The following is a 57,671-nucleotide window of genomic DNA, read 5'->3' as shown; positions in this document are numbered from 1 at the left end:
AAAAGCATTCGAAATTGTCGTTCACCCAACGCTGCTTGCCGCGTGGTTGCGTGCAGCTCTGGCTGTCCTCTACCTTCATGACGAGGCTGTTAGACTGACCAAATTGAATATAGGGCGTAATATCAAATGAAAACGCAGCGTATCCACCTTGATGCTGACCTACATAAGTTCCGTTCACCCACAATTTGGCTAGATAGTCCACCGCTTGAAAATGCAGGATGATCCGTTTTCCTTCCTTTTCCTTCGGAACTTCCAGTGATCGGTGATACCATATATGAGGGTGAAATACCTCTTCACCAATGCCGCTGGCCTTCGTTTCATAGGTGAACGGAACCATGATCTTGAGGTCCCCCTCAAACTCCTCGTACCACTTTTCTTTCTCTCCAACGTTCCCGTCATCAAAACGGAATTCCCACTCACCGTTTAAACTATCCCATGCTTCTCGTACAAACTGAGGTCTTGGATAGTCCTTTATATACATTTTTGTCGACATCTTGTGATGATCACTCCTATTTCGCTTTAATTGGTTCGAAAAAATTCAACATTATCGATATCTGCCCATTGGCTGCTGCTGCTATTCGAAGCGAAAAATCCGACGGTCACCTGACCACTAGTAACGCTAATACCGGAGATCGTCACTTGCGTCCAAGTCGAAGTAACCGGGAAATTGGTTTGGCGAGCAATCCCGCCATAGTCTTTCACTTCCATATAGTTGCTGGTTTGGCCACCGCTGCTCCTCAAATAAGCTCGCATCGTATACGTTCCGTTTTGAAGACCTGTAATGGTCTGGCCAACATAAGCTGTTCCTGGTGAACTAATGCCAGCAAGACCGATGAAGTAATTCCCTCCACCAGGTGCACGCGCAATGCCGTCGTTAATGCCATGAATGTGAATCCGATCTGGATAATCGGACCCATAAGTCGTCCATCCGTTCACATTTGCCGTTTCAAATCCCCAGTTATTCGTGAGATTGACATTCAGCGGAGTGGTCGAAGCTGTTTTGAAAAATTCAACGTTGTCAATATCCGCCCATTGGCTATCGCTTGTATTCGCAGCGTAAAAACCGATAGTCGCCTGTGCATTGGTTACACTAATCCCAGAGATGGTTACCTGCGTCCAAGTTCCTGTAACGGGAAAATTAGTTGTCATCGTAGCTCCGCCAAAGTCTTTCACTTCCATATAGTTACTCGTTTGGCCGCCGCTGCTCCTAATATACGCTCGCATTGTGTAGGTACCGCTGTCTAGACCTGTGATTGTCTGACCAATATAGGCAGTACCTGGAGAACTGGTTCCAGCAAGACCGATGAAGTAGTTTCCACCACCAGGTGCACGTGAAATACCGTCATTAAGTCCATGAATGTGAATCCGGTTAGGATAATCGGCTCCCGAAGGCGCCCATCCGTTCACATTCGCCGTTTCAAAACCCCAATTATCAGCAAGATTCACGTTGGAAGGAGTCCCTGCATTTCCCGTACGCAAGTAAATACCGGTACTTGGGAAGTTGGCGGATGTGACTGCCATAACTCGAGTCGTATCTACAACCATTAATGAATTCCAGTTGGAAAACGTCGTATCCGATACAGGGAATACATTATACAAATAACCCCAAGTCGATCCGTTATCGGAGCTGATCATCGTTCGCATCGAAGAATAATTGTCGCCCGTATTGGCGCTGGAATCATCCGTTTGGAAACTGGCCATTAATCTGCCATCACCTAGTTTGACGACATACGGCGCGCCGGCTTTTTTTCCTGCATTCGTTGGAATAAACATGGTTTGCCGTGTGCCTGACCAGTCTACGCCATCATTGGAAATTTTATATTTGATTCCAAATGGATGCCCGCTAACGTCCGTAGCTTCGAATATCACAATGTACCTGCCGTCTGCCATCCTTGTAAAAACAGGCATCCCGTCTCTGGAAGCATTAGCTACCCCGTCGCTGACAACTGACGCACTGCTCCATCCGCTTCCGTTCCAAGTTTTCATCAACAATTTTTGCTTCCCCGAGGTACCGACAACAGCTGAACTATCGTCCGCATACATGACGGAAATCGTGCTTCCCACATAACCGAGGAATGGCTCCCATACCCCAGTGAAGGAGGTTTCCGATTCGGTCGCTATTTGTCCGTTTGCCAGATCAGACCAAGTGCTGCCTCCATCACTGCTCTTTCTAACTTTCAAATAAGTGGTGTATGTGCTGCCTGAGTGTACGACCAAGCGATATGCCAACCAAATGTCTCCATTGGTTAATTGAAGCATTTGACCGTTGCCAACATCCCCGCTCGCATCTGAAACGGCTGTAATAGGTGCCCCCCATGTAAGGCCTCCATCTGTGCTTTTCGCTAACTTGACTTTGGTAAAACCTCCGTCAGCTGTAGAATCAAAGGAAACTAGTAAGTTGCTGCTGCTCACCTGAAGCATCCGTGGATACCAGACTCCACCTGTACCAGTTGTGTAAACGGCCGTGTTTGCAGTTGGCCAAGCCATGCCACTTGTTGCCGCTTGAGCCATATTGAAAGGAATAATAAGCAAAGCCACCATCATCAAAACCATCATTAAATTACCCAAGCGCAAACGAATTCTAGCTTTCATCTTTACATTTCCTCCTTTGGAAAAATGTTAATCGAATCGCTTTTTTCATTGCGTGCTTGTGCCGTACCTAGAAGTAATTTAAAGCAATTGAACGATGAGATCACCTCCTTACTAATGACAAATTGGCAAACTCCCATGTCGGAGAAGTAGAACGAATCCCTACTTTTCCATGCATCCATGCATTCGTATCTGTCCATTCCAAGACGGGTTGCGTCAAACCGTTTACAAATACCTTCATAGTTGGTCCGTTGACATCTACAGCGATATGTATGATCGAACCTGTGGCAAAACTGAGCGGAGCTGAGGCTACTTCATTCTGTTCGTAATTCATTTTCTTCAGAATCATACGTCCGTTGCGGATGGTCAATTGGTAGCCCATGAAAGAATCCCTCACTTGCGCGGGGAACTCCGATTCGTTCGTGACTCGAAACAAAAGTCCAGCCTCTTCAATTGAATCCGCTGTGGATTTCAAATCAACTTCCACCCGGTAGTCCGTCCATTCATCATTGCCCGCATACATTTTCGCATCCGAGCCCTCTTTCTGTACGGTATACCCGTCTTCATTCTTTATCCAATCGCCATACATATCTTCAGGTACTATTTGATCAAAAATATGTGAGAGCTTTTCGGCTGGTAGTTCTGCGATTTTGTATATATTCAAGAAACGGTAATTCAATTTTCCTTTGACAAGTTTTACTGTCAAAATATGCTCGCCTTGCGTAAGCTTCATATTTCCTATGTGCTTTTTAACCCACAGGTTTCCTTCGCTCTGCCTCACATTGCCTAGTTCGAATCGTTGAGTTTTCCCATCAACCTGCAGTTCCACGACATTTCCGTCTCCGTCTTCCTGCATCATGGCATCGAAACCATAGGTTCCGTCTGACTCCACATTAATCCTATAGGCTAGCCAGTCCCCTTTTCCCGACATTGCAACGGCATTACTGCCATCTTCGCTCGCTTGAATCGGAACACCGTCGTCTTCACGCATAACAGACCCTTTTACGGGATGCCCAACATGAAACCCTTTATCTTTTTCTTCCAAATAATGAACCGCCTCGATACTTCCGGGAACCGGTTTAGCCGTCTCAAAGTCACTGCTGCCGTCGGCTTCGTTAGAAAATGCCGTGAATTCCAAAGTCGGCTTAACATTTCGATAGGTATACCCAATTTTCCCCGATTTCGCAGTGATGTCTGTAACCGTCAGCTTATTCATTTGATCAAAATAGACCTTCGTGCTTCGGGTATCATTTTCAACTCGAATGGTATGCACTTTAGTAAAGTCCATCGATTGGGGAAGCTCCGCGGTTGCAAGCTGCTTCCTCTTCCCGTCCTTCATTTCGAACAGGGCTATACTTCGCAGCGCGGGATCTACACGAACAGAGTTAAAATTATTATCATCCGTATAGGAAAAGACGGTCTCGAAAGAAGTCTCCCCCTTCCGTGTATTCTCCATGTTCAAGCGAAAATTAAATTCCGCTGTAAACCGATTCTTATCGGTAGCTTTGTTGCTCAACCAAGTCGTTTCATCTGCTTTGGCGCGAATATCCCAATGCTCCTGTTCCAGCGGTTGATGGACGCCATCATAGAAATCCGGCAATCTTGGAACCGGTTGAGGAAAATGAGTGCCATCGCCGAGAACAACCATTTTCTCGCCGTTAAAAACCATTCGGTCCATGTTTAGCATGCGAACCGGTGGCCCTTCCGCCGAATGGCCGATTAAATTATGATAAAACATATAATAAGAATCGAGGTTGGGACCTATCACACTGGAACTGTGGCCCAGCCCATTAAATTCTTTACTCGTGTTGATTACGATCGGGTTATTTTCCGGCACTTTATAGGTTCCGATAGGCGAGTCCGTCGAAACAGCGTAATTAATCCGATATCCTTTACTGAACACGTGATTTCCTGTATAAGTCATGAAATACTTGCCGTCGCGCTTAATAATCATAGAACCTTCTGTCCAATGGCCCAAAAAAGCATTAAGCGTATTCCCCTCAGTCATCGTGTAAGGATCTGACATTTCGTGTCCAATAATACCTTTAGCACTCGCATGCGTAAAATACCATTTGCCGTCATCATCGATAAATACAGAGCCATCAATGGATAAGCCCAAATTATCAGTTTGAATCGTGAACGGTCCTTTAGGGCTCTCGCTGCGTAGCACATAATGGCCTTTCCCGGCAGGCGAAGTATACATATAGAAATACCCATTCCAATAAACGACTTCCGGTGCGTAAGCCCCTTCAGTAAGGGGTTCTTCCGTAACAAGCCCTTCATATTTCCAATGAATCAAATCGCTCGAGCTCCAAGCTTTAATACCCACACGAAAATCCTTCGTACTGCAATACAAATAATAGATTCCGTTATACCGCATGACATAGGGATCGCCTATCCCGTAATCAGGCCATTCCTGCTCAAGCGCCAATGAATTCTGATACGATTCCCCAAGCGTGGAATTCAACATAGGATCTCTTCCTTTCCCGCTAAATGAAATTGTAATCACGATGGCTAATAGGAATACACCTAGCCCCATAACCATTCTTTTCGTCCGTATCCTGCGATTGATCATTTTAAACCGCTGATACTTAAGGATTCAATAAAGTACCGCTGGCAGAAGAAAAACACAATAACAACCGGCAATAGAGCGATCAATGAAGCTGCCATCATATTAGGATAATTGGCTTGCGATATATAGTTAGATTGCAAACTTGCAATAATCACTTGAATCGTTTGTTTTTCAGTCGAATGCAAATAGATCACGGGTCCAAGAAAATCGTTCCATATCCCCATAAATCCAAGTGCAGCTTGTGCGGCAATTGCAGGCTTAACGATGGGCAGCGCTACAGTGACAAACGTTCGGAAATAGTTCGCACCGTCGATTTTGGATGCATCAATTAAATCCGAAGGAATGCCCCCTTGCATAAATTGTTTGAAGAAGAAGATCGTGACGATGTTACCGAATAAGCCGGGCACAATAAGAGGAAGCAGCGTATCTACCCAATTCAAATAAGAAAACCCGATAAATTGAGGAATCATCACCACGGAATATGGAATCATCATCGTTGCGAGTAAACAAAGAAAAATAGTCTCTTTAAACGGAAAATTAAATTTGGAAAACGCATAAGCAGCCATCGCGGAAACAAACAATCCCACGCTCAAAACACACACCACAATAATGAGACTATTCATAAAGCCGGTTAACAACGGGGCTTTATTCCAAACCTCCGTAAAGTTATTCCATGTAAATGGGTTCGGTATCCATTTCGGCGGGAGATCAAACACATGCTCTTGCGTTTTAAATGCGGTCGAAACCGTCCATACAAACGGAGCTAACATAATAAAAGAACCGAGAATCAAAATAACGTAGGCCGTTATATTCATAGACCGCTCACTTCTATTCATCGAGCAACCCTTCCTTCCCTTAGTCGTTATATACCCAACGATTGGATAATTTAAATTGAATGAGTGTGATGATAAAGATGATGATACCTAACACCCATGCAACCGCACTGGCGTACCCCATGTTGAAATACTTAAAAGCTTCATTAAAAATATAGAAGACAATGGTTGCTCCGCTGTACTCCGGTCCCCCATCTGCGGCCATAATGTACATTTGACTAAACGATTGGAATGTATGGATAATTCCCATGACAATAACAAAAAAATGAATGGGGGAAAGCAACGGAAACGTAATATGGCGAAAAAGATGCCAACGGCTCGCACCATCAACGGTTGCCGCTTCATAATAATCAGAAGCAATCCCCTGCAGCCCCGCCAAATATAGAACCATAGTTCCGCCAATGCCTCCCCATAAGCCCATAAGAATGAAAGAAGGCTTTATCCAATGCGGATCACCTAACCAGTTGGGTCCCTGGATACCGAAGATTGCATAAATCCAATCATTGATCAGCCCATAATCATTATTCAAGAGCCATTGCCATAACAAGGCAACAGCAATGATAGGTGAGATGACCGGAATATAGTAAATGGTTCTAAGGAAAGAAATTCCTTTTAGCTTTCGATTCATCAGAAGAGCAAACAGAAGGGAAAAGAACATACCAATGGGTATACCAATCAGTAAATATAAAGTGTTATATAATGATTTATAGAACTTTTCGTCCAATAGCATTTCTTTATAATTTTGGGCACCATTCCATTTGGCAGGCGAGACCATGTCCCAATCCATAAAGCTTAATACAAACGATGACACGATTGGCGCAAGCCCGAAAATGAGAAACCCGAGAACGGGAATTGCTATAAATAAGTACGACCATATGATTTCACGCCGTCTAAAACCTGGTATTTTCCGTGCCGTTATCATACTCATCCCACCTGTTTTAGGACGAAGGACGAAACTGGAAGCCATCGGCCTCTATTTTCGTCCTTCTGTATCCTTATTTATTATTTCTTGTTTCCTTTATCGTAGAGCTCTTGAAGCTTAGGTTTCATTTCTTTAGCCCAAGCCTCAGCCGTTTGTTTCCCTTCCCATACGCGGCTTACTTCTTGGTTAAAGGTGTCGAGCCATTTCGTATCTACGGATCCTGCAGCAATCGGCGGATGACCGTAATCTTGTATGATGTCCAGGAATACTTGGCGATTTGCCGGAGCCTTATCCATTTTTAAGAACTCGCCTTTCGCCATATCGACCAGATTCGGAACCGCTTGACCTAACTGGTAGTTTTCTTTCTGAGAGTCACGATCTAGACTCAAATAAGAAGCCAAGTTAAAGGCATCTTCCGGAAATTTAGTTTTGCTGGAAATCACGAAACCTGCAGAGCCTAACCAAGTTGCCGTCTTTCCTGTTTTCGGGCTTGCCGGCCAGGCTGCAATATCCCATCCAAAAGGCAGCTTCCAGAAACCAGGCTGATCCCACGGCCCCATTGGGAACATACCTATTTTGCCTGCAACAAAGCGGGCATAGCTGCCTTGCGCTTTCTCATCGGTTGGCGAAGGACTAACTTGATATTTCAATCTTAAATCAGCTACGAATTGCAAGGCTTCTGTGAAAGCAGGCTCGTCAATTTTGATGGTTCCTGTATTGTAATCAATATAGTCTCCACCATTAGCCCATACGGCTGACTCCAATGAGTAGCCCGCTACACCAAAGACATCGATTTTCCCATTTGCCCCTTTTGTCGTGATCTTTTGGGCAGCTTCAATCATATCATTCCAAGTCCATTCGCCAGCTTTTGCGCTCGGATATTTTACTCCCGCTTTATCAAACAGATCTTTGTTATAAGCGAATGCCCAAGGGCCTACATCTTTAGGTAAACCGTACAAGCTTCCTTTTCCTAAAACTTTACCATCAAAGCGATAACGGTCTAAACCTTTCTTCCACACATTACTCTCATCAAAAGATGTTGACGTTTTGATTAGATCATCCATCTTTAGTAGAGTTCCGCTGCCGGCAAGCTTTTGAAACAGAGGCTCGCTCGCATAGAAAACATCCGGCGCTTTACCTGAAGCAACTAGCGTTTCTAACTTTTGGGAATACTCAGCAGGGGGTACAATCGTATATTTCACTTTCTTTGTAGGATACTTCTGCATATAGGAATCTGTTAGCTTTTGAAATACAGCCTTTTCTGTATCTCCACCCCAACCCATAAAGGAAATCTCGGAATTCTCTGCTGGTTTGGCTGTTGCTGCTGCAGGTGTTGCTTGGCTAGACGTAGTGGGTTTGTCCGTCGTTTGCGTTGTGCTTTTTGAACATCCCGTTACAACCATGGCGAAACTCAGCATGAAAGGCAAAGCAAGCTTAACCGTTTTACTATTCAATACGTGCATGTAAACTCCCCCAATTAAGATTTTGGTGTAATAAGGCATAGATTTGAAAAGTTATTAGTATTAATTGTGAAGCGTTTGCAAAAACCATAATCCTTCCTTTTTTAATTTAATAAACATTTAATTTGTTTTATTACAATTTAAATGTTTATATTCACACATTACTTGGATATCACACTTTTGTCAACGGTTTCATTCAATAATTATGTTTATTTTAACAAAATATAGCGATAAAGCTCTATTGTTACAATTAATATGTAACAATAGAGCTTTATCGTATTGCCTGTTCTAGATTTTTACACATATTGAATTTTCATCACAATTGCTTGGGCATAATCGCCGAAGCCGCGACCAAATAAGTTGATACCTCCACGGTGCAAAGCATCTGGTTTAATCCCAATTTTGAATCCAATGAACGGATATTCCTCAAGATGAAGATCCGTAATCGAGACAGAGGATGTTTTTTCATTATCGATGGAACTCCGCTTCTCATCCACTCTCCATGTTTTCAGAATACCGTATTGCGTACTGCTGTCGTTCCACCACGAAGGGTTAAGCTTCCCTCTATGATCACCGAAATCGCCCGGTGAAGTCCAGGTTCCTATCTCTATGCCATTGACCCATACGGTAATGTCTGAAGGCCACTCATTGTTATAGTTAGGCGCTTCCGAACAAATTTCCAACGAAAACTCGATGGATTTGATCGTTGCATGCTGTGGAATCACTTTCGGAAACCGGTATTCGACCCATCCCTGCCGCAACCATATGATTTCAGCTGTTTTACTTTCAGGGTGATAAAAGCTAACCGGATCATCTTCCGGAATGATCATTCCATTTAAATTAGCCATACCGCAGGTTGGAGCTACTTCAAAGTTAATAAAATGACCGATAGGCATCTCGATCTCATACAAATCGTTTGGATTTTTATACATGGCAATTGGGTTCAAACTCATGTGCACGTCATCGAAGTTACGGCTGCAAACCTTCATTGCCCCTCGAGTTGCAGGCTGTAATTCCGTTAAGATGAGCCCTGATTCCTCCAATACCTTAACATTAATCGCAGTAGTCGAAACTGGAATATTAAGCATCTCGGCAATTTCAATGATATTCAGATTATGATGTTGTAAGAGTAGCTTGATGATATTGATTCTGGTGTGAGAAGAAAGTGCATGAGCAACAGCGACTAATTGATCTGGTTCATTAATTGTTAATTCCAACATACATAATCCCCCCATTCACTAACTGAATTTTCAAACTTGCAAATGTTTTTTACAATATATTAACGAATAATCCCATCTTTTGTCCACTTATTATATAACAAAATATAATTTAAGTAATAAAACGATCTTTATGTATTAATAAGATAAAAAAGATGATGATGAGTTACTTAAATCTAAGATTATTCCCAGTATTCTTTCATAAGGTCTGATACCCAGTATGGCTGCTTAATCTCACCTTTCGGGGCAAATTCCTTCATTACAGGCTTCAAGTCCAACACTGGTGTTCCGTTTATTGCATCAAGACCTTTTATGTAAATTGTTTTTCCCTCGCGCTTCAAAACCTCTACTGTAGTTAGCCCCAGTTTGTTTGGCCTATTTTTACCCCGCTGTGCAAAAATCCCTACCTTTGGGTACTCTTTATTATTACGAGGGTGTCTGGCTTCGAATTGAATATGTTCATCTTTCACTTGGTTAAAGTAGAAAATGACTTCTAGATGGGAGAAATCCTCAATACCCTGTACGCTTTCTTCGCTAAATTCACTTGTGAGTTCAATGGTGGATACAATATTGCCCCAATAATCATCTTCAATTGCTTCTCTACTGTTTCTGATATATGCGATGGGTTTAACGCTGAACATAGGTTACCTCCAATATATTGGATAATTTTATTTTACATATTTCCATTTTTTATTATAATTCAAAACAAAGGATATTAAAGCCTAAAGAAAGTCGGTGATTTCTTCGCCGTTGATTTATCTCATCTTGTAATCGCTTACTTCAATTTGATGTGTATTTCAGAAGGGGGACACTTATGAAAAAAAACAGGTTCAACCTGTTGGCCAAATTGTTGATTTCCTATATTTTGGTGCTGCTGTTTCCCGTCATTGTTATTCTATTCTACTATTACCCGTATTCGACGGACGTTGTGAAACAAAAAGAAAAGGACTGGAACGCTCATGTCACCGAACAGTTCATGAACTCGATGGATATTTTCACACGTTATGTGTACAACCTTCCGTCAGAGCTTGTGAACAACCAGGAGATCAAGTTGTACTTGGCTGGAGATGACGATTACCAAAGAGTCATCATTGCAAACGAAATGCGGAAATACAATGCGACGGATGCCTTCATCGACAACACCTTTTTGTATGTCAAAAGCATCGGCTTTCTGTTTGCCAAGACAGGAAGTGCCTACAGCATTCACGATTTCGAGCATCCTGGCGTCGGGTATTATTACGAAAACTGGCCATATAAAGCCATGCTCGAGGAATTGAACAACATAACTACACCAACAGTCCGACCTGCGGAAAGCGTCATCGAATCCGGCAATAACCGGACGCGAATGCTGACTTTCTTATCACCGTTGCCGTTAGGCGGCCTCAAATCTCCCGGTACGGTGCTCATTATGGTGAGAGAGGAAACAATTATCCGGCTGATGAAGTCGGTATCCGAAGCTTATAATGGTGATTTCTTTATATTTGATCAAAAGGGAAACCGGTTGGTCGCTTCAAATGAGACCTCTTACACCAATTCGAGTGAATTCAAAGATCTGGTGTCTGGCTTAGGCGAACGTCGGTCAGGATCTGGTATTTATCAGATCAATGGCAAATCTTTTATCGTTTCACATGAAGTATCAGATAAAAACGGCTGGAAATATGTCACTTTGATGGCTGTATCTGAAACATTGCAAGAAATCCGATTGATCCAGCGTAATACCATCGTTCTTTTTATTCTCATTTTATTGCTCGAAGTGATCGTCATCTATGTGTCCATCCGTAAAAATTATCATCCGATCAAAGGTTTGGTTCATTTTGCCAAAAACATGTTTACGCTAAGAGAACCGCAAACGATGAACGAATTCGATACGATACGGTATGCGCTGGATCAACTTTCATCCGCCAATAGCAGGCTGGACGAGAAAGTGAGAAGCACGCTGCCGGTCATGCGTGATAATCTGTTATTTGAGCTGATATGCGACCGCTATCCTTCATGGGATGCGTTTCAAGAGGAAGCCACTCCGTACGGAGTATTCTTCAACTATTCTCATATTGCGGTTGCTGTCCTTACTTGTGAAACAAAAGATGGCGGCATCGAAGCGGTTGCAGAATATTGCCGGTTGGAGGAGAACAGATTACCTGAAGGACTTCAAGGGTACTTCTTCAATAGCATTTATTATCAAGAGATCGTCTTTGTTTGTTCTCTCGACCCGAGCTTTCAATTGAAGGCGTATCTCTGCGGTCTTCAGGAGATGCTGCTCGAACGGACCCGTATACGTACACTAATCGGAATTGGCGCATCGGGACAATCCCCGGAAGGTGCTCACCAATCTTATTTGCAGGCCATTCGCGCTGCCGAACATCTACGGGTACGAAATCAATACTCGGTTCTTGTGTTCAACGAAATCGAGTTCCAGCAAACCAGCGCAGTTTCCTATTTTGCGGAACAACTGCAATCCCTTGAGCTGCTCATTTTAAAAAACGACGTCTCCGCAGTCGAATTAGTCATGGAGCGCATCATCGCATATATCGGACACGACGGTACACCTCCGCATACGGTCAGAGCCGTTTATTTAAACACGGTCATCGTCATATTCAACGGATTGCAGCGTTTCCGGCAGGGCGACCAAAACTTGCTGCAATTGACCAGCGTCTCTTCCCTCCATCGATACACGATCGAGCAGATGATCGATATCATGCGTGAAAGCTGCTGTAAGCTGTGTGATCTCATCCGCAGCTCCCAGCCATCTTCCAGATCAGCATCACAGAATGACATCCTTGCATTCATTGAAGGAAATGGCATGGATCCTGAATTTTCGCTGCAGCTAATAGCCGATCATTTTAGTATGTCGATTTCGGGCTTCAGCTATCATTTCAAGAAAACGATGGGACAAAATTTCAAGGAATATATGGATCAGCTTCGTATTCAAAAATCCATTGTATTACTTCGAAGATCAGATGAAACGCTGGAATTGATCGCGCAGCAAGTCGGCTATTCGAATACGTCGAGTTTTATTCGAACCTTTAAAAAAGTGGTCGGCATTACCCCTGGTCAATTCCGGGATTCAAACAAAGTGAAAGGAAGCTACCCGTTGTAGACAGCGTGGTAGCCGTTTTTTTTCGTAAAGGTTGCAACTGATGTGCATTTTTTGAAGATAGGCAATTTTTGAAAATCCGGCTGTAAGAGGCATCTGCAAGCGTTTTCCAATACCGATGTTAAGCGTTTTCAAAAAATGGGGATTCATCAAAAACTGATCGTTTACGCCTCCTCGAACGCAGATTAAAGTTAAGGTGCATTCAGCAAGGATCTTGTACATAACCAAATCTTTTGAGGGGTGATGATGGCAATGCGTAAAAAATTATCAATTGTACTATCGCTGTTAATGGTTTCTGCCGTAGTAATGGCAGGCTGCAGCGAATCCAGCTCCAAAACTGAAGGAACTAGCGACTCTGGTTCGGGAACTGCGGGTAAAAGCAGTGCGAAAGTGCAATTAACAGGCATTATGGTCAAACACTCGCTTACAAAACCGCTTGCAGAAATGGAATGGCTGAAAAAGGCGGAAGAAGAAGCTGGCGTTGAAATCAAATGGCAAGAGATTACGGCAGACTGGGGACAGAAAAAAGGGACTATGCTTGCCAGCGGAGATGTTCCTGATTTATTTGTTGGTCCTAATGTCATAACAGACGCCGATTTCGCACAATTTCAAGGCTTGTTCCAAGATTTCTCTGATTTGGTCAATAAAGACGCTCCGAATGTTCAAATGATGTTCAAAGCTAAACCCGAAACAAAAGACATTGCTACACAGCCTGATGGGAAAATTTACGGCTTGCCCAAATACCAACGCTTTTGGCCTGCTTCTGCTACTAGACAATTTATCAATAAAAAATGGTTGGACAATCTGGGATTAAAAATGCCGACAACGTGGGATGAATTATATAACGTACTTGTAGCATTTAAAGAAAAAGATGCGAACGGCAACGGCGATCCGAATGATGAGATCCCCATGGACTGGCCGGGAGGTATCGGCGGATATTTCAATCCTGCTGTTCTATTGGGAAGTGAAGGCATTACTTTATCCGATGGAAGCCCCCAAGGTTATTATGTAGAAAACGGGAAAGTGAAAAACTTCCTGATCGACGACCGGTTTAAAAATTTAATCGTATTTTTGAATAAATGTTACGCTGCCAAATTAATTAACCCAGAAGTATTTACGCACGATTACACGAAATACCAGTCGATTGCCCGCGGCACCGGAGATACGGCGAAAGTCGGCTTCACATGGGGCTGGGTCGCATCGGACAGATTCGGAGACCAGGTGGCGCCGCAATATGCGTCGATGTCCCCATTAAAGAGTTCAGCGGACTCTAACTCTAAACTATCTTGGAGCTATGATTACAACTCCCTAAACTTTGGAAGCAACATGGTCGTCATGTCGGCGAAAACGAAGAATAAAGACGCGGCAATGAAATTCATCAATAAACTGTATGATCCTAAAGTCAGTATGCAAGTCTTGTTCGGTTCATTAGGAACGAATATTAAGGATAATGGAGATGACAGTTACAGCGTATTGCCGCCGACAGATTCCAAAATGGATCCTGGGACATGGAAATGGACGTCTACGATGGCGGATAACGGACCTATGTATATTGCTGACGCTTTAAAATTGAATCTCGGCAAAGATATGAGCGAGGTCCTCACGCAATCCGAACCGTTGAAGGGCGCTCTGAGTGTAAGTACGAAGACCGACGTCTACCCTAATTTGTTTATCAAATATTCGACTGCGGACAATAACACATTAAGCTTGAACAACACGAATCTTATGAATTTGGCGAATCCCAAATTTGCGCAATGGGTCACGAAAGGCGGCATTGACGCCCAGTGGGATGCTTATGTGAAAGAATGCCAAAAAGCCGGTTTGCAGCAAAATATCGAGATTATGCAAAAATACTACGATAGCTTCACAAGTAAGAACAAATAAAAATGCATGATGATAGATGCTATGCTTTCTATGCGGACGGCATAGCATCTTTCTAAAAGGGAGAATGCCTGGATGAACTCTCAAATAAGTGAAATCAGCAAAAATACGGCCAGTATCCGATTAGCTAGAAAACCGACTGTCGTAAGCACGTTCAAACGCGACCATCAGTTGTGGATTATGATTTTTCCGGCAATCGCTGTTATATTGCTATTTAATTATGTGCCGATGTACGGCATTCAACTCGCTTTCCGGGACTATGATTTTTCCAAAGGGATCACCGGAGGAGCATGGCACGGACTCTACTATTTCAAACAATTTATAAACAGTTATTTGTTTGCCGATTTAATGAAAAATACGTTTACCATCAGTTTGGCGACGATTGTATTCGGGTTCCCCGCTCCTATTATTCTGGCGTTGATATTGAATCAGATCAGAAATAAAAAAACAAAGCAAACCTTACAAACGACCGTGTATTTACCCCACTTTATATCGACCATCGTACTAGTCGGGATGCTAAATGTTCTGTTATCGCCGGAAACCGGCATTGTTGGACACTTGATGAAATCTATTGGAATGGGCGATATCAATTTGCTTGCTTCTGTAAAAACATTCATGCCCGTCTATGTACTTTCCGATATTTGGCAGCATTGCGGATGGAACAGCATTATTTATTTAGCCGCGCTTTCCACGGTCGATCCGCAATTGTATGATTCCGCCAAAATGGATGGAGCCAGCAGATGGCAAACGATACGCTATGTGGATATACCTGCTATTGTGCCTACGATGATTATTTTGTTTATTCTCAGCATGGGGAATGTGCTCGGCACCGGCTTTGAAAAAATCTTTTTAATGCAAAATGCGTTAAATCTCCCTGTTTCCGAGGTTATTGCCACTTATGTTTATAAGATCGGTATTGTATCTAATCAATTCAGTTACTCGTCGGCAATTGGTTTGTTCAATACGGTCATTAATTTTATTTTCTTGATTGCCGTGAACACCATCTCGAAGAGATTTTCAAATATGAGTCTATGGTAATTTGGATGTGAAGGAGGTAGTAGGCTTGGGTCTATTAAGCAAAAACGGCAATGACATCGTCTTCCGCCTTATTCTATTTGTGCTGTGTGTTTTGATCTTTCTCATCATTGCATATCCTTTGTTTTTTATTATTATTGCATCTATTAGTGACTCCACCCTTGTTTCAACCGGTCAAGTTTTATTAATACCGAAAGGCATCAGTTTTTTTGGATACCAGGAAATTTTTAAAGACGCCAGAATTTGGGTCGGTTATCGAAATACACTTGTATACACGCTGCTCGGAACTTTTGTAAATTTGCTGTTTACTTTACCGGCAGCCTATGTGCTATCAAGGAAAGAATTTAAGGCTAGACGTGCATTAATGTTGATCTTCGTCATTACGTTATTTTTTAATGGAGGATTAATTCCAACTTACTTATTAATGAAAGGGCTGCACTTGACAAACACGATGTGGGTTTTTATTTTGCCATTTTCCGTTAATGTGTTCAATCTCATTGTTGCACGAACGTTTTTTGAAACGTTGCCATCGGAATTGTATGAGGCAGCTGCCATGGACGGTTGTTCTCATTTCAAGTATTTTATACAGGTGGCTATGCCCTTGTCCAAAGCGCTTATATCCGTTATCGGCCTTTATTACTTAGTAGCACACTGGAATGATTTCTTCACGGCCTTAATTTATATCAGAAAAAACGAGCTGCAGCCGCTGCAAATCATATTAAGGGATATTCTTTTATCGAATCAGGTTTTTGCCAGTGGAGCAGGCGTTGGCGGCGATGCGGGGGGCTATGCGCAAAAGTATGCCGATCAAATCAAGTATGGTGTTATCATCGTATCTACACTGCCAATTTTAATCCTCTATCCTTTTATCCAAAAATATTTTGAAAAAGGCGTTTTAATCGGCTCGATAAAAGGCTGACCGTCCCTTTACTGTGAACATGTTCTTTTATTATTTATAATATAGCAATCGGTTTGCGTATACATTCCGGTAATCCGTCGGAGTCAAGCTAGTTATTTTCTTGAATGATTTGGTAAATGAATGGCTATCCGGAAAACCTAGCTGCATAGAAATCTCATTAATCTTTTGATTGGTATCCGTCAGCAGAAATTTGGCCGCCTCCATCTTTTCTTGCATCATGAATTGCTTTAAGGAAATACCTGCCATAGAAGAAAATAAGCTGGAAAGATGTTTGGCGTTATAACCAAAATGTTTAGCAAGTTGTGTAACTCTTATATTCTCTTGCCGGTTCCATTTGATGTAGTCCACAATATCATTGTAAAGCTGCTGCTTTAGCAGCTTCATAGATTGGTTTTGGGCCAAAAACATCTGGTTGTAAATCTCGCACAAAATGCTGGTGGTCAAGTAATTGTTTAAGGTCTGTTCCCTGTAGCTGCGAATGGAATCCTGCAATTGCTTCATCATCACAATGAGCTTTTCGGGACTGCGCAGCGTACCTGTTTGGGGAAGGACGATAACTCCCGGTTCGTAGACATGCTCGAACGCCGCTTCATGAATCGTTTCAAGCCCGTTCACTGAAAAATGTAACCAATAGAAGCTGCAGTCGGACTCTTGGTAGCCATATTGCCTCGTACGGGGAGGCATGATCAGGAACTCCCCTTCCCTTAGGGCGAAGCGCTCTGTGCCGCATGAGATGTACATCGTTCCGCGGGTTTGAATGAATAACTCATAATCCATTAGTAATCGATTCATATGCTTCCACTCGGGAGATGGCGATACAAATTTCCCTGTCATATCCATGACCACCGGTACATCCACACGGAATTGATAAAATACCATAAGAACTGATCCCTGTCCTTTCAGACTTTTTCACACTTGGCTTAAGTACAGAGTAGCAGAATAATATGGTTATTTCCATGTATGATGAGGCTGTTGGAACAGATAACTGTAAAACCGACGTAACGAAACACTACCTTTTTGACACATAATCCAACCTTCTGTTATTTACCCTAGCGATAGAAGGCGCTAAGCTTGATATAGTCTCCATCGGAGAAAGTTACTATTTAGCGGAGGGATTATTTATGAAAGAAGCTGCGCCGAGTACAGTGGTTCTGAAGGATATTGGCTTGAATCAGGTGGAATTGACCGGAGCCTATCATGTGAATGCATTCGAGAAGGAAATGGCTTATTTAACGAGCTATGATGCGGATCGTCTGCTGGTTGGTTTTCGTGAAGTCGCAGGATTGCCTGCCAAGGCTAAGATATATCCCGGGTGGGAAAATACGGAGATCAGAGGCCATACATTAGGACACTATCTTACCGCCTGTGCACAGGCTTATTCGCAGAATCAGAGCGCAGAGCTGCTTACAAAGCTGGCGTATATAATATCTGAATTGTCCGTCTGTCAGCTGGAAAGCGGGTACTTGTCGGCGTTTCCGGAGACACTGTTCGATAATGTTGAGAACAGGAAGCCTGCCTGGGTTCCTTGGTATACGATGCACAAGATTATCGCCGGTCTGATCGACGTCTATGAGGGGACCCGAATCCAAACGGCCTATGACGTTGTAAACAAACTGGGGGATTGGGTATCGGAGCGGACCTCCAGATGGTCTAAGGAATTACAGGCTACCGTTCTGGCTGTGGAATATGGCGGCATGAACGATTGCCTTTACAACCTGTACAAATTGACGGGGAATAATCGCCACTTGGAAGCAGCCCATCAGTTTGACGAGCTTAGCTTGTTTGAGGCAATCTGGGAAGGTAAGGACATATTAAAGGGCAAACATGCCAACACGATGATTCCCAAATTCGTAGGAGCCTTAAATCGCTATTTGACATTGGGAGAAAGTGAAGTGTTTTATCGGGAGGCTGCCGCAAAATTCTGGGACATGGTAGTATATCAGCACAGCTATATAACAGGCGGAAACAGCGAAAACGAGCATTTTGGAGAGCCCGGTCTTCTGGACGCAAGACGTTCCGACGTCACATGCGAAACCTGCAACAGCTACAATATGCTGAAGCTGACAAGAGAGCTTTTCAAGCTTACGCAGGATGTCAAATATGCTGATTTCTACGAGACCACCTATGTGAACGCCATTCTGTCCTCCCAGAATCCGGACAACGGGATGACAATGTATTTCCAACCGATGGCAACGGGTTATTTCAAGATTTACAGCTCGCCGTTCGAGCATTTTTGGTGCTGTACCGGCACGGGCATGGAAAGTTTCACGAAATTGAACGACAGCATCTATTTCCAACGGGACCAGCAGTTGTACGTGAATCAATATCTCAGCAGCCAGCTGGATTGGTCGGAACAGAAGGTAAAGATTATACAAACCACGGACCTCCCGTCCGCCGATACGGTTCATCTGTCTGTAGAAATGATCGATCAACAGGAGCAGCATTTGTCCATTTATCTGCGTGTGCCTTATTGGGCTGCAGGCGAGCTGGCTGTTGCTGTGAATGGCAAAGCCGTTCAGCCGCAGGTCAGGAATGGTTATGCGTTAATTGAACGGGTTTGGAAGAACGGCGACACCGTTCAGGTCCAAATCCCGATGAAAGCCACTTACTCCTCCTTGCCGGATGCGCCGAATGTGGTCGGATTTAAATACGGCCCGCTGGTTTTAAGCGCCGCATTAGGCACAGACGATATGGTCGAATCGAGGACAGGCATTCTCGTTAGTGTTGCAACCAAACGAATGCTCGTGAAAGACTTTATCATCCCCCAAGGGGTAAGCGTTCAGGAGTGGTTCGACAGCTTCGATCAGCATTTCGTCCGCAAGGAAAGCGAGTTTGCCTTTGTGCTCCGAAATACGGATGAGGACGATCATCTGGTCTTTACGCCTCACTACAAACAGCATAGTGAAAGATACGGAATCTATTGGAAATTTATTGAGGCTGGTTCGGATGATATACTGAGGCATCTGGAGAACAGCAAGCAGGAGCGGCTCATCAGAGAAGCTACTATCGATAGTGTTCAAGTCGGCAATGACCAATATGAGCTAGAGCATCAGGTTAAAGGCGAGCTTACTCATGCCGGTACTTGGGAGGGCTTAAACGGCAGAAGAGCAGAAGCAGAAGGATGGTTCAGTTATGAATTGAAGGTGCTGCCCGGACAGAAGAATGGGCTGTCGGTCACCTTCAACCAGTGGCTCAGGGACAAAAGCTTGGAGGTCTGGATTGACGGGAAGCTGTTGATAACCGAAACCTCCCCGAATGAGGGAAAACGGGGATTTTATGAGAAAATATTTGAAATCCCTGCGGATATGATTGCATCAGGTCGAGAATCGTTTGTGGTCAAGTTTGTACCTATTGGTGGTTTGAACGGTATTTATGGCATTCTTCGTTCCTTGAAGCTGTAGGTTATCCCCCCTCTAAGCAGGTCTTTCATGAAGCCAAAAGAAGTAGACCGCTGCGCAAGTCGGTTTACTTCTTTTTGGTTTGGTTATGTGACGATCCCGTGGCCATGGAACGGCGCTCTACTTCACAGTTCCAATATGATATACGGAGGTTAAAAATTCGGATAATTGAAGAGCGAACTGCGTTCAAAAAATATCCCTTTTCATAGAAAAGTTGTAAACTAAACAATAAGCTGAAAAGTTAATTTTTCTAATGGTATGATAGATAGGAAAAAATACTCGTGAAATTGAATTGAGGGAAATGGATTGCTTTCGAAGAAAAAAATGTTAATAGTTCTCTCAATCTTTATTGTCGCCATTACAGGTATACGATTAATAACGGTTCTTGGTTTCCAAAAACCAATCGATCATCCGCGTATCGCTAACGGTATCTTGGATCTACAAGGATGGACGATTCCGCCAAACAAAACCATTACGCTGAACGGGGAATGGGAATTCCTACCTAACCGGTTGATCACGCCCGACGCAAACAACATGGAAGCCTTCTCCTCCGCACCTGAAAGAAAACTCATTCAGGTTCCAGGTGCATGGGAACCCTATTTTCCGGACGGTCACGATACCTCGTTTCTCTACGGCACCTATCGATTGCGAATTCTGCTAGACGACAATAACGGTCAAACGTTCCAATTAAGAACAAATGAAATGAACAATGCATCCGCTGTATTTGTAAACGGACAATTAGCTGCTGGCGCAGGGCACCCTTCAGCAAACAAGGATTTGTATAAACCCTGGGACATCCCTTACTCCGTCCCTCTCACTGTAGACAGCAAGACCATAGAGATTGTCATTCAGGTTGCTAACCATGCGGGAAATGGGGGCATAGGCAAGGCAATTCATTTCGGTACGCTTCAAGCGGTACACCACTACACCCAGCTTTCCATCGGTCTACAGTTGATGTTGTGTATTGTTTTACTTGTACATAGCTTGTACGCACTTATGCTGTATTTCTTGGGAGCCGCTAACAAAGGACTGTTCTATTTTGCACTGATAATGTTCTTCGCTATTATTACTGTACTTGGCGCAGACGACAAACTGCTTCTCGTTTGGTTCCCGATACCATTCGAAATCTCGGTTAAAATAACTATTCTTTCATATATCGGCGTTGTTGCTTTCTTGCCGCCGCTTCTGAGGCACATATTTCCCGAATACGGAAGTGCCAAGGTGATTCGCTGGTTTGCCAGTTACTGTTCTGTATATGCCATGTTCGTCATCTTATCACCGACCCATTACATTATTCCCTCAATCAAAATTCTGGGCACTATCCTTCTGATTGCCGTGATCGTCGCAGGCCACATTCTGCTATCCGCCAGGAAGCAAGAGGATGTCATTTATTTGCAACTAGGCTGTATTAGTCTCGGCGCTAACATTATTTGGACAATTCTAAGAGCTCAGATAGAAATGATGCATTACCCGTTCGATTTGATTATTACGGTGTTTGCTTTTGCCGCTTTCTGGTTCAGGCGCTTTTTTAGATCAGGCGCTCGAACGAAACTGCTTGCCGAAAAACTTCAACTTGCTAATCAACAAAAAGACGACTTCCTGGTAAATACATCTCATGAACTGAGAAATCCCTTGCATGGCATTATCAACATCGCCCAAAGCGTGTTAGATGATACAGGCAATCCGACACATGAAGACCATAGAGCAAGACTCAAGACTCAAGTCTCTGTAGCCAGACGTATGTCCTTGCTGCTGGATGATCTGCTGGATGTAGCACGATTAAAAGAAAAAAACGTCCGGCTGCAGATCGGCAATGTGAACTTGCAATCTGTTGTTGCCGGCGTATTCGAAATGATTCGATACATGTTGGACGGCAAGCCCATTGATCTTTATGTTGACATAGCCGGCAACTTTCCCGCTGTCAAAGCTGACGAAAACCGACTCGTTCAGATTATGTTCAATGTGCTTCATAATGCCGTTAAATTTACAGATAAAGGAAATATCACCATCCATGCAGATATCGTAAATGGGTTGGCGCACATTCATATTAGGGACACCGGTATCGGGATGGATGAGGAAACGCAGAAGCGAATATTCCTTCCCTATGAACAAGGCAATTTGAATATGACAACAACATACGGAGGATTTGGGCTCGGATTAAGCATTTGCAAGTGGTTGGTCGAGCTCCACGGAGGGGATATGATGGTTGATTCAACCCTAGGGCACGGATCGGTCTTTACTTTTACGTTGCCCCTATCCGAGGATGCCGGTCATCAGGAAAATAAAGAACTTTTCATTGTCAACGGACATGCTGAGACAGCTGCTGCTACCTCGGATATACCCATGACAACACCCAAGTCATCTTCAAATGGCACAGTAAAAAAACCGAAAATATTGGCAGTAGATGATGATAGTGTTAACTTGAAAATATTAACTGATATTCTCAGTACTGCACAATATGATATCACAACCTCTATTAGCGGTTCGGACGCTTTAACCAAGATGGAAACAGCACATTTTGATCTCATTATATTAGACGTGATGATGCCTCATCTATCAGGGTATGAATTGACACGCATCATCCGAGAGCGATATTCCTTTTCTGAACTGCCGATTCTGCTGCTAACAGCAAGAACCCGTTCGGAAGACATCGTTGTCGGCTTTCAATCGGGAGCGAACGATTATATTGCGAAACCAGTGGACTCTTGGGAGTTAAAATACCGTGTCCGTGCATTAACAGAACTGAAGCTCTCAATCGACGAACGTCTTCGTCTGGAGGCGGCGTGGCTTCAAGCCCAAATCAAGCCGCATTTCCTTCATAACACAATAAATACGATTGCTGCACTCGGAACCTTTGATATTTCCAGGATGCAGGAACTACTTGAACAATTCAGCAACTATCTGCGAGCTAGCTTTGATTTTCATAACTCAGATCGTCTAGTTTCAATTGATCGTGAACTCGCGCTTGTGCAGCATTATTTATTTATTGAGAAGGAAAGGTTTGGGGATCGGCTCATCGTACATTGGAACTTGGAAGCAAACCTACAATTTGCTTTACCACCGCTTACTATACAAACACTGGTTGAAAATTCGGTGATTCACGGAATAATGCGGCGTACTCAAGGGGGAACGATACATATCCGAATTATGAGTACTGAGGAATCGTTTGAAATTTCGATACGTGATAATGGGGTAGGCATGGGGAAGGAGAGAATTCAGCGATTGTTTGCTAATTCGTCCGACATAAGCATGGGTATTGGTCTTCGAAATACAGACCGTCGCCTCAAACAGCTTTACGGCAAAGGGTTGCAAATTCAAAGCATACCGGATCAGGGCACTACAGTCTCTTTTCAGATCCCAAAATAAGGAATGAAATGAAAAGTTCATTCCTTATTTTCTTGATTCCACTTGCGATCCCATTCGTTTGGTCATTTTAGATTGATTTGTTCTTTGTTGAAGTGCTTGATTACAACATTTTTAAAGGTCGCGGTGCCGCCTTCCGAAAAAAGGGTAATTCCTTGATCGTTTAATTCCGGAAAAATTTCATTGGAAAATACGATGGTTCCATCATCAATAAAGACTTCAATGCTAGTTTTGTCGACGAGAATCTTTATATGAACGTTCTTCTTACTCACATCAAAGGGTGCCCTGCTTTCAATATATTTACCACTCTTGTCAGGCTGTCCAGAAGGGCACCAGAAATAAAACTTGCACTCGGTCCTAACCTTTGGGCAGCAAATTTTGCTCCTATAAATGCACTTAAACCAATACATATATAACTGAATAGACCAGAAATAGAAGAAATAGCCCAGATATTAAGATGAATAATTCCTGCATCAAAACCACCAGCCAAATTATTTATAGATAGTGTGATCCCAAGAATGATGGATTCAGTAGTCCCAACTGTTTTGGAACCATCCCTAGAAGGCATCTTCTCCGACTTTTTGGCCATTAAATGCTGACTCGATGCAACTCCGATGGCAACCATAGACATTAAGCTCTGCAAAACCATGATGTATTCACTCCTTAATAACCTCCTTAAATCCCTACGGAGTCAGTCCCCGGTTCTTTATTTAAAATTATTAATGGTTTTCAATCCAAGAGCCAACGCACCGCATAATCCAGCATTGTCCCCTAACCCTGGGGATATGATAATTTTATCGGATATTCGTAAGATCAGCCTCTGCACTAACATTTCCATCTAAATTAGCTGTTTCTGGTTTATAGGACAGGTTTCGAGAAAAGGGTAAGAAGTCACGGATCAATCTATCTACTTGGCTTTATTACCTTTCCTCGCATTCGTAAACAACAAAAGAACGTCTCTTAAGCACAAAGATGCGAATTGAGGCGTTCCACTATTTATCCAATTGTGGATTCAGCTCTTACGGGAAAATTACTGGAACCTCAATCCTCATCTTGAAACGAACATGCATGCCTTGATGCATGTTAAACAATACCTCATGCACAATACAAATAGAAAAGTCAGTTTGGATGAGATCTCGAAAATCTCTGGAATTAGCAAACATTACTTGGTTCGTCTCTTTCAAAAAGCGTTTAGTATGAGTCCGATTCAATACCATAATTTAATGCGTGTGCATGCAGCACGCCATTTGATACAATTTACCACCGACCCGCTTACCATCATCGCCGAGAAGATGGGCTTTCCAAGCATTCATGCATTCAGCAGATTTTTTAAAATGGTAGAAGGAACAACCCCATCCTTCACCGTAGAAAAGGTTAGGTATTCGCTAACATCCCATAAAGGCTGTCTCACATTGGGAACAGAAGAAATCCATACACATCATACTTCTTAAGTTCACCGCCAAATCGATTCGAGTTTCCAAACGTTCAATGAAAGCATTTTAACCTTTCCTCCACGGCAAAAAATATCAATCCCTGTAATCCGGAATCAGCAAATACTATTTGATCACATTGTAAAGCATTTAAAAAAATTGAAGGCGTTAATCCTTCTTTTTATCGAAAAAAGAAATCTTCTATAATCTTCTAATAACTTTCCTACATGAAAAAACAACGAGCTATCCCTCGAAGAACACTTTAAATGTTAAGGCGTATTCTTTGTTTTGTTTGAACGGTCCGCCCCAGCCCCAGTTCGTTAACGAGGTGACGCTTGCGCTGCTGAAAGCGGTTCCGCTGACGACCGTCCAGCCGGTTAAATCGCCGGTTTCGAAATCGTGATTTGCAAGGACTGAATTTAAGTCGTTATACCTATTGATATTAGTCGTCCTTCCGAATATAATGTTGATAAATTTAATATTGTAGGATTGTAACTGGTTAGCAGGCAAGACCTAGAATGTGTTAAGAGCGAATTGTATCTTTATTGTACAATCTCTTAAACATTTTAGGTCTTTTTTGCTACCTCTTTGATGGGAGGGATTAAAAAAAAAGGAACGTCAAAAACACTAAAATGATGCCAAATATTTCATAACAAAAAGGAGCTGCAAGTATGAAATGGAATTTCGATAAAATAGGGAAATCTCTAGCTGCCGCGGTAATAGGAATTACTGCAATTTTAACACCCGCCATCCGTTCAACCGTCTTGGCACAAGGAACGGCAGCTATATCCAATTGGACCCGTGAGGATGCAAATCGAATCCAATTGAATGATAATAATACGGCGCCAATCATAAACAAAGAAGATCTTGAAAAAATGTCTCCGGACTATCTTGTATGGGATACGTGGCCTTTGCAAGACCGGCAAGGACATCCCGCGGTGGTCAATGGTTATAAAATTATCTTTGCGCTAACGGTACCAAGAGACGTCATTCCCGGAAAGCGCCATGATACGGCTGAAATCCGCTATTTTTATTCAAAGGACGGTAAGGGTTGGGAACTCGGAGGGTTAGTATTTAACGATGGAAAAGCTTTGGGTTCCAGACAATGGGCAGGTTCCGCTTTTATTGATAAAGACGGAAAAATCCATATGTTCTATACCGCAACGGGGCGCAAAAATGAAACTCGCCTTACTTATGAGCAACGTTTAGCTACTACTACCGGCGACATTTTCACAACCAACACTACGGTGACATTTAAAAATTGGTCTGACCACAAAATTATCCTCGAACCGGACGGAAAATATTATCAAACTCAAGAACAATCCAATCTAGGGGACCTTTCCTATTCCTTCCGCGATCCGTATTTCTTCGAAGATCCTAAGTCGGGTGAACAATATATTTTATTTGAAGCAAATTCCAGTGGAACTGCTGCGGAACGAACCTGTCAGCCAGAACATATCGGATCGATAGAATTCCGCCAAACTCACGATACTCCGGAAAAGGCAAAACTATATAACGGTAGTATCGGTATTGCAAAAGCGACTAACGGAAATCTAACGGAATTTAAAGAACTCCCTCCACTCTTGGAAGCAAACTGTGTAAATGAAGAACTTGAGCGTCCAAGTGTGATCGTAAAAGGCAATAACTACTATCTGTTTACCAAAACACACACTGGAAAATTTGCGCCCGGACTTAAAGGGCCGGAAGGGCTATACGGCTTTACTTCGAGCTCCTTATTAGGAAACTATAAACCACTAAATGGCAGCGGGCTGGTGATTGGTAACCCGGGAGACAATCCGTATCAAGGTTACTCCTGGTTGGTAATGCCCAATGGAACAGTAATTAGTTATGTTGAATATGTTGATGTCGAAGGAAAAACAATTGATGAGATTGGTCAGGAATCACCTGAGTATCAAAAGGAACATTTTGGAGGAATGCTTGCGCCGTCGTTAAAAATTTCGATAACCCAGGATCGCACAGACATAGTCACAGAAAAGAAACAAGGGGTTTTCAAGTAAGATAAACGTAAAGACCCTGCCATGCATGAATGGCCTCTCCACACATCACAGGAGAGGCTTTTTGTAATGTTCCTAACTGTATTCAAAACAACCGGATGGTTGCCGTCCTCTCAGTGAAAAGAGCCATCTTGCTGTACAGCGAATCTCGAATAAATCCTTTGGATGTGCATGGAGATGTAGGCCAACTCCGCTTCCTGGAATTCAAAATCGTACTCCTCACTCACAAATTCACCAATTTTTTGGGCACAGGCGAATGATCCGCGGTACTTGTTTTTGATGATTTGAACCATATCCGGTTCCATTTCATGTAAAGCCTCACCCGTACTCGAACGTTGGATAGCGAAACGCAAAAAAGTAACCAACCGCTCGTAAGATACCGTTTCGTCAGAAATGCGGATATTCAGTTCTTGTTCGATCACATCGATAATATCTCTAATCATGGTCGTAATATCCAGTGTTTTCGTCATATCTCCCGCATTGATTCTTGCCGTATGGATATGCAGGGCGATATAACCGACCTCATCTTCCGGGATTTCGATTCCGATTTTCTCTTGAATCAAATTTTGCGCCAAACGGGCAATTTGAAACTCTTTGGCGTACAGCACTTTTATTTCATTAAGCAGCGTATTTTGAATGACCATGCCTTTTGCCAGGCGTTCTATCGCAAAGGACAGATGATCGGTCAGTGCAATATGAATATGCTCGTGAAGAACAACTCCCAGCTCTCTTTCGGCATGAGAAATGAGCTCTTCCGCCACTTCAATATGCTCTTCCGGGAGTGTAGTTAATATTTGTTCAAATTTTTGGTATTTCGACTCGTCTTTCATTACAAACACTTTTTCAATTCGTGACGGATCCACCGGATCGTTCTTCGTTTTCTGAAATCCGATACCCGCTCCCATCACAATTTGTTCTTCGTTTCCGTCATGGACGACAACCGCATTGTTGTTCAGAATTCGTTTTATTTTCATAATTCCTCCCCGGCTCCTATCATCGTCGTCTTCTATCATTAACTCTTTAATCGGATCCGCATTAGCGGTGTTACACCGGCTTCCGCGAGGTCCGGCAATTGAAGATCAAACCAATCAACCGCTTCCGGATTAATGATGTACATTGGAGTTATCGCGCTTGTCGCTTTCCGCTTCACCAGTTCCGTGGAAAAATCGACCAGGGGCTGACCGACTGTAACCCGATCCCCTCTTCGGACAAAAGCATGAAAGCCTTCCCCCTTCATGGCTACGGTATCCAGGCCGATGTGAATGATTAATTCCACGCCGCAATCTGAACGTAACACAACTGCGTGCTTGGAGGGAAACATGGTCACCACCTCTCCGTCTATAGGAGAGAGCACTGTTCCTGCTGCCGGATCGATCGCAATCCCGCATTCCGGCGGCATCGAGGCGAACACGGGATCCGGAACGTCAGCCAGCTTGAGCACTTTACCGCTAAGTGGAGACAAAATAATCTCTTCCAGCTGCCCTTTTTTTGTACCCAACCACTTACTTAACATCATTCGATCCTCTCTCTTCATTTATGCCGAGCATCAACGTAGTTAAAAATGCGGAACCTACAGCAAGTCCAAAACCGATCAAGTAATGCAGCAAGTTAGCCATGCCGAGGGGAGCAATGATCGCAATCATAGGAATGCCTGTCAAACCATAAGAATTCGCAGCCACATGGGAAAATACGACGTATGCGCCCCCTAACGCTCCGCCGACGGCTGCACCGATGAGCGGCCGGATCAGCTTCAAATTCACTCCGAATATAACGGGTTCAATGATTCCCAAAAACGCTGAGAGTGAAGTAGAGAGGGTGATCCTCTTCAACGTTTGATTTCGTGTCATAAAAAACACGGCCAGTCCCGCGCCGCCTTGACTTACATTCGCCATGGACCAAATCGGCAGCAAGAAGTTCACTCCGATTTTCGGGTCGGCTAGCAAACCGGCTTCGATCATATTAAAGCTGTGATGTAAACCTGTCATAACGACCAGCGGGTATAATCCGCCAAAAAAGAATCCGGCTATCATTCCCACCTTCATATAAATAATCGTTAATGCGCCGGAAATGAAACTGCCAATGATTGTACCCAGTGGACCGAGTACAAACAGAGATACCGTACCGGTAATAAAAATCGCCGCAAACGGTACGACAAGCAGGTCCAACGCGGGAGGAACCATTTTTCTCAAGCCTTTTTCAATCTTGCTCATCAGGTAAACGGACAATAGAATAGGAATCACCGTACCTTGGTATCCGATCATATTGATGTGATTGTCCGTAGTATCCAGGATGCTGTGAGCGAGCCCCCGCGGATCCGATAAAGAGGGATGGGTTAAAATTCCGCCGATGACCGCCCCCATAAAGGGCGAGCTGCCAAACTCTTTGGCGGCACTGAAGCCGATCAGGACCGGCAGAAAGATCAACGCGGCGCTCGAGAAAATGCCCAGCATTCTCATCCACTCGCTATCCGGCGCCCCCCACTCAAACACCTTCATTATTCCGAGCAGCCCTGTCAATAATCCGCTGGCCACGATCACGGGGATAATCGGCACAAAAATTTGGGAGAGCAGTTGGAGCAGCCGGCCGATTGGATTCAGGATATTTTTTGCAGTTAACGAATGAGTAGGTTCGACGGGCTTATCAGGTGCATTTGCATAAGCTTCCATTAGAGCCCTATGCACTTTGTTCACGGTTCCGGTTCCGAAAATAATTTGGTATTGACCGCCTCGGATAAATACTCCTTCCACACCTTTTATTTGTTCGATTTTGGCTGTATCCACTTTGCTGTCGTCGTGAAGAATCAAGCGAAGTCGGGTCGCGCAATGGGAAGCATCAACGATATTGCTCTTGCCGCCCAACAAAGACAGCAGTTCTTGGGCTATTTGTTGTAAATTGGCTCTTATCATTCTCTCCCCCTTACGTTTTAGTTTTTACATTATAACATTCGAAGAAGACCATTGACATTTAGTCAATAGCCTTCTCCTTGAGATAACAGTTTGCCGCTTTACTTGATCCAGCCTTGAGGCAGTATCTTCTCGATTTTTGTGGTGTCGCCGTTAAGGGAAATCTTCACCGTCGGAGCCAGTGTGCCGCCGAAGTGACTGAACTGGAATTCCGGGGACTGGTTGCCGATTTCACCGACTGTCATGCCGTTCAAATCTCCGAATTGTGCGAAACCGACAACGTTCAATTCCGGCGTAACCAGCCAGGAATACGCTTGGTACGGATTGTCCGCAGGATTTGCGATGACCAGGCCGCTTCCGTTCAGTGGCTTGTATCCGCCGATCAGCGTATCGGATACGAATCCGTACATGCCTTCCGGCCCGGTGATACCTTCTGCATATTTATTGATGTGGCTGTCCGTGAACAGATAGTATTTCTTGTCTTTCACGACTACATGCGGACGCTCCAGCTCTTCGTTCACATAATTCGCTTCCACGAGCGGAGGAAGCATTTTGATGTTGTTCAAATCGCCGCCCACCACTTCGGCGATGCCGATGTTGCCGTTGGCGTGTGCGGCGCCGGCCGGTACAGGATGCTGCTGAAGGTACCCAGCGCTTCCGGCGTATTCCTGCTTGAATGGACGTTCCGAAACGATGCCGCCGGAGTTGCCTTCGAACAGAATGTATTCTTTACCATTCTTCGGATCTTTGAACCACATCGGGTCGCGGAATGCGTAGCCTCCGCCTTCGCCCTGCTTCGCTTGCTCTACCGTTTGGTAGTATTTGCCGTCCGGTTCCAAAATAATGCGGTGCTTATCCCAGTTTTCAAACCGCACGCCGTTGCTGTCGGCAACGATTTTGCCCGTAGCGGTAGCGATGCGCTGCTCGTAAGTGAGCTGTGCCTGGCCTTCGCGGCCGGTAGCGGTGTAGAATGCGTGAATCTGGTCGCCGTCAAGCATAGCCGATCCTGCCCACTGGCGCTGGCCGAAAGCGGTACCTTTCGGGAACAGCTCTCCGCCGAGTGTCCAGTCTTTGCCGTTCTTCGAGTAGAAATAACGAATAGTGGCGATATCATGCACTTTGCCCGGCAGTACGTCGTTCGGAGCGGAAAGCGCGAAGATAACCTTCCAGCCTTTGTAGCTCGCTATGTTTCCATCGCGGTCCATCAGCGGCCACGTATCCCACATGTGGTAGCCCGGCGCCAATTTATCCAGCTTGCTGATGTCGATAGTTGGCAGGGTATTGTCTTGATTCAGTTCAATTTTCGAGACGTCTTCGCGGGTCCAGTTGACCGTCTGATCCCCGGCTTGGGCAAACGCAGGCAGTGCGGCGATACCGGAAGCGATGATGCTGGTCGCCAAAGCGATCGCCGTTAATGCTTTTTTGTTTTTACGAATCATAATCAAGCTCCTTTCAAATGGCCTTGCTTTGAATTTGGAGAAGACCGGTTTATACCGGGTGCAACCTGCCGATTCGGGCCCCATGTTCCCAGCTCCGAACCGGTCTTTGCACCTTTATCACCGAACTTACGGGTAATTAACGGTTGGCGCCAAAAGGTTTGATTTCGCCGTTTTTCTCCTCTTTGCCGACTTCCGACGTGTCGCCGTTCAGGTTCAATTTCACCGTCGCGTTGAACGTACCGCCGAAATGAACATTACCGTTTGTATCACGCGGTTCGTTGATGAAGCTGATCACCTGCTGGTTCGGAAGGACCAGCCAGGAATACGCTTGGTACGGGTTATTGGACGGGTTCCCGATAACGAGGCCGCTGCCGTTCATCGGTTTGTAGTCCGCGCGGAGTCCGCCTTTGCCGTAAAAGCCGTATACGCCGTCCGGACCGGTAAGGCCAGGTGCGTAAGTGAACGTATGGCTGATCGTGAACAGGTAATACTCATCGCCGTTTACGACAACGTGCGGACGCTCCAACTGGTGGTTCGTGCCGATCGATTCGACGAGCGGCGGCAGAAGCTTCAGCTTCGTTATATCATGGTCAATAACTTCCGCAATACCGATGTTGCCGTTGTAGAACTTCGCACGATCCGGAACAGAATGGGTTCTGCGGTACTCTTCATCGCCGATGTTTTCTGGTTTCAAGGTAGTGTCTGCTTTCTGGCCTTCAAAAATGATGTACTCTTTGCCGGTGTTAGGATCCTGGAAGAAGAACGGATCGCGGAACGCCGTAATGATGTTGCCGTGGTTTTGGAACTGCTGAATCGTTTCGTAATATTTGCCGTCTGCTTGAAGAATGATTTTGTGCTCGCCTTCGTTCGTCAGACGAACGCCATCTTTGTCCGCAACGATGTCGAAGGACGCCGTGGCGATGCGCTGTTCTGCACGCTGTACCCAGTTATCTTCATTCCACTCTTTGCCGCCATTAGCGTTCATATCGGTTACTGCCGTATAGAAAAGGTTCACTTTACCATTCTCGTCCATCATCGCCGTTCCGGCCCATTGATGATGACCAAGCGCTTTATCGGTGTTGTAAGGAACACCCGCGTAGGTCCAGTCTTTGCCGTTCTTCGAATAGAACATGCCGATTCGTGCATGCGTATGGCGCTCGCCCCATCCGTAGGTGCGCGGAGCAACTAACGCAAATGCAACTTTGTAGCCTTTAATAGTGGCAAGGGAACCGTCTTTGTTTTGAAGCGGCCAAGTATCCCAAACCCATTGATCCGGTGCGACCAGATCGAAGTTCATGTTTACTTCGGGAGCCGTATTCTCTTTCGTAAGCGTTACTTTCTCAGCTTGTTGGCGTGACCAAATGGCGGTGAAATCGTCCGACACGTTCGCTGTATTCGCCGAAACCGGAATCGCCGCAATACTGCTTGCAAGAATTGTTGCACATAAAGCCAACTTCCCTAACTTAAGTCCTCTTTTCATTTACTTTTCCTCCTCGATTGGTTGCCAAACGGCTTTTGTTTTACAAACAAAACTTTAACTTCGAGATCCCCTCTAGCACAGTGGAACAAAAAAAGACCTAAAACGTTTAAGAATAACGCACCTAAATGGTGCAGTTCATTCTTAAAACATTTTAGGTCTTGCCTGCTAAACAGTAACAATCCCGCCGTATTTTGTTTGCTCCCTCATTCTAGCCTGATCCAAACTTTATATCAATAGTAAGATATTCCTAAAATCCCAAGGATAAAAATAGGAGTTTGGACACGGACTTAAAATTAATCAGAAGTTGGTTTCATCCAATCCATTCTACAATTTGTAAAATCGTTAGAGCAACCTAAATAACAATGAGAATCACGATGAACCATTCTACGAATAGTCCCAGAATCGAATGGCTGATGTTTGAAAAACCCTCCATGATTTGATGTAAAATATCCGTTTTTTCTCATATTACACCAAATCTTTGTTCATTTTATTTTTAAAGATCGCGGTGCCGCCTTCAGAAAAAAGGCTAATTCCTTGATCGCCTACTTCCGGGAAAATTTCATTGGAAAAAACGATGGTTCCATCATCCATAAAGACTTCAATGCTAGTTTTATAGACGAGAATCTTAAAGTGAGCGTTCTTCTTACTCACATCAAAATGTGCCCTGCTTTCAACATATTTACCACTCTTGTCGGGCTGCCCTGTAAAAGCTCTATTGACAAGATTACAGCAATCGCACATATCGTCGGTTACGAATCAAAATGGCTGAAAATGAACAAACCCCGACTCAGTAAAGAGTATCGGGGTGTTATCCACAGGAGGTCTATTTTATTTTTTGACTAATTTCCCATTTTCCAAGAATAACACTCGATCACAAAGCGGCAACACTCGGTCATCATGCGTAACCATAACCGCGCTCTTTCGCTGATCCTTTATTTGCTTCGCGATCATACTTACAACATCGAGCCCTCGTGATGCGTCTAAGCTTGCTGTTGGTTCATCTGCGAACAGGACTGCCGGGTCATTCATCAAGGCTCTTGCGATAGCAACCCGCTGACGCTCCCCCCCTGAAAGCTTCTCAGGGTATGCGGTTTGGCGATGAGCTAATCCTAAATTCTCGATTAACTCTTTTGTTCGATTGGCTGCCTTTGCTTTGTCCATTCCAGCAAGTTTGGCTACCAGCATCAGTTGTTCTTCCACTCTCAAGTATGGAATTAAGTTGGCGCTTTGAAAAATAAATCCGATTTTTCGGAGTCGCAATTCAGAAAGTTCTTGCTTGCCTTTACCGCTGATCGATTCTCCATCAAGTAGAACTTGCCCGCTCGTTGGTTCAAGAAGTGCTCCTGCTATAGACAGAAAAGTACTCTTACCGGAGCCTGAAGGACCCATTACCGCAACCAGTTCACCTTCGGCCACCTCAAGGTTTAACTTATCCAAAATCGTCCTTTCGATACCGCCATCTTCAAAAGTCCGTGTAATCGCCTGTAATACAAGTCTGTTTCTCATGCTGCTGTCCTCCCAATCGCATCCAATGCGTCAATGTTGGCGACCTTCCACACCGAAAATAGCGAACCGGCCAGAGACATGGTTACAAAGGACAAGCAAGTAAGTGCCAATGTGGAGAAACCTAATTGAAATGGCATAGAACTTGGCAATACGGCTTCAAACAGTTGTACCAGCAGGATGCTAATGACCAAACTGCCGACCGATAAGACCAAAACCTGCATCGTCACACTTCTAGCTAAATATGAAGTACGCGTACCGATGGCTTTCAAAATACCAAATTGACTGGTTTTCTGGATCGTGATGACATAAAAGAATACAGCGAGTACAAAGGCAGAGATAACAAACAAGAATACAATCATCATCAAAAGAGAGCCTTGCTCTTCTTTGTAACCAGGAATTGCTGACACTGCCTCAGACTTCGTTATAACCTCTGTACCAGGCAGCGCGGCATGAAGATCTCTAACTTTTTCGTTCGAGTTTTTAATGGCAATCGCATTGTAAACTTGACTATCTGCTGATTTAGTTCCTTGACGAGTAAGTGTCTGCGCCTGAAGATTAAGCCAGTCCTGCTTATTTAGAAAAACAGCCGGTGTATGGCTGAATGACTCGTTTTTCACAAATCCATCTACAATCCATTTTGTTCCCGAAGCTTGATCTACAATGATTGTGCCTATTTTGACTCCAGAATTAGACAGCTTTTGATCAACGAGAACATGTCCTTTTATCTGATCCGAGAGGGGTGAACCTTCTGTTACTGTTGGCGCCAGCCAGCCACCCGGATTAATCCCGAGCAGTGTAACATCAATCTTCTCCGTACCATCAGATGGAATAACGGTTGTCATTTTCACACCAAGCGGCTCTGCGTTCTCTTTTCCTACTATTAAGCCAGCCTTTTCAAGCTGATTCTGATCGACCTGAGACCTCGTGAAGCGGTGATTAGAATCCTGTTCCAAGACAAAATGAGTTGCAGCCATATTCTTAACAGAAGCCGCGTTATCATACCCAAGCCCCTGCGCAAGACCAGTGACAAACAGAACAAGAAATGAAACTAGAACCATAATTGTGGCGATTAACGTATACCGACCCTTAGCAAATCTCATTTCCCGAATAGCTAAATACATTTTGCTTCCCTCCTTCTAATGACTTAAGTATAGGAAGCGAAAATGAACGGCGAATGAATAACATGTTACAACTGAGGTAGTGCCACAGTAAAGAGTGTTCCTTCAGACGAGCTGACCACCTCTATATTACCACCATGGATTTGAACAATTTTCTTTACAATTGCAAGTCCAAGTCCTGTTCGACCGGATGAACGCTCACGTGCACGATCCCCCCGATAGAACCGATCAAACAAGAATGGTAAATGCTCAGGGGCTATGCCGTTGCCTGTATCCCGAATATAAACCACACATTGCGAGTTCAATTGCTCTGCACGTATATCAATGGTTCTTCCACTTGGAATATGATTCACTGCATTACTAAGCAAGTTCATCCATACTTGCATGAGTAGAACCTCGTCTCCATGTAGCTTAATCGAATCGGGAACTGATATCTTCAGCAGCAACTCCTTTTCTTCTAACTGCCATTGCAGCACTTGAACGGCTTGGCGAATTTGCCCCTGTAGGGAGAATGTCATTTTGGTTAATGTCTCTTGTCCTTGTTCCAGGGATGAGAGCAAGAGCAGTTGTTTGCTGAGCAGCGAGAGATGGCGGCTTTCTTCTTCAATAATGGATGAATAATGCTCACGTTCTTTCTGGGGAAGATCGCGCTCAGCCAACACTTTTGCAAACCCCTGAATCGAGGTGAGTGGAGTTTGAATTTCATGCGATACATTCGACACAAACTGTTGACGTGATTGGTCAACTCGTTCCAATTCTCGACTCATCGTCATAAAATGTCCGGCCAATTGCCCAATTTCATCACGTCTATTGGTCGGTAATCTTAGATTATAGTTACCTTGGGCAATTCGTTTCGTTGCTTCAGATAAGCGCGTAATCGGCTTAACCAAATATCTTGTACTAATTAAGAAGAATATGATACTAATGAGAACAGTGAACAGACCGATTAGTGCAAAGAATATGCGCAATTCACCAAACTGTAAAATCACGTCCGGACGCATGAACAAAGCATAGTTTCGATCACTGACATGGACGAGGATTCCGACTGTATTACTTAAGCGATTATCGAAGAAGCCAGAGATAAACGGTTTATTGGGGAACTGAGCAACACCATGGTACAAGCCGCCACCAAGCACCAAGTCTTTGGCATGCGTGTCCAAATCATGCTCGCGAAAGTCACGCCCATAGAATCGATCGTCGCCTTGCGCATCTGTCAAATAGATTTCGTAACCAAGCGCCGCTGCATTGTGCAAATAATGATCCATGCTATTAGGTTCCTTCTCTACAAACTGCTTCATTTGCTCCGCAATGACTACGAGCTTCTCATCATTAAATGGCTTCAGTTTCACATGATAGTAGGTATTCGATAAGAAAAAGCCCAACAAGCTGCTAGCAAAGATAACAGCTATCGTAATGAGGAAGACTCGGAAGTATAGCGATCTCACAGCGCCTTCACCTCAATCTTGTAACCGATACCTCGCACTGTCTGAATAGCGAAATCGTCCGCATAATCGGCAAAACGTTGGCGCAGCCGCTTTATATGGACATCGACAGTGCGGTCATCGCCTTCGTAGTCTGCTCCCCAGACGAGATGAATAAGTTCATCGCGCGAGAATAGGCGACCTGGATACTGTGCAAGCTGCGAGAGCAGCTCGAATTCTTTCATCGGCAAAAAGAGAACGGATTGACCATCGGAAACCTCTATATTTTTCCGATCTATAACAATCCGATTCATCCGAATGATATCACTTGAAGTGCGATTATAGCGACGAAACAGCGCTTTGACCCTGAAGACCAGCTCCTCGGGCTCGAATGGCTTCGTCACATAGTCATCCGTGCCGCGCAAATAACCTTCTTCTTTGTCTGACAGTTGATCTCGTGCAGTGAGCATTATGATCGGAATATCGTAATTTTGCCTAATGTACTCGCAAAGATCGAAACCGTCCATTCTTGGCATCATAACATCAATAATTGCTAGATCAATAGGGGCTTGTTCCATCAGTTTGACCGCTTCCACGCCATCTTGTGCTTCGTACACCTGATAGCCTTCTTTGGTCATGGCATACCGAAGGAGCACCCTTATATTTGCATTATCGTCAGCCAGAAGCAGATGCTTCATCATTATATCCCCTCACAACCCTTATTATTGGATGTTAGCAAAGCGCATAAGCTAAATTTTTTTGCCAAAGCTTGTAGTTCAACATCAGAGTGTTACGATAGCAACCGTTACGAATAAGTGCTCGATGTTCTCGCAATTAATCATATCAATTTCTTAGGCGAATACAAATTCAATTTCCGGCTCTAGTGAACATTTCGTATTGTTCTAACAAAAAAAGACGCTCACTCTATGAGTAAACGTTGGCTTAGTTCATCCGTGAAGTTTATTCCAAAAAAGAATAAAGTGAGTTATAGTATTATTATGGACTGAAGATACTGGGGGATACTGATTTCAGGATTAGACGGTATCGCGTTCTTCAGCTAACATTATCCCAAACCAATGGAAGCGGTGACTCCTCGTATGGATTCCCATAAACCGGCATGCTGTTCAGCAAGCCGAAATACCACACAATCAGTTCACTTGACTCCCGCACATGAGGCACAATCCGTGAAGCCCAGTATAGATCAAGGCAACAAAGTACAAATGATTTTATTGCCTGGCGGAAAGTTTTTGATGGGAACTGACGATCTAGAAGGATTTCCGGCAGATGGAGAAGGACCTGTCAGAGAGATTATGGTGAAACCTTTTTATATAGATCCTTGTACGGTAACGAATATTGAATTTAAACGATTTATCGATGATACTGGCTATAAGACAGAAGCAGAAACCTTCGGATGGTCGTTCGTGTTTCACCTTTTTGTCTCAGAAGCTACAGCGATGAAAGTGAAAAATTCCGCCCAGCAAACGCCATGGTGGTGGGCAGTGGAAGGCGCAGATTGGCGTCATCCGGATGGACCCGATTCCGGAATTGAGGACCGGTTGGATCATCCGGTTATTCATTTATCATGGAATGATGCCATGGCTTATTGCGGCTGGGCAGGTAAGCGGTTGCCTACGGAAGCGGAATGGGAATTTGCCGCTAGAGGCGGTCTTGTGCAAAAACGTTATCCCTGGGGAGATGAGCTTAAGCAGGGAGGACGACATAATTGCAACATTTGGCAAGGAAAGTTTCCAGTGAAAAATAATGCAAGCGACGGATATGAGGGCACGGCTCCAGTGAGATCCTTTGATCCAAACGGTTATGGCTTGTATAACGTCTCCGGTAACGTGTGGGAGTGGTGTTCGGATTGGTTCAGCTCAACTTATCATATCCAAGGCACGTCGGACAATCCGGTAGGACCTTCATCAGGAGATAGCAAGGTTCTGCGCGGCGGTTCCTACTTATGTCATAAATCCTATTGCAATCGGTATCGCGTTGCGGCTCGCAGCAAAAATACACCTGATAGCTCGACGGGAAACATCGGGTTTCGTTGTGCGGCTGATGCTGATTAATGCCAAAGTAAGAAAAACGGCTTACGCTGTCCTTGAATACGAGGGTCTATGAAAGTTGACGCAAGGCAAGTTGCGCTTAAGACGTATATGTTTTAAACATCCGCTTGCTTATCCGTGTTGTTGTAGTTTATACAACATTACGCATGCTAATTAGCGTTTTTTGCGTTATTGTTATCGACAAAGATAGCGCCTCGTTCTTCGGCTACTTTTTGCAGACTTTCGTTCACGCTGCGTATACTCAAGTTTCGTATCACGCCAATTTTAATCACGCAAAGCTATGGCGGTTACCAACTGTGGCCTCCTTATCTAAGCCTGATACCTTTTTCAAAACCTTTTTAACCATTCCATTATTCTATCTACTACCTCCATATATCTCTGGCCAACAAGCAAGCCGGTGTGAGTCGTATTCCAAAGCCCTGTATATTCAGCCTTGAGATGCTCTGCTGTAACCCTCCCCCGCCGGTTATCATCATCACAATTTACTGCTTTGATAACCAAGCCTGGGCAAGATATCAAACTGCTGTCTATTGAAATTCCACCCTTTGAAAAAGCGCTAAATGCCTTTGATGACTCCATTGTCAGATACTTTTTCTGAAATTCAATATCATCTGCTGATTCATCTATGCTTGAATGCTCTTCACGGACTGGGGCAGGCACTATGATTCCCGGTGTCATCTGAGTTAATTCTTTGTATGGTACTAATTCATAAACTTCCTTGCTTATGCTTGTATCGATCACCACTAAACCGGCGAACTCGATGGTTTCAGCCAGCTTCTGGCTCAATATCCCACCCATGCTAAATCCAATAAGAATCGGTGAATCACCACACTCGGCGATAACCTCCTTAATATCCTCCAAATAATCCTCGAATGATACATTTGTCATATCGAGCAGCCTGCTTTTATAGTGACTTCTCAAATTCATAACATAGCATTTCCACCCTTTGCTTATAAAGTGAGGAATGTATTTGCTCCACATCCAACTGCCCGTATAGGCACCGTGTACAAATAGCAGAGGAGGTCTTTTTTGAATTGCCTCCGGAAAGTCTTCTCCCTCGAATATTTCTAAAAATAAATCATTTTCCCCAATATATTTCACAGTATGATCGGGCAATGCTTTCGTATAATCTTTCATGAACAGTTCCTCCTTGTATTTTAGTTTGATATCAAACTATTAATCTAAAAAAATTTAGAAGTTGTTATAAATCTTCATTAGAATTCTTAGTAATTCCTCTTTTTCTTTTTCCGAAATATCCAAGTAAAAAACGTCTAACATTTCTTTTGATATTGCTTCAAATACGGGTCTCAGTTCCTCTCCCTTATGAGTTAAGGCAACATATACAACCCTTGTATCCACTGTGTCCCTTTCCTTTGTCACATATCCGAGGCGGACCAACTTGTCAACAAGTGCTGTAACAGTAGACTTATCCTTATCAATTTTCTTCGCGATCTCCGCCATTGTCAGTCTAGACTTCTTAAGTAGTGCATAGATGATATCCCCATGTGAAGTGGCAATATCGTCTACCCCATATTTCACCATTTCTGACACAATAAACCGATTAATCTTCTCTCTAATTTTGGAAATTAATGATACAGCATCTCTTGGTTTCATGTCTGAATTATAGTTTTATGTCAAACTAATGTCAAATGTATTTTTATTTTGCACCCCACGATCCGCGTTCTTAAATCTACCTGCCCCCTGAAAATACTTCCGTGTTTCGTATACCTTAGTATCGGTTGATGCTAGACTACATACAAAAGGTGGTAATACTCATGATAGTAAAGTTCACAAAAGAACCCAAAAGGTACAACCTTCTCACCAAAAGCGCCATGCTCAGCGTACTCGTTTTTAGCATAGGCACCAGTAGCGTATTAGCTTCGGAAATTTCAACACCAACACCGTCATCTACTCCTGCATCCGTGAACGTCACCAAGGATACGGCTGCCTCTTCACAAGCTGGCATTACTTTAAACGAATCCAAAACAGAGACTTCGAATCTATTGCCAGGAGACTTCTTCTACTTTGTAAAAACAATGTACGAAAATATCCGATTAGCCCTAACTATCAATGACATAAAGGAGGCAAGACTGCTTGCCGCATTTGCCCAAGAGCGACTAGCAGAAGCGAACGCTTTATTGGCTAAAGGGAAAACGAATGAGGCAAATCTATCTCTTCAGAAGTCGCTGGAAACTCAGCAAAATGCTGTTCAAAAAACAGATCAGGCTTCCGGTTTGTCGACAACCGAAAAGTCTGCACTAGCAGAAACTGCGACACAATCGGCTGCTGCTGAAGTAAAGGCTTCAACACAAAAAGAACAAACAACAACAATCGCAGCTAATCCGGGCAGTGAGCAGATAGCAAATTCCGAGCAAACTGAAGCCGAAGATGTGACCTATCCTGTAAAGGAAGTGAAAAATCCTGAGCAGATACTGAAGGTAAAAGACGATTTGCAGCACAACATTCTAGCCTTGACCTCAGCATTGGAAAAAGTAGGAAATCCGAAAGCCCAGTTAGCTCTAATGAAAAATATAGAAAAGTCGTTTACCCATTTGGATAAAAAACTTTCCAAAATCGAAAGTAAAAAGCGACTGGAGCAGACGAATGAGGACGTAACAGCTAAGGTAGAGCAACATCCGGTTGCTTCGCTTGTTCCAACACCAGTTCCAACACCAGGAATATCACCAGCTATAAACGAGGCTATCTCAGTCCAAGAAAAACAGGAAATCTCGGTAGAGGAAAAAGCAGATCAGACAAAAAAGGGTAGAGACAACCAGGATATAAATAAATCCGATCAAGCAAAAGAAAAAAGGAACAAAAGCCACCACAACGGCAGCGAAAAAGGGAACGGCAACGGACACGATAAAAATAAGGGTAGTAAACAAGAATAATGCGGATACGAGTGCAAAGTTCAGAAAAAGCTAAGGGAAGCATCCCTTAGCCTTTTCTTTGTTTTTGATGGTCACGATGGGAGAAATCCTCGATCCCTGTACACTTTCTTCGCTAAATTTGATTTTCAGCGAGCGACAAGGATTACAATCTATTTTTGATTATGTGGTACACTGGAAAGAAAGCCCCTGCCGTTGTGGAGCCATCTATAAATGAACGGAATCACTAGTAAAGTTACAATAGTCGAGCTTAACATTCCGCCCACTACGACAACTCCGAGTGTTTTAGAAACAATTGTGTCTTGTGTTGAAACCCATATTAGCGGCAAACAAGTGAGTATGGTTGTACAGGCAGTCATACAAATCGGGCGGATGCGTCTCATTACCCCCATGGCTACCGCTTCAGATAACTCGGTTCCAGCTCTTCGATATTTCTCCATCTGATCAACTAGGACGATACTGTTTGTTACAACAATGCCTGCAAGCATTAACAAACCGACGATGGCCGACAAGTTCCACTCTCCACTTGTAACCCATAATCCACCGATAGCCCCAACTCCAGCAAAAGGAATAGAGACTATCACGGATAAAGGCGCTCTCCAACCTCTGAACATAATGCCTACAATAAATGAGATAAGTATGACTGTGAAAAGCAAAGAGATGCCCGCCTCAAGGATCATCTCCCGAACCTGAGAAGACACTCCCCCCGTAATAATACGAACTCCTTTCGGCAGTTCAATCTCTTTCAGTGCAGTTTCCATTTGAGAGGTGGCTTTGCCTATGTCGGAGCTTATCATATCGACGGTTACAAGTGAATAAAACTTTCCATTTCTTTCTCTGATCGGTGGAGGATTAATCATGGGCATCAAAACGCCAAGTTCACTTAAACGAACCGAATTACCTGCCGGTGTTGGGATCGTTTGATCCCCGAGAAACAGTAGCGGGTCTACGGCGCTCAGATCTTTTTTTAAGGAAACGTTTACGGGAATGTTTTGACCGTCCATTCGTACCAGATGATCCTTCGGCATCATATCGGCAATCATTCGTAAGATCTCTTCCTTATGCAGACCAAGCTCTTCGAGTTTCTTCTCATCCAACTTTATTTGATACCCTTCCTGCTCACTTTCTACTTCTTGAACGCGGATTCCAGGAACAAGCTTAAGTTTAGCGCTGATAAGATCGGCAATATGATTTAAAGTCTCCGCATCAGCTCCTACAACTCTTAGTGTAGTCCGCGCATCATCTCCGGAAATGTTTTGATTGGAGATCGTAATGGATGAACGCATGGGAAGTGAAGCGATATGATGCTGCATGTCATGAATAAAGGAATTTTCTTCGCTTTTTCTTTTCAAGACGACATTCATTTGTGCCTGCTGCCCAACATCCACCCATCCTCCCCCTTCATCGAATACGTCATCGAATTGTGGCGTGAAATCGGTCCCGATAACGCTAGAGAAGGTTTGAATCCTTGCGTCCTTTTGAAGCAGGACCTCCATCCGCTTAACATCCCCGTCCAAATCCTTCCTGTTATCAGCTCCGACCGCTTTGATGGTTACAGCACTTATCCCGTTCGTCGGGATTAGATTGACCGGCAAACGGTAGGCTGCAAATATCGAAAACAGAAGAGCAGCAAAACTTACTCCAATGATCATCTTACGTTTATTTACTGTCAACACCCAGAATGCCCGCATTCTCGGTTCCCAGTTTGTCGTCTCTTTATACCCAGCCAGTCCTCCCCACTTAGCAGCAAATATCGGAATGATCAGCAATGCGACTATCATGGAAACTAATAAGGTAAGGATAACGCACCAAGAAAACGACCAGAATGAGGAGCTAATCATCCCTTTGGTCATTAAAATCGGTAAAAACACGCAGACAGTTGTAAGCGTAGAAGAAACCACAGGAGCAGCCATATCCTTAACGGCTATAGAAATAATAAGTCGATGCGGAAGCTGAGGAGATTCTTTACGCAATCTCAGAATTTGATCGACAACAACGATCGAATCGTCGACAACCCGCCCCATAGCCACAATTAAGCCTGCCATCGTCAAAAGATTTAAAGAGATTCCCATCAGATTTAGTAAACCGGTTGTTACAAACAAACTGATTGGGATAGATACAGCTGTAATGACAGCAAATCGAAATGAACGAAGAAAGACAATAATACTCACAAAACTAAAGAAGACACCAAGAAGCCCTTCCTGGATTAGATGCTGAATGGACTCCTGAATATTGTCGCCTCGGCTATAAATAACATGTAATTGAGTACCTTTAGGCAAAGAAGCTTCCAACTCTTTTATACTGTCGTGAAGGTCCTTGGTGACATCCATAACATTGAAAGAAGGATGTTTGACAACTTCGAAGATCACACTGGGGCGTCCATCAGATCTTACTACCGTAGCTCCTTCTTTCAAAGTCTCTTTAACATCAGCAAAGGCAGATAGTGTAGTTTGAACACCATCTAGACGATGAACCGGCATTTGCTTTAATTTTTCATAAGCACTATCTTCCGATCCAGTAACTTTTATCGGTATGATATTGCCGTTCCAGTCCAATTTACCTGAAACGGTGGAATAGTGATTTTGCCCCAGAGCCTGATGGATGTCTTCCATTGTGAATCCACGCTCGGTCATCGCCTGCTGATCCAACTCTATATGAATGATGTTCGAATCTTCACCAATAACCCGTACTTCACTAATCCCCGGGAGGCTTTGAAGACGGTTATGGATTTTTTGTGCCTCATCTATTCTTAGCTGAGATTCATTCGTTTCGTCCGTCAGGCTTTCCAATTGTATTCGGGCAATGGGAAAAGCATCCGTGCTAAGCAAGGTAATGATAGGCTTCTCTGCACCAATTGGCATGGTAAAACCCGCAAGATATTGCTGAACATCGGATTTCGCCCTTTCCATATCATAGTCAATAGGAAAATATAAGCTGCAAAAAAATCCGCCGTTAAAGGAATTAGATTCCAAGGCTTCCAACCCTTTCATACCCCTTAGCGTTTGAACCACCGGATCGGATACAAAGGATTTGACTTGCTTGGCATCCCATGAATTTGTTTTTACAGTAACCATAATGGTTGAATTTTGGATAGAGGGCAAATAATCGGTTTTCATTTGAAAAGCACCATAAATCCCCCATAGGATCAACAAAATCAAACTCACGGAAATCAATGAAGGTTTTTTAATATTGACATCCAGAAACTTTTGAAAATCCATTATGTTGTCCAGCTCCTCTAAGATAAACAGCAGCGGCTCGCTACCACAAGCCGCCGGCAGGTTGCTAATTATGTTTTTTCGGGTCAGGTTTGGCTCCGTTTGTTGTCTGCCAGATGGCATCATTCAGCTTGTCACGATCAGCCGAGTCCGGACTGGAGAAATCAAGGCTTTTGGAAATTTCCGCATTCGGAGCATCTTCACTGTTGAGCCGGTCAATTGGATATCTCGGTATTTCCGCAAGGTAAGGCGTAAAAACCGGATTCGCCGTAAATGCCCCTAACATCGGGATGGAAGAAGCATCAAACTGGGTCATCGGCTTTAGACCGAGAATCAGTTCCATCGTTCTTAGCATAGAGGTCGTATTATATGGCGTACTATCGACTCGACCGGTCTGTGTATACGGACTTACAGCCAGAGCCACAACCCGATGGGCCTCTACATGATCAACGCCGCTCTGTGCATCATCCTCGATAACAAAAATCGCCGTATCTTTCCAGTACATCGAATGACTGACCGTATCGACCAATTTACCGAGTGCCAAATCATTGGAGGCCATCATCGCTTGCGGGGTTCGAAATCCCGGAAACGTGCCTGCCGTATGATCGTCTGGCAAATAGACGGTTTCCAGCTGCGGTAAATTGCCGTTCTTCTCATATTTTTTAAACTCTTTCTCCCATTCTTGGTAACGAGTCATATCTGATAGGCTTAAATCCCATCCGCCGTAGTAAGGGTCGTAATTTCCGCCGAAATCAGTCGTTTTCTTGTCATTAGGATAATATTGTTTTGTCTTGGGATCATAGTTCTGCATGAATTGACCGTAATTTCGAAAAGTAATCCCCGATTTCAGAGCCAAATCCCATAGAAATCCCTCTTTCGATCGGGTGAATGGCGCCCCGCTCGGCTCATCTCCCCCGCCGCCCCCTTCAAAGTCGTAATCCCGGTTCCGGCCCGAATAATTGGCGTGCCAATTTTTCTGCACATAATCATTGGCTTTCCCGGCTGTTGACCAGTTCTGTCCGTCTGCACTAACATCCGAAACGGCATAAAAATGATCCAACGTAACAAATTGTTCCGCCAGTTTATGATGGTTCGGGGTAAAATTTCTTCCAAACTCCACAAGACTCGGGTCACCATTACCTCTGCCTAAATCGCCAAGAATGTCGTCGTAGGTCCGATTTTCCTTAATGACGTAAATAATATGCTTAATCGGTGACGATTGCGAAATATGACTCGGTATGGGGAACTCTTTCTCCTCCGCTGCCGGAGAGGCTGATTCGCCGCCACCTCGACGATTGTTGAATTCGACTTGCTTTGTATACGCCTGAAGCTGGTCTTCCGCTGGAATTTCGATAGTAGACAAGGTCCCCGTCGACATGCTTCCTACCCATTGAACCGGCTTAGCATTCGGCCCTGATCCCAGTCCTTTGGCATTAAGGACGAATATTTTAGACTCATCCTTACTAAGAAAAACCCCGGTCGGATACCAGGCTGTAGGGATTAATCCCGAAATGTGTGCACCGGAGGCTTTTCCGGCAGAATCCAAATTCACGACGGCTACATCATTGTTCCCGGCATTCGCAATATACAGCTTGGTTCCATCGGAACTAACGGAAAGCGCATCAGGTTGACTACCTGTTGGTGCATTGGGATACGGCAATACGGAAATGGTTTCGATAACTTGTAGAAGGGAAGGATCAATAATTGAAATATCATCGCTATCGGAATTGGATACATAAAGAAGGCCTGAGAGCGGATTCTCAGCAATAGCATTCGGGTGAAGCCCCACGGGGATGAGTTCCTTGAGCTTCATGGTATCAGCATCCAGCACACCTACGCTGCTCTCTCCCCAGTTACTGACGTAAATCGTTTTCCCGTCTCGACTTAGCAAAGGTGAATAGGGCCTATTTCCAACGGAAACGGTAGATTCGATCTTTTGTGTCAATAAATTGATTCGAGATACGGAATTATTTACATTATTAGCGGTATACAGCCATTTCCCATCCGGCGAAACAATGATTCCTGCCGGATAAAAGTTGGTCCCCTTGGAATCTTTAAGGGGAATTGAATTCTGTTCCGTTAAAGTCCCGCCGGTAAATTGAAATACCCGAATTTTATTATTTCCTCCGCCGGAAGCATAAAGCTTGGATCCGTCAGGGCTGAAAGAGAGGCCCAAATAGAGAGCTTCGGGAGCATTGTAGGACAGTGTTTGCAAGACCTTCTGATCTAAGACGTCGATTACCTGCAGAGATTGCGTGGCAACACCATCATTCGATACAATCAAAAAACGTCCATCCGGGCTTAGCACGCCGCCCATCGGAAAACTCCCAAGCGGAATTTGGTTACCTGCTGGAGTCAACTGCCAGCCTGTGGTTGTGTTAGCTCCATTTTTGATGAGAGAAGGGGAATTTCGTGGTTGATTTACTATGGAGGCGTATGCCATTGAAGGTGAAACAGCTTCCTCACTATCCGTTTCTTTAAGGTTAAAAGAAAATGCCGCGTATGCACTTGAGCTAACGATTAAACTTAACATTCCGAATATAAAGAGCCATTTTTTCTTAAGCATCGTTTTTCTCACACTGTCACTCCGCTCTCACTTTTACTGAAGTCAAGGGAATTTTAACATTTGAGTGTAAGCTGCTCGTTAACAAGTTATTTTGTTTATGTAAAAGAAGGCCCTTTCGCAAGGACCTTGTAATGAAAAAAGTCTGCTTGGTCTCTGTATCGCAGTCGCGAGAGATTGGGCAGACTTTATAAATGGACCGTCATGGACCGCTTATTCGTTTTGATATACCTGCAATAGCTTATTTCGGACATAACTAAGATGTCGGTACATATGAGTAAACGCTTCTTGTGGATCCCGATTAACGAGCGCATTATAGATATCAGTATGAAATTGGACCGTTACATCACGTTCACGTTGCCTAATTTGTCTGTCCATTTTGTCATGGGTTATAAGCAGCGGATCTATCATCCCTTCAATGATCGGATTGTTCGCACTCATTGCAATAATCCGATGAAATTCTTTGTCCGCTTCCCCATAGTTGTTATCTACACTGCCCGCAATTTCATCAATAGTTTCCTTTAATCGTTTCAACTGCTCGTTCGTAATCTTTTCTGCCGCAATAGCCACAAGTCCCAATTCTAATGCCATTCGTGCTTCGATGATCGCTGGAAGGTTGCCAATGGACAAAGCCAGCATCACCGAGAACGGATTGCTGCCGATTTTATTATTAAAATGGGTACCGCCACGGGTTTTTCTCGTAATCACTTCAAGTGCTTCGAGCGAACTTAATGCTTCCCGCAGAACTGGCCGACTCACGCCTAACATATCGATCAATTCCATCTCGGACGGCAGTTTATCACCAGGTTTAAGCTGACCGCTGATCAGCAGCTGAACAATGCTGTCAACGACTTGCTTAGGCAGCGTGTTTCGTTTAACAGTCTCCAATTCTACGCTTCCTTTAAGTTCTACCATAATTGCCCTTCTCTCCTAGCTGACTAAAATGCATAATCATATTGTAAGACGAATTAGATAAAATAACAATGTTGTCCTATAGCTATGAACTTATTTCATCTTGATTCCGATGCTTATCAATCTGCATATTCTAGCCGTGGCAGCTTGAATAAGCTCTTCAGCCGATACTATACATTGCTCTAATTCCATGGGCCGAGGCACAATACTCATCAGACCATCGATCCCATGTTGAAGTACATCCTCAGCGCCTTTACCTAAACCGCCGGACAAGCAGATCGTCGGGATGCCCGCCTGCTTGGCGATCTTAGCCACACCAACAGGGGCTTTACCGTGCGCGGTTTGAAAGTCGGTGGAGCCTTCACCGGTTATGACCAGATCCGCCTGCTTAAGCTTTTCAGCGAAATCGCCAGCCTCCAGCACAATTTGAATGCCTGGTGTCAGCTTCGCATTCGTGAAAAACAACAATCCTGCCCCTACACCGCCGGCTGCACCGGCACCCGGAATAAGTGCAACGTCCCTGCGTGTTGCCAATTGGGTAACTGCCGCATAATTCTTAAGGGCATGATCTAATTGAGCCACCATATCAGATGTGGCACCTTTTTGCGGACCAAAAACCGCGGAAGCACCTAACGGCCCGTACAGCGGGTTATCGACGTCGCATGCGACCTTAATATCCGTTTCGGCAATACGCTTATCTAAATTGGATAGATCAATTCGTGCGAGCTTGGCAAGAGCCACCCCGCCTTGGGATAGCTCATTGTCATCCGAATCCAGGAATTTGACTCCTAAGGCCTGTGCTATTCCCGCTCCGCCGTCATTGGTTGCGCTGCCTCCGATACCTATAATTAGCTTACGCAATCCGTAATCGAGAGCCGCCTTAATTAATTGTCCGGTCCCAAAAGTCGTCGTCAACAGCGGGTTCCTTTGTTCCTTCGGTACCAATGGTAATCCGGATGCGGCCGCAAGCTCGATCACCCCGGTTTCTCCATCGCCGAGAATCCCCCAATAGGAGTCAATTTCTTCACCCAAAGGTCCTACTATTTTCTGTTGGATCATTCGACCACTGGTAGCCGTTATAAGAGTTTCTACCGTGCCTTCACCGCCATCAGCTATAGGTACTTTGATCACCGCAGCATCAGGAAATACATCCCGAATCCCCCGTTCCATCGCATCAGCAACAGCACGGGCAGATAAGCTCCCTTTATATGAATCGGGTGCCAAAATAATACGCATGGTGCTTCTCTCCTCTCTTTATTGCGCACAAAAATCTGATACTTCTATTTTAACAAAGAAAACCCCTTATAGGTGATAAGAGGTTTTTAATGGATGCTTACCTATTAACTTCGACCTTGGCCATTTTCTCATAGTAGCGAATCAAACTCCCGTGGTCACAATCACCCATTCCATCCACCTTCAAGGCCTGCATCATTTCCATAACGGCAGCCGTCAGTGGTAGAGGCACGCCTACTTCATGAGAGGTTTCCAAGACGTTGCTCAAGTCCTTTATGTGCAGGTTGATACGGAATCCCGGGTCAAAATTGCGATCCATTACCAGCGGCGCTTTTGCATCTAAGACAGTGCTGCCAGCTAAACCGCCGCGAATCGCCTGATAAACGAGCTCTGGCTGAACACCAACCTTGCTGGCGAGCACGAACGCTTCGGACATCGCGGCAATGTTAATGGCAACTACGATCTGATTGGCCAGCTTGGTCACATTCCCAGCTCCGATGTCTCCTGTACGTATAACAGAGGCGGCCATTGCTTTTAACACATCATAGCATTGATCGAATACTTCTTTCTTTCCGCCAACCATCACGGAAAGAGTCCCCTCGATCGCCTTAGGCTCTCCCCCGCTCACAGGAGCGTCCAGCATTTCTATCCCTTTTTCCGCCAGCTTCCGTGCGATCTCCTGGCTAGTCAGAGGCGCGATCGAACTCATATCGACAACGATGGTTCCTGTTTTAGCCCCTTCGATGACGCCATTCGGGCCCAATACTACTTCATTCACCTGCGGTGAATTCGGCAGCATGGTAATAATGACATCCACAAGCTCAGCCAAGGCTTTAGGTGTAGAGGCCGTCTTGGCTCCCGCCGCTGCAAGCTCCGAACCACTCTTACTTGTATCGAGAACAACTAGCTCATAACCCGCTTTCAACAAGTTTCTACTCATGGGCTTACCCATAATACCCAACCCAATGAATCCTACTTTCATTTTCATTTAAGAGCTCCCATCTGCTTCAATATGTCAGCAAGCTTATTTCTATTGATTTCGGAGCAGCTCGTGTTCGGCAAGATCGAGCCTCCCACTTCAAGACCGATAAGGTTCATGGCCTCTTTGGTCACCACCGGAAAACTAGCCAGATTAGAAGCCATGCGAAGAGGAGCCAGCTTAAACTGGGCTTCCAAAGCTCCCGTTAGATCCCCGGCTATAAACTTCTCGTAAATTTCAACGACCAATGCCGGCACAATATTCGCCGTTGAAGCCACACAACCTACAGCACCGTAAACCAATGAGCCTAAGATCATAACATCCCTTCCCGCCATGACCTTAAATCCCTTTTCCCGTGTTCTGCGGATATACTCGGAAGTCAAAGTTAGATCTCCGCTGCTATCTTTCACTCCGACGATATTGGGAATATCGGCAAGCCGTTCAATCAAGTTAACGGAAATATTATTCCCCACGCGATCCGGATTGTTATAAAGCAATACTGGCAAAGCAGTGGCTTCAGCTACTTTACGGAAATGCTGATACAACTCTTCTTCCGAAGGCGCAAGAAACATGGGTGGCAATATCGTTATCGCCTTGGCATTTAACGATTCACCTAATCTGGCTAACTGAACGCATTCCTTAGTCGTGATGGCTCCAATCCCCATATATACCGGCACCCGGCCCGCAACCTGCTCAATCGTAATGCGAACTGCCCGCTCCTGCTGCTCATGATCCAATCCGTAAAATTCACCATTACTGCCTAAAGAAAGGATACCGTGCACCCCTCCTGCGATAACGTGCTCGACTACCCTTCGTAGTCCCTGCTCTTCCACGCATTCATCAGCATCAACGGGTGTAACAATAGGCGGTATGACTCCGCGAATAAGACTAACGTCCATTGTGATCTCTCCTTCAATTCATTTGATTTTCTCGCTTACCTTACAAGGCAAGGCTGTTTATGATCGAATTTCCAGCTAGGAATCAAATACTGCATAGCCATCGCATCATCACGTGCTCCAAGCCCTTTCTCCTTATAAAGCTGGTGCGCTTTCTCAATTTCAACCATATCAATCTCAATGCCAAGACCTGGCCTGTTCGGAACTTCCACCATGCCTCCGACAATTTGGAACGGCTCTTTGGTCAGACGCTGTCCGTCCTGCCAAATCCAATGGGTATCGATAGCAGTGATTTTTCCCGGTGCAGCAGCAGCGACATGAGTAAACATAGCCAGTGAAATATCAAAATGATTGTTAGAATGCGATCCCCACGTCAGTCCCCATTCATGACACATCTGAGCGACTCGAACAGAGCCTTGCATCGTCCAGAAGTGCGGATCAGCAAGCGGAATATCAACCGCGTTCATTTGAATCGTGTGTCCCATCTGGCGCCAATCCGTAGCGATCATATTTGTAGCTGTCGGCAGCCCGGTAGCACGACGAAACTCTGCCATTACCTCGCGTCCAGAATAACCATTTTCAGCACCGCAAGGGTCTTCGGCATAAGCCAGTACATGATGTTGATCACGACAAAGGCGAATTGCTTCCGACAAAGACCACGCCCCGTTAGGATCAAGCGTTATTCTTGCTTGCGGAAAACGTTCGGCTAACGCGGTGACAGCCTCGATCTCCTCTTCTCCGCGAAGCACGCCGCCTTTCAGCTTGAAATCGTTAAAGCCATATCGCTTGTAGGCCGCTTCAGCCAGTTTGACGACAGCTTCAGATGTAAGCGCTTCCTCATTGCGCAGTCGTGTCCAGTCATCCATGCTATCCTGCCCGCTCAAGTAAGGAAGCTTCGTCCGATTGCGATCGCCGATATAGAACAAATAACCTAACATCTCTACGCGGTCACGCTGCTGGCCCTCTCCAAGGAGCGCAGCAACAGGAACACATAGGAATTTCCCCAGAATATCTAACAGTGCAGCTTCCAAAGCAGTAACGGCGTGAATCGTGATGCGTAGATCAAAGGTTTGCAAGCCGCGTCCCCCAGCATCTCGATCACCAAACTGCTTGCGTACTGTGTTCAGAATGTTATTATATTGACCGATGGATTGACCAATGACGAGCGTCCGTGCATCCTCTAGTGTTTGACGAATCTTTTCACCGCCCGGAACCTCACCAACCCCCGTATGGCCTGCGTTATCTTTAAGAATGATGATATTGCGTGTAAAGAAAGGAGCATGTGCACCGCTGAGATTAAGCAGCATGCTATCGTACCCCGCCACAGGAATGACCTGCATTTCTGAAATGATCGGCGTACCTGAAAAACGGTTATTCAATTGCTCATGGTTCACATCCGGCATCAAATTGTTCTCTTCCCTTCATTAAAAATAATATAAAATAAGGAAATAAGTATTAATAAATCATATTGTAAGACAAATTAAATTGTTCGTCAATTTATTCTTTATGATCTGCGATAGCGGAAGAAATAGCCAGCGGTTCCCCCTGTATTGGAGATCCCCTGGCGGTATTTATGCAATGACACATCATACTTCCACAGAACTAAAAGACACCGATCTCATAATAAAATACCTTGGCACAATGAGATTCTAAGCTGTAAAGTTTCATCGCGTTTGTGTAGGTACCTACTTCCTCGTCCGTCCAAAAATCGTAAACCCGATAGCATCCATCCAAGCTGATCTCGATATCTTTAGGCTGATCGTCAAAATTGAAGACGCAAATGAGATAACGATCCTCCAATTTTATTCGTCCAATCGTATAAGTATCGTCGTCAAAACTGGCGGCTTTGCCAGTTGGAGGCAAGAGCTTCTGCAATACACGAATATTTTCCTCGGATAGAGATGGAATTAAATCTCCGCTTAGGATCATCCCTCCGGATGCTAGAATAACGGCTTTATGAAATTCGAACTCTTGATCTGAAATTTCCGATCTCTTCTCAATGACTTCACCGCTAATCGTTTGGTTACGAAACGTTACTCTTTCGAGGACTATGACATCCGGGTCGTTATACCACAAGGTGTCGTTTTGCCAGTTCCGAGGAAAGAGCTCCTTCGCATTGCCGCTGACATGTTTCCAGTCTCTTGCAATATCATTGGTCACCCGGTTCCCGTGAACTAAGCCAAGAAGCGGCCAGAAAGGAGCATTGCACCCCAGAACAAAGCTGTCGTGCCCGACTTCATCAATAATCGCCCTCATTCCACTGCGAAAGGCTTCGATCCTCGTTGCCTGTTTGTCGTAACGGCATCCTGGCAAAGCACCGTATTGCAGAAAATCCAGCTTGAAATACCGCCATCCCCATTCATCATGCATAACCCTGACAGCTGACCTCAAATAATTCTGGGCTTCTGGATGCGTTCCGTCCAGCATATACCATTGCTTTTCGGGCAGCTTCTTTTTCTGACCGATGCCATTGAACGGTTTGCCTTCCTGATCTTGAACCAGCCAATCCGGATGCTCAAGCATCAGCTTCGACCCCGGCTCTACAATAAAGGGAGATAGGTAGCCGGCAGCTTCAATCCCGGTTGCTCGGATACCTTCACTAATCGTTTTGACGTCATCTCCAAGCGTGACACTCGGAATTAAGAAGTCGCCGTCGGCTGCTGCATAGCCCCCATCGATTTGAATTCGCTTCAGTTCAGGTATTCGCTGGACCATGCTGCGCGCATTCTCGTAAAGTCCCTCAGCAGTTATTGGACGAAGGCAATAATAGGAACACCATCCCGTAGGAATTTCAGGATAAAGCATGCGGGGGTGGTTCCGATTAAGGCATTCAGCCAGTTCTTGAAAAAGCAGATCGCGGTTCGCTCCGGAAGCAAACATGAATGGCTCCAATTCCCACGACTGGCCAGGCCCCAGCTCTAAATCTTCTGTATCCATAATCACTTCTATATAGGAATTTCTGAATCGAAACTCGCCGGAAAAGCGATTGCATGAAGTAAAGGCCATAAGCAAATGCTCCTCATGAGAGGGAGACAAGGCCATCAGATTGTAAACCGTCCATAAGTTCTCATGAAACGGAGTTTCGGGGATCCGGAAGAAGTCCCGATCTTTTCCGTAAGCCCCGATCACATAGGGCGAAGAAAGCGTCCCTCCGTATTGAGTCAGCATTTGAAAGCCTTCACCGTAAAATGGCGTATCGTGGGCAAGGTTCATATCCCCAGAAAAAAGCACGACCTCTTTAATCCGCAGTGAATGATCAGACCGATTGACAACTCTAGCGCTTAAAATATTATTCACCCAAGATTTCTCTACGGTAACCTCACGGTCAGTAGCTGTTGTGCAATCGGAAAGTCTAACACTAGATTTGATTTTTTTGATATCGTCCAAATTCAGCATTTTAAGACAGCCTCTTTCAGTGCTTCCTCCACGGAAAGCATTTTGCCCGTTCTCGACGATACAGCAGCAGCGTGCGCCAAACTCTGCGACTTTAAATAATCTCTTCCGTTTGGTCTTGGCTCCCGCTTTTCCTTCAATGCATTTAGAAATTCATCGATCGACAGCACGTTTCCGACCCCGTCGAAAGTGTACACTTCATCAGCCTTTCCATCCTTCATAAGCTGCACTTGGTTGCTCGTTAGCACAATCGCGCCATCCGCTCCTTCGAAACGCCAATCTCCATACCATTCGGTCAGTTTTCCCTTGGCCATCATGCTGCCGTGATAATCCACGACTGTCCCGCCGTCAAGCTCCATCCAAGCGCTAAGGTGGATCGTCGTTGTCTCCGTCCAGCTTCCAGGCGGATTGCTATTCATAGCGAACACTTTCACCGCTTCCTGACCGGTAAAATAACGGATCATATCGAAATGATGAATCGTAACATCTTCCAGCAATCCGTTTGCCAGCCGACCAAAATAAGGAACGGGTACGACATGATAGCGGTCGAATTCGATGTGTACCGATGACAAATGTCCGATAACGCCACTGTCTAAAAGCTCCTTCGCCTTCAACACAGGAGCGAAGAAACGGTAATTTTCGGAAATCATGAATGGGATGTTTTTAAGTTCAGCCTGACCGACAATATATTGCGCATCCGTAATCTCATTCGAAATCGGCTTCTCGCAGAGCACAGGCAGGCCATGCGCGAACGCAATCTCGTTAATCGCAGTGTGAATGTGAGGAGGCGTAACATTAATGACGAAATCGGGGTTCTCGCTGTTGATCGCTTCTTCCAATGACGAATAAAACGGGGTTTCCGGATCAATCGTTTCGCGCAGTTGAACGTTCGCTTCAACAACACATACCGCCTCCACGCCAGCATGACGTCTCAGTCTCTTGTACCACCCTGAACCGAAGTTTCCTAAACCGACCAGAACTGCCTTCATATTACTCATCCTCTCTTCGCTTCTTTACATTTGATTTTTATTGCGGGACGATCCGGCATGACACCAGACAACGACAATAGGATCTTCCACGCTTGAGATGAGATGATGGTCCTCTCCCGGCTCAATAATGACGACATCTCCCGTCTTTACGGGGTACATGTGTTCTTTATTGATTTCAACCTCGCCTTTGCCCTGCAGGATAAGGAAAGCTTCGCAATCTTCGTGCACATGATAGTCAATACCGCCCGGACCGTCATTGGTATGAGCGCGTGCTCCCGGCTTCTCGAAGGCAAGGCCGCCGTAAGAGAGATAATCCCCCGGCATAATGTCTTTCAAAATATGTCCTTCCGTAACATCGGCCAACTGCTGTAAACGATACGTTCTCATTTAAAATCATTCCTTCTTTCCATTCTTATTTTTTGAACAATTCTTCGTATTTTTGTTGGGCTTCCTTCATCACTTGATCGCCACCCATTTTATTCCATTCCGCAACGAATGCGTCAAACTCACTGATCGGCCGTTTCCCGGTAATGAAGTCAATGTAGGCTTTAACGGCAAATTGATCGAGTCTATCTTTATTCTCATTAAACACGGGTCTGGATACGGGCTCCAGAATATCATATTTTCCTTTGCCGATATGCTCGACTTTTTTCCTCAAATCCCTATATTTCGCGTCGGTCATGAATGGAGTCTGGAAATCATAATCGTTAAAGCTGCCCATAAACGGATATTGAGGTCCGATTCCAAACTTGATTCGTTCGCTTTCTTGGTCATACGGAGGAATAAATTGATAGTCGCCTTCCGGCGTAACGTTATACGTTTTTCCCTTTTCCCCGTAGGTGACCGAGGCGCGAACATCCGCGTTAAAGCTGTAGGCATCCATAATCTCAAGGTACTTTTTCAGTTTCCCTTGATCTTTTTCCAGTTTCTTGGAAAACTGTTGACCGGAATTGCCCACCGGATTTTTCTGGAGTACGCCGTAATCTCCATTCGGGCCTTTAGGTCCGGCAAATAGCGCCCAATCTACGCCTGGAATTTTCTCAAAGTATTTGCCTCCGGAGAACGCCCTTGCGGGTAGGAAGTTCCACCAGTAGGCTTCGACTACGCCATATTTTCCGGATATGATTTTATCATCTACGTTCGCTTTTTTGTTCACGGCAAACTCAAGATCAATGAGGTCCTGTTTATACCATTTATTTAGTAGGGTTAATGCATCCTTGGCGCCTGGTTGAATTTCTCCCTTGACAATTTTCCCGTTTTCTTCTGTGAATGCTCCTGGATACACGCCGAATGCGGCGAAGATTGAGGTGAACATATCCGAGAACGGCATCACCCCAGGCTGCAGCTCGGCTTTTGCGGTCATACCGTACGTATCTTTCTTACCGTTTTTATCGGGGTCGTCGTTTCTGAATTTGATTAACGCTGCTTCCAGCTCGCCGAGAGTTTCCGGCACCTTGGTAATCCCTACATTTTTCAACCAGTCGTTTCGGATGCCGACGACCATACCATCGCTGCCAAGCGTCCAAATAATCGGCAAGGAGTAGATTTTGCCGTCCCGGCGTTGATACTTAAATGGGTCTTGGCCCAAATTTTTGACCAGCCATTTATAATAATTGGGAGCGTTCTGTTTGATGAAGTCCTCTGAAAGCTCGGCTGGAATGCCCTGTGCGACAAATTTATCGTAGTCGGGCATTTTCAAATCCACCCAATAATCGGGCACCTTTCCCGAAGCGATATCCAAAAGCAGCTGCTGCTGATACGTTTCCGCCTTCTCCGGGTCAATGGTGATGTTTACGTTAAACTTGTCCTGTATCACTTTGACTGCATAAGGCTGATCCGTCATTTTGTCACTGGCCCAGCTCAAGAAAGTCAGTTTGTACCGTTCTTCCTTACCAGGGACACCAGACGTCGCCGCCGCATCTCCATTGGAGCTTTGATTGCC

Annotated in this window: 44 protein-coding genes and 2 pseudogenes (2 of these 46 running past the window's edge); 11 read left to right on the top strand and 35 right to left on the bottom strand. The window is 44.6% G+C overall.

All coding sequences use genetic code 11. From position 1 onward, the window contains the following. The 8 genes from NYR53_RS11355 to tsaA all read right to left on the bottom strand — a co-directional run. On the bottom strand, positions 1 to 493 hold the 5' end (the start) of the coding sequence (locus NYR53_RS11355) for a glycoside hydrolase family 2 protein (protein ID WP_261305259.1). 1,268 nt of this gene lie to the left of the window's left edge; 493 of the gene's 1,761 nt are visible here — the first part of the coding sequence; it begins with the start codon at positions 491 to 493; its stop codon lies off the left edge, out of view. A gap of 26 nt (positions 494 to 519) precedes the next feature. Next, complete coding sequence (locus NYR53_RS11350; protein WP_261305258.1) at positions 520 to 2,592, bottom strand: sialidase family protein; 2,073 nt, start codon at positions 2,590 to 2,592, stop codon at positions 520 to 522. 100 nt (positions 2,593 to 2,692) lie between these two features. After that, positions 2,693 to 5,059: a family 43 glycosylhydrolase gene (locus NYR53_RS11345; RefSeq protein WP_261305257.1), complete on the bottom strand. Its 2,367-nt coding sequence runs from the start codon at positions 5,057 to 5,059 to the stop codon at positions 2,693 to 2,695. Between the two features lie 101 nt (positions 5,060 to 5,160). Then, positions 5,161 to 5,997 (bottom strand): carbohydrate ABC transporter permease, encoded by an 837-nt coding sequence (locus tag NYR53_RS11340; protein WP_261305256.1) that lies wholly within the window; start codon positions 5,995 to 5,997, stop codon positions 5,161 to 5,163. Positions 5,998 to 6,016: 19 nt separating this feature from the next. Beyond that, on the bottom strand, positions 6,017 to 6,916 hold the full coding sequence (locus tag NYR53_RS11335) for a carbohydrate ABC transporter permease (RefSeq protein WP_261305255.1): 900 nt from the start codon (positions 6,914 to 6,916) through the stop codon (positions 6,017 to 6,019). An 80-nt stretch (positions 6,917 to 6,996) separates the two neighbouring features. Further along, positions 6,997 to 8,379, bottom strand: a complete 1,383-nt coding sequence (locus tag NYR53_RS11330; RefSeq protein WP_261305254.1) for an ABC transporter substrate-binding protein — start codon at positions 8,377 to 8,379, stop codon at positions 6,997 to 6,999. 293 nt (positions 8,380 to 8,672) lie between these two features. After that, on the bottom strand, positions 8,673 to 9,596 hold the full coding sequence (locus NYR53_RS11325) for an ArsR/SmtB family transcription factor (RefSeq protein ID WP_261305253.1): 924 nt from the start codon (positions 9,594 to 9,596) through the stop codon (positions 8,673 to 8,675). A gap of 179 nt (positions 9,597 to 9,775) precedes the next feature. Further along, a complete protein-coding gene (gene tsaA, locus NYR53_RS11320; protein WP_261305252.1) occupies positions 9,776 to 10,234 on the bottom strand; it encodes a tRNA (N6-threonylcarbamoyladenosine(37)-N6)-methyltransferase TrmO in 459 nt (152 codons plus the stop codon). A 173-nt stretch (positions 10,235 to 10,407) separates the two neighbouring features. Here tsaA and NYR53_RS11315 point away from each other — a divergent pair, with 173 nt between their 5' ends. From NYR53_RS11315 to NYR53_RS11300, 4 genes are all read left to right on the top strand, one after another. Then, on the top strand, positions 10,408 to 12,690 hold the full coding sequence (locus NYR53_RS11315; protein WP_261305251.1) for a helix-turn-helix domain-containing protein: 2,283 nt from the start codon (positions 10,408 to 10,410) through the stop codon (positions 12,688 to 12,690). A gap of 249 nt (positions 12,691 to 12,939) precedes the next feature. Further along, positions 12,940 to 14,571: an extracellular solute-binding protein gene (locus NYR53_RS11310; protein ID WP_261305250.1), complete on the top strand. Its 1,632-nt coding sequence runs from the start codon at positions 12,940 to 12,942 to the stop codon at positions 14,569 to 14,571. Positions 14,572 to 14,748: 177 nt separating this feature from the next. Then, on the top strand, positions 14,749 to 15,606 hold the full coding sequence (locus tag NYR53_RS11305; protein WP_261306334.1) for an ABC transporter permease: 858 nt from the start codon (positions 14,749 to 14,751) through the stop codon (positions 15,604 to 15,606). Positions 15,607 to 15,631: 25 nt separating this feature from the next. Further along, positions 15,632 to 16,522, top strand: coding sequence for a carbohydrate ABC transporter permease (locus NYR53_RS11300; protein WP_261305249.1), 891 nt, complete (start codon positions 15,632 to 15,634; stop codon positions 16,520 to 16,522). A 30-nt stretch (positions 16,523 to 16,552) separates the two neighbouring features. Here the strand turns inward: NYR53_RS11300 and NYR53_RS11295 are convergent, their stop codons facing one another. Continuing rightward, on the bottom strand, positions 16,553 to 17,401 hold the full coding sequence (locus NYR53_RS11295) for a helix-turn-helix transcriptional regulator (protein ID WP_261305248.1): 849 nt from the start codon (positions 17,399 to 17,401) through the stop codon (positions 16,553 to 16,555). 242 nt (positions 17,402 to 17,643) lie between these two features. Here NYR53_RS11295 and NYR53_RS11290 point away from each other — a divergent pair, with 242 nt between their 5' ends. From NYR53_RS11290 to NYR53_RS11280, 3 genes are all read left to right on the top strand, one after another. Beyond that, positions 17,644 to 19,923: a beta-L-arabinofuranosidase domain-containing protein gene (locus tag NYR53_RS11290; RefSeq protein WP_261305247.1), complete on the top strand. Its 2,280-nt coding sequence runs from the start codon at positions 17,644 to 17,646 to the stop codon at positions 19,921 to 19,923. Between the two features lie 27 nt (positions 19,924 to 19,950). After that, the gene (locus NYR53_RS11285; RefSeq protein ID WP_261305246.1) at positions 19,951 to 20,076 is read left to right on the top strand and encodes a hypothetical protein; all 126 of its coding nucleotides are present in this window, start codon (positions 19,951 to 19,953) and stop codon (positions 20,074 to 20,076) included. A 168-nt stretch (positions 20,077 to 20,244) separates the two neighbouring features. Then, positions 20,245 to 23,286, top strand: a complete 3,042-nt coding sequence (locus NYR53_RS11280; protein WP_261305245.1) for an ATP-binding protein — start codon at positions 20,245 to 20,247, stop codon at positions 23,284 to 23,286. Positions 23,287 to 23,348: 62 nt separating this feature from the next. Here the strand turns inward: NYR53_RS11280 and NYR53_RS11275 are convergent. After that, positions 23,349 to 23,609: pseudogene (locus NYR53_RS11275) on the bottom strand (GH32 C-terminal domain-containing protein); the annotation flags it as partial. Next, the gene (locus NYR53_RS11270; protein WP_261306333.1) at positions 23,552 to 23,851 is read right to left on the bottom strand and encodes a manganese efflux pump; all 300 of its coding nucleotides are present in this window, start codon (positions 23,849 to 23,851) and stop codon (positions 23,552 to 23,554) included. The gene NYR53_RS11270 and the pseudogene NYR53_RS11275, both read right to left, overlap by 58 nt. A gap of 529 nt (positions 23,852 to 24,380) precedes the next feature. Between NYR53_RS11270 and NYR53_RS11265 the strand changes: the two genes are divergently transcribed. Next, entirely contained in the window at positions 24,381 to 24,734 is a 354-nt protein-coding gene (locus tag NYR53_RS11265; RefSeq protein ID WP_261305244.1) for a helix-turn-helix transcriptional regulator, read from the top strand. Between the two features lie 222 nt (positions 24,735 to 24,956). On the opposite strand, the gene NYR53_RS11260 is transcribed toward NYR53_RS11265, so the two are convergent. After that, entirely contained in the window at positions 24,957 to 25,223 is a 267-nt protein-coding gene (locus tag NYR53_RS11260; RefSeq protein ID WP_261305243.1) for a hypothetical protein, read from the bottom strand. A 161-nt stretch (positions 25,224 to 25,384) separates the two neighbouring features. Here NYR53_RS11260 and NYR53_RS11255 point away from each other — a divergent pair, with 161 nt between their 5' ends. Beyond that, the gene (locus tag NYR53_RS11255; RefSeq protein WP_261305242.1) at positions 25,385 to 26,731 is read left to right on the top strand and encodes a glycoside hydrolase family 68 protein; all 1,347 of its coding nucleotides are present in this window, start codon (positions 25,385 to 25,387) and stop codon (positions 26,729 to 26,731) included. A gap of 110 nt (positions 26,732 to 26,841) precedes the next feature. Here NYR53_RS11255 and NYR53_RS11250 read toward each other — a convergent pair whose 3' ends face one another. From NYR53_RS11250 to NYR53_RS11205, 10 genes and pseudogenes are all read right to left on the bottom strand, one after another. Then, entirely contained in the window at positions 26,842 to 27,702 is an 861-nt protein-coding gene (locus NYR53_RS11250; protein WP_261305241.1) for a PRD domain-containing protein, read from the bottom strand. Between the two features lie 38 nt (positions 27,703 to 27,740). Continuing rightward, complete coding sequence (locus NYR53_RS11245) at positions 27,741 to 28,244, bottom strand: PTS sugar transporter subunit IIA (protein ID WP_261305240.1); 504 nt, start codon at positions 28,242 to 28,244, stop codon at positions 27,741 to 27,743. Then, a complete protein-coding gene (locus tag NYR53_RS11240) occupies positions 28,231 to 29,634 on the bottom strand; it encodes a PTS transporter subunit EIIC (protein ID WP_261305239.1) in 1,404 nt (467 codons plus the stop codon). The genes NYR53_RS11245 and NYR53_RS11240 overlap by 14 nt, the downstream gene beginning before the upstream one ends. A 98-nt stretch (positions 29,635 to 29,732) precedes the next feature. Next, a complete protein-coding gene (locus tag NYR53_RS11235; protein ID WP_261305238.1) occupies positions 29,733 to 31,070 on the bottom strand; it encodes a glycoside hydrolase family 68 protein in 1,338 nt (445 codons plus the stop codon). A gap of 136 nt (positions 31,071 to 31,206) precedes the next feature. Further along, positions 31,207 to 32,550 carry a glycoside hydrolase family 68 protein gene (locus tag NYR53_RS11230; protein ID WP_261305237.1) on the bottom strand — a complete coding sequence of 448 codons (1,344 nt, stop codon included), beginning with the start codon at positions 32,548 to 32,550 and terminating at the stop codon, positions 31,207 to 31,209. Positions 32,551 to 33,015: 465 nt separating this feature from the next. Continuing rightward, positions 33,016 to 33,270 (bottom strand): annotated as a pseudogene (locus NYR53_RS11225) (GH32 C-terminal domain-containing protein); the annotation flags it as partial. 108 nt (positions 33,271 to 33,378) lie between these two features. Further along, on the bottom strand, positions 33,379 to 34,056 hold the full coding sequence (locus NYR53_RS11220) for an ABC transporter ATP-binding protein (RefSeq protein ID WP_261305236.1): 678 nt from the start codon (positions 34,054 to 34,056) through the stop codon (positions 33,379 to 33,381). After that, on the bottom strand, positions 34,053 to 35,177 hold the full coding sequence (locus NYR53_RS11215) for an ABC transporter permease (protein ID WP_261305235.1): 1,125 nt from the start codon (positions 35,175 to 35,177) through the stop codon (positions 34,053 to 34,055). The genes NYR53_RS11220 and NYR53_RS11215 overlap by 4 nt, the downstream gene beginning before the upstream one ends. A gap of 65 nt (positions 35,178 to 35,242) precedes the next feature. Continuing rightward, positions 35,243 to 36,619, bottom strand: a complete 1,377-nt coding sequence (locus tag NYR53_RS11210; RefSeq protein ID WP_261305234.1) for a sensor histidine kinase — start codon at positions 36,617 to 36,619, stop codon at positions 35,243 to 35,245. Next, positions 36,616 to 37,299, bottom strand: coding sequence for a response regulator transcription factor (locus NYR53_RS11205; RefSeq protein WP_261306332.1), 684 nt, complete (start codon positions 37,297 to 37,299; stop codon positions 36,616 to 36,618). Before NYR53_RS11205 ends, NYR53_RS11210 begins: the two co-directional genes overlap by 4 nt. A 393-nt stretch (positions 37,300 to 37,692) precedes the next feature. Here NYR53_RS11205 and NYR53_RS11200 point away from each other — a divergent pair, with 393 nt between their 5' ends. After that, positions 37,693 to 38,664, top strand: coding sequence for a formylglycine-generating enzyme family protein (locus NYR53_RS11200; protein ID WP_437180173.1), 972 nt, complete (start codon positions 37,693 to 37,695; stop codon positions 38,662 to 38,664). Between the two features lie 324 nt (positions 38,665 to 38,988). On the opposite strand, the gene NYR53_RS11195 is transcribed toward NYR53_RS11200, so the two are convergent. After that, entirely contained in the window at positions 38,989 to 39,798 is an 810-nt protein-coding gene (locus NYR53_RS11195) for an alpha/beta fold hydrolase (RefSeq protein WP_261305233.1), read from the bottom strand. A 54-nt stretch (positions 39,799 to 39,852) separates the two neighbouring features. Further along, positions 39,853 to 40,275, bottom strand: coding sequence for a MarR family winged helix-turn-helix transcriptional regulator (locus NYR53_RS11190; protein ID WP_261305232.1), 423 nt, complete (start codon positions 40,273 to 40,275; stop codon positions 39,853 to 39,855). Positions 40,276 to 40,436: 161 nt separating this feature from the next. On the opposite strand from NYR53_RS11190, the gene NYR53_RS11185 reads away from it, so the two are divergent. Continuing rightward, positions 40,437 to 41,552 carry a DUF5667 domain-containing protein gene (locus NYR53_RS11185; protein ID WP_261305231.1) on the top strand — a complete coding sequence of 372 codons (1,116 nt, stop codon included), beginning with the start codon at positions 40,437 to 40,439 and terminating at the stop codon, positions 41,550 to 41,552. 149 nt (positions 41,553 to 41,701) lie between these two features. On the opposite strand, the gene NYR53_RS11180 is transcribed toward NYR53_RS11185, so the two are convergent. From NYR53_RS11180 to NYR53_RS11130, 11 genes are all read right to left on the bottom strand, one after another. Continuing rightward, on the bottom strand, positions 41,702 to 44,767 hold the full coding sequence (locus NYR53_RS11180; RefSeq protein WP_261305230.1) for an efflux RND transporter permease subunit: 3,066 nt from the start codon (positions 44,765 to 44,767) through the stop codon (positions 41,702 to 41,704). A 64-nt stretch (positions 44,768 to 44,831) separates the two neighbouring features. Then, on the bottom strand, positions 44,832 to 47,297 hold the full coding sequence (locus NYR53_RS11175) for a bifunctional YncE family protein/alkaline phosphatase family protein (RefSeq protein WP_261305229.1): 2,466 nt from the start codon (positions 47,295 to 47,297) through the stop codon (positions 44,832 to 44,834). A 243-nt stretch (positions 47,298 to 47,540) separates the two neighbouring features. Further along, positions 47,541 to 48,242, bottom strand: a complete 702-nt coding sequence (locus NYR53_RS11170) for a FadR/GntR family transcriptional regulator (RefSeq protein ID WP_261305228.1) — start codon at positions 48,240 to 48,242, stop codon at positions 47,541 to 47,543. Between the two features lie 90 nt (positions 48,243 to 48,332). Then, positions 48,333 to 49,475: a glycerate kinase gene (locus tag NYR53_RS11165; RefSeq protein ID WP_261305227.1), complete on the bottom strand. Its 1,143-nt coding sequence runs from the start codon at positions 49,473 to 49,475 to the stop codon at positions 48,333 to 48,335. A gap of 97 nt (positions 49,476 to 49,572) precedes the next feature. Beyond that, on the bottom strand, positions 49,573 to 50,460 hold the full coding sequence (garR, locus tag NYR53_RS11160; RefSeq protein ID WP_261305226.1) for a 2-hydroxy-3-oxopropionate reductase: 888 nt from the start codon (positions 50,458 to 50,460) through the stop codon (positions 49,573 to 49,575). Next, positions 50,457 to 51,350 carry a 4-hydroxy-tetrahydrodipicolinate synthase gene (dapA, locus tag NYR53_RS11155; RefSeq protein ID WP_261305225.1) on the bottom strand — a complete coding sequence of 298 codons (894 nt, stop codon included), beginning with the start codon at positions 51,348 to 51,350 and terminating at the stop codon, positions 50,457 to 50,459. The genes garR and dapA overlap by 4 nt, the downstream gene beginning before the upstream one ends. A gap of 35 nt (positions 51,351 to 51,385) precedes the next feature. Next, positions 51,386 to 52,750, bottom strand: a complete 1,365-nt coding sequence (gudD, locus tag NYR53_RS11150) for a glucarate dehydratase (protein WP_261305224.1) — start codon at positions 52,748 to 52,750, stop codon at positions 51,386 to 51,388. A 199-nt stretch (positions 52,751 to 52,949) separates the two neighbouring features. Beyond that, positions 52,950 to 54,743 carry a glycoside hydrolase family 36 protein gene (locus NYR53_RS11145; RefSeq protein WP_261305223.1) on the bottom strand — a complete coding sequence of 598 codons (1,794 nt, stop codon included), beginning with the start codon at positions 54,741 to 54,743 and terminating at the stop codon, positions 52,950 to 52,952. Next, on the bottom strand, positions 54,737 to 55,729 hold the full coding sequence (locus tag NYR53_RS11140; RefSeq protein WP_261305222.1) for a Gfo/Idh/MocA family protein: 993 nt from the start codon (positions 55,727 to 55,729) through the stop codon (positions 54,737 to 54,739). The genes NYR53_RS11145 and NYR53_RS11140 overlap by 7 nt, the downstream gene beginning before the upstream one ends. A gap of 24 nt (positions 55,730 to 55,753) precedes the next feature. Continuing rightward, positions 55,754 to 56,116 (bottom strand): cupin domain-containing protein, encoded by a 363-nt coding sequence (locus tag NYR53_RS11135; protein ID WP_261305221.1) that lies wholly within the window; start codon positions 56,114 to 56,116, stop codon positions 55,754 to 55,756. Positions 56,117 to 56,141: 25 nt separating this feature from the next. Further along, positions 56,142 to 57,671, bottom strand: the 3' portion of a protein-coding gene (locus tag NYR53_RS11130; RefSeq protein WP_261305220.1) for an extracellular solute-binding protein. The gene runs 72 nt beyond the window's last position; the window shows 1,530 of its 1,602 coding nt (coding positions 73-1,602); the start codon falls outside the window, past its right edge — the gene reads right to left on this strand; its stop codon occupies positions 56,142 to 56,144.

The organism is Paenibacillus andongensis, from assembly GCF_025369935.1.
Lineage (GTDB): Bacteria > Bacillota > Bacilli > Paenibacillales > NBRC-103111 > Paenibacillus_E > Paenibacillus_E andongensis.
The sequence above is the reverse complement of the archived record's forward strand: the minus strand, read 5'-3'. Positions and strand labels throughout refer to the sequence as shown.

Coding starts and splice junctions, on each gene's coding strand:
- NYR53_RS11350 (WP_261305258.1), bottom strand. CDS start 2,592: ATGAAAGCTAGAATTCGTTTGCGCTTGGGTAATTTAATGATGGTTTTG.
- NYR53_RS11345 (WP_261305257.1), bottom strand. CDS start 5,059: ATGTTGAATTCCACGCTTGGGGAATCGTATCAGAATTCATTGGCGCTT.
- NYR53_RS11340 (WP_261305256.1), bottom strand. CDS start 5,997: ATGAATAGAAGTGAGCGGTCTATGAATATAACGGCCTACGTTATTTTG.
- NYR53_RS11335 (WP_261305255.1), bottom strand. CDS start 6,916: ATGATAACGGCACGGAAAATACCAGGTTTTAGACGGCGTGAAATCATA.
- NYR53_RS11330 (WP_261305254.1), bottom strand. CDS start 8,379: ATGCACGTATTGAATAGTAAAACGGTTAAGCTTGCTTTGCCTTTCATG.
- NYR53_RS11325 (WP_261305253.1), bottom strand. CDS start 9,596: ATGTTGGAATTAACAATTAATGAACCAGATCAATTAGTCGCTGTTGCT.
- tsaA (WP_261305252.1), bottom strand. CDS start 10,234: ATGTTCAGCGTTAAACCCATCGCATATATCAGAAACAGTAGAGAAGCA.
- NYR53_RS11315 (WP_261305251.1), top strand. CDS start 10,408: ATGAAAAAAAACAGGTTCAACCTGTTGGCCAAATTGTTGATTTCCTAT.
- NYR53_RS11310 (WP_261305250.1), top strand. CDS start 12,940: ATGCGTAAAAAATTATCAATTGTACTATCGCTGTTAATGGTTTCTGCC.
- NYR53_RS11305 (WP_261306334.1), top strand. CDS start 14,749: ATGATTTTTCCGGCAATCGCTGTTATATTGCTATTTAATTATGTGCCG.
- NYR53_RS11295 (WP_261305248.1), bottom strand. CDS start 17,401: ATGGTATTTTATCAATTCCGTGTGGATGTACCGGTGGTCATGGATATG.
- NYR53_RS11290 (WP_261305247.1), top strand. CDS start 17,644: ATGAAAGAAGCTGCGCCGAGTACAGTGGTTCTGAAGGATATTGGCTTG.
- NYR53_RS11285 (WP_261305246.1), top strand. CDS start 19,951: ATGAAGCCAAAAGAAGTAGACCGCTGCGCAAGTCGGTTTACTTCTTTT.
- NYR53_RS11280 (WP_261305245.1), top strand. CDS start 20,245: ATGTTAATAGTTCTCTCAATCTTTATTGTCGCCATTACAGGTATACGA.
- NYR53_RS11270 (WP_261306333.1), bottom strand. CDS start 23,851: ATGCCTTCTAGGGATGGTTCCAAAACAGTTGGGACTACTGAATCCATC.
- NYR53_RS11265 (WP_261305244.1), top strand. CDS start 24,381: ATGCACAATACAAATAGAAAAGTCAGTTTGGATGAGATCTCGAAAATC.
- NYR53_RS11255 (WP_261305242.1), top strand. CDS start 25,385: ATGAAATGGAATTTCGATAAAATAGGGAAATCTCTAGCTGCCGCGGTA.
- NYR53_RS11250 (WP_261305241.1), bottom strand. CDS start 27,702: ATGAAAATAAAACGAATTCTGAACAACAATGCGGTTGTCGTCCATGAC.
- NYR53_RS11245 (WP_261305240.1), bottom strand. CDS start 28,244: ATGATGTTAAGTAAGTGGTTGGGTACAAAAAAAGGGCAGCTGGAAGAG.
- NYR53_RS11240 (WP_261305239.1), bottom strand. CDS start 29,634: ATGATAAGAGCCAATTTACAACAAATAGCCCAAGAACTGCTGTCTTTG.
- NYR53_RS11235 (WP_261305238.1), bottom strand. CDS start 31,070: ATGATTCGTAAAAACAAAAAAGCATTAACGGCGATCGCTTTGGCGACC.
- NYR53_RS11230 (WP_261305237.1), bottom strand. CDS start 32,550: ATGAAAAGAGGACTTAAGTTAGGGAAGTTGGCTTTATGTGCAACAATT.
- NYR53_RS11220 (WP_261305236.1), bottom strand. CDS start 34,056: ATGAGAAACAGACTTGTATTACAGGCGATTACACGGACTTTTGAAGAT.
- NYR53_RS11215 (WP_261305235.1), bottom strand. CDS start 35,177: ATGTATTTAGCTATTCGGGAAATGAGATTTGCTAAGGGTCGGTATACG.
- NYR53_RS11200 (WP_437180173.1), top strand. CDS start 37,693: ATGGATTCCCATAAACCGGCATGCTGTTCAGCAAGCCGAAATACCACA.
- NYR53_RS11195 (WP_261305233.1), bottom strand. CDS start 39,798: ATGAAAGATTATACGAAAGCATTGCCCGATCATACTGTGAAATATATT.
- NYR53_RS11190 (WP_261305232.1), bottom strand. CDS start 40,275: ATGAAACCAAGAGATGCTGTATCATTAATTTCCAAAATTAGAGAGAAG.
- NYR53_RS11185 (WP_261305231.1), top strand. CDS start 40,437: ATGATAGTAAAGTTCACAAAAGAACCCAAAAGGTACAACCTTCTCACC.
- NYR53_RS11180 (WP_261305230.1), bottom strand. CDS start 44,767: ATGGATTTTCAAAAGTTTCTGGATGTCAATATTAAAAAACCTTCATTG.
- NYR53_RS11175 (WP_261305229.1), bottom strand. CDS start 47,297: ATGTTAAGTTTAATCGTTAGCTCAAGTGCATACGCGGCATTTTCTTTT.
- NYR53_RS11170 (WP_261305228.1), bottom strand. CDS start 48,242: ATGGTAGAACTTAAAGGAAGCGTAGAATTGGAGACTGTTAAACGAAAC.
- NYR53_RS11165 (WP_261305227.1), bottom strand. CDS start 49,475: ATGCGTATTATTTTGGCACCCGATTCATATAAAGGGAGCTTATCTGCC.
- garR (WP_261305226.1), bottom strand. CDS start 50,460: ATGAAAATGAAAGTAGGATTCATTGGGTTGGGTATTATGGGTAAGCCC.
- dapA (WP_261305225.1), bottom strand. CDS start 51,350: ATGGACGTTAGTCTTATTCGCGGAGTCATACCGCCTATTGTTACACCC.
- gudD (WP_261305224.1), bottom strand. CDS start 52,750: ATGCCGGATGTGAACCATGAGCAATTGAATAACCGTTTTTCAGGTACG.
- NYR53_RS11145 (WP_261305223.1), bottom strand. CDS start 54,743: ATGCTGAATTTGGACGATATCAAAAAAATCAAATCTAGTGTTAGACTT.
- NYR53_RS11140 (WP_261305222.1), bottom strand. CDS start 55,729: ATGAAGGCAGTTCTGGTCGGTTTAGGAAACTTCGGTTCAGGGTGGTAC.
- NYR53_RS11135 (WP_261305221.1), bottom strand. CDS start 56,116: ATGAGAACGTATCGTTTACAGCAGTTGGCCGATGTTACGGAAGGACAT.